This window comes from Streptomyces sp. NPDC033136 (assembly GCF_055578235.1).
Genome location: NZ_JBVIPD010000029.1, coordinates 42,166 through 88,116 on the forward strand (window position 1 = coordinate 42,166; position 45,951 = coordinate 88,116).

The 45,951-nt window shown below is 73.4% G+C and carries 12 protein-coding genes and 1 pseudogene; 1 reads left to right on the forward strand and 12 read right to left on the reverse strand.

All coding sequences use genetic code 11. The features are described from left to right. Positions 1–134: 134 nt before the first annotated feature. The 7 genes and pseudogenes from ACZ5TL_RS35140 to ACZ5TL_RS35170 form a co-directional block, all read right to left on the reverse strand. Positions 135–3,272: a type I polyketide synthase gene (locus ACZ5TL_RS35140; RefSeq protein WP_468594840.1), complete on the reverse strand. Its 3,138-nt coding sequence runs from the start codon at positions 3,270–3,272 to the stop codon at positions 135–137. 5 nt (positions 3,273–3,277) lie between these two features. Then, entirely contained in the window at positions 3,278–9,898 is a 6,621-nt protein-coding gene (locus tag ACZ5TL_RS35145) for a type I polyketide synthase (RefSeq protein WP_468594841.1), read from the reverse strand. A gap of 9 nt (positions 9,899–9,907) precedes the next feature. Beyond that, positions 9,908–15,472 (reverse strand): annotated as a pseudogene (locus ACZ5TL_RS35150) (type I polyketide synthase); the annotation flags it as partial. A 72-nt stretch (positions 15,473–15,544) separates the two neighbouring features. Beyond that, a complete protein-coding gene (locus ACZ5TL_RS35155) occupies positions 15,545–18,646 on the reverse strand; it encodes a type I polyketide synthase (RefSeq protein WP_468594842.1) in 3,102 nt (1,033 codons plus the stop codon). 52 nt (positions 18,647–18,698) lie between these two features. Then, positions 18,699–19,445: a thioesterase II family protein gene (locus ACZ5TL_RS35160; protein WP_468594843.1), complete on the reverse strand. Its 747-nt coding sequence runs from the start codon at positions 19,443–19,445 to the stop codon at positions 18,699–18,701. Then, positions 19,442–20,692, reverse strand: coding sequence for a cytochrome P450 (locus tag ACZ5TL_RS35165; RefSeq protein WP_468594844.1), 1,251 nt, complete (start codon positions 20,690–20,692; stop codon positions 19,442–19,444). The genes ACZ5TL_RS35160 and ACZ5TL_RS35165 overlap by 4 nt, the downstream gene beginning before the upstream one ends. Continuing rightward, positions 20,689–21,003: a phosphopantetheine-binding protein gene (locus ACZ5TL_RS35170; RefSeq protein WP_468594845.1), complete on the reverse strand. Its 315-nt coding sequence runs from the start codon at positions 21,001–21,003 to the stop codon at positions 20,689–20,691. Before ACZ5TL_RS35170 ends, ACZ5TL_RS35165 begins: the two co-directional genes overlap by 4 nt. A gap of 342 nt (positions 21,004–21,345) precedes the next feature. Between ACZ5TL_RS35170 and ACZ5TL_RS35175 the strand changes: the two genes are divergently transcribed. Beyond that, positions 21,346–22,848 (forward strand): FAD-dependent monooxygenase, encoded by a 1,503-nt coding sequence (locus ACZ5TL_RS35175; RefSeq protein WP_468594873.1) that lies wholly within the window; start codon positions 21,346–21,348, stop codon positions 22,846–22,848. A 230-nt stretch (positions 22,849–23,078) separates the two neighbouring features. Here the strand turns inward: ACZ5TL_RS35175 and ACZ5TL_RS35180 are convergent, their stop codons facing one another. The 5 genes from ACZ5TL_RS35180 to ACZ5TL_RS35200 all read right to left on the reverse strand — a co-directional run bounded on the left by ACZ5TL_RS35180 (position 23,079) and on the right by ACZ5TL_RS35200 (position 45,684). Beyond that, the gene (locus ACZ5TL_RS35180) at positions 23,079–23,813 is read right to left on the reverse strand and encodes a thioesterase II family protein (RefSeq protein ID WP_468594846.1); all 735 of its coding nucleotides are present in this window, start codon (positions 23,811–23,813) and stop codon (positions 23,079–23,081) included. Between the two features lie 79 nt (positions 23,814–23,892). After that, complete coding sequence (locus tag ACZ5TL_RS35185; RefSeq protein ID WP_468594847.1) at positions 23,893–27,753, reverse strand: non-ribosomal peptide synthetase; 3,861 nt, start codon at positions 27,751–27,753, stop codon at positions 23,893–23,895. Continuing rightward, entirely contained in the window at positions 27,750–36,656 is an 8,907-nt protein-coding gene (locus tag ACZ5TL_RS35190) for an amino acid adenylation domain-containing protein (RefSeq protein ID WP_468594848.1), read from the reverse strand. The genes ACZ5TL_RS35185 and ACZ5TL_RS35190 overlap by 4 nt, the downstream gene beginning before the upstream one ends. Before the next feature lie 11 nt (positions 36,657–36,667). Beyond that, positions 36,668–44,443 carry an amino acid adenylation domain-containing protein gene (locus tag ACZ5TL_RS35195; RefSeq protein ID WP_468594849.1) on the reverse strand — a complete coding sequence of 2,592 codons (7,776 nt, stop codon included), beginning with the start codon at positions 44,441–44,443 and terminating at the stop codon, positions 36,668–36,670. Positions 44,444–44,496: 53 nt separating this feature from the next. Beyond that, a complete protein-coding gene (locus ACZ5TL_RS35200) occupies positions 44,497–45,684 on the reverse strand; it encodes an NAD(P)/FAD-dependent oxidoreductase (protein ID WP_468594850.1) in 1,188 nt (395 codons plus the stop codon). Positions 45,685–45,951 lie beyond the last annotated feature (267 nt).

Here is a 45,951-nt window from a genome sequence, read left to right on the forward strand (position 1 = left end):
CCACACACCACCCCCCCCCCCCCCCCCCCCCCCCCCCCCCCCCCCCCCCCCCCCCCCCCCCCCGCACCCCCCCCCCCCCCCCCCCCCCCCCCCCCCCCCGCCCCGGGGCTCGGGGTTCACCGTGGCGCGGTCGTTCAGCGGGTGCCGCCGCCCGCCAGCGAGGTCGTGACGTGCTCGGCGATCAGGCGAGGGGTCGGGTGCCGCAGCACCATGTTCGCCCGCAGTCTGAGCCCGGTGGACGCGGTGAGGCGTTTGCTCAGCTCCGCCGAGAGCATCGAGTCGAAGCCCATCTTCAGGACCTCCTCGTCGGGGTCGACCACCTGGTCGGCGGAGTGCCCGAGGACGAGGGCGACCCGTTCCAGGACGTGGTCGAGGACGAGGGCGCGGGCGTCGTCGTCGCCCAGGCCGGCGATCCGCTCCGACAGGGGGACGAGGGTGTCGTCGTCGGCGGGGGGCTGCTCCGTCGCGGGCAGCTGCGCGGTGGGCGCGGTGTGCGCGGGGTTCAGCCAGTACCGCCGCCGCTGGAACGCGTACGTCGGCAGGTCCACCCGGCGGCGGGTGGTGAACAGGGCGGACCAGTCGACGGACCCGCCGTGGACGTGGAACTGGGCCAGCGAGCCGAGGACGGCCTCCACCTCGTCCCGGTCCCGTCGCGTCGACGACAGGACCAGCGCGTCGGCCACGTCCTCGACGGTCTCCTGCACCGGGACGGTCAGCACGGGGTGCGGGCTCATCTCCACGAACACCCGGAAGCCGTCCTCGGCCAGCCGCCGCACGGACGTCTCGAAGACGACCTTCTCGCGCAGGTTGTCGTACCAGTAACCGGCGTCCAGCCGTGCGGTGTCGGTCTTCTCGCCGTACAGGGTCGAGTAGAACGGCAGCTTCGAGGTGCTGGGGCTGACGCCGGACAGCGCGGCGGTCACCTGGTCGCGGACCCGGGCCACGTGGTGGGAGTGGGAGGCGTAGTCGACGGATATCCGCCGGGCCTGGGCGCCGTCGGCCTTCATCTTCTCGACGAACTCGTCGAGCGCGTCCGGTTCGCCGGACACCACCACGGAGCGTGGGCCGTTGACGACGGCGACGCTGACCCTCCCCTCCCACGGAGCGAGGCGTTCCGCCACGACGTCGGCGGACTCGGCGACCGATGCCATGCCGCCGTGGCCGATCAGGTCCACGAGGGCCTTGCTGCGCAGCGCCACGACCCGGGTGGCATCCCGCAGGGACAGTGCGCCGCACACGTACGCGGCGGCGATCTCGCCCTGGCTGTGTCCGACCACCGCGGCCGGCTCCACTCCCCAGGACCGCCACAGGGCGGCCATGGACACCATCACGGAGAACAGCGCCGGCTGGACCACGTCCACCCGGTCCAGGTCCGGTGCCCCCTCCACGCCGCGCACCACGTCGAGCAGCGACCAGTCGACCCACTCGGCCAGGGCGTCGGCGCACGCGTCCAGGGACTCGGCGAAGACCGGGAAGGCGTCGTACAACTGGCGTCCCATGCCGACCCACTGCGAGCCCTGGCCGGGGAACACGAAAGCGACCGGGCCCGTGCCGGCGGCGACGCCGCTCACCACGGCGGCGGACTCCGCGCCGTCGCCGAGCGCCGTCAGACCGTTCAGCAGCTCGTCCTGGTCGCGGCCGAGCACCACCGCGCGGTGCTCGAACGCCGACCGGCCCGACACCAGGGACCAGCCGACGCCGGCGAGGTCCAGGTCCGTGCCGGCGGCGGCGATGTCGCGGAGCCTGCCCGCCTGCGCCCGCAGGGCCGCCGCGCTCCGGCCCGACACCACCCACGGCACGAGTCTGCCGACGACGCCCGCCCCGGGCCCGTCCTCGTCCGCCCGCTCCTCGTCCACCCGCTCCTCGGGCGGTCCCTCCTCCAGGACGACGTGCGCGTTGGTGCCGCTGACGCCGAAGGACGACACCCCGGCCCGCCGGGGAGCGTCGGCGCGGGTCCACTCGCGGCCCTCGACGAGCAGTTCGACGTCGCCGGAGGACCAGTCGACGTGCGAGGTGGGCGCGTCCACGTGCAGGGTCTTCGGGAGGTACCCGTGGCGCAGGGCCATCACGGTCTTGATGACGCCGCCAACGCCGGCGGCGGCCATGGCGTGCCCGAGGTTCGACTTCAGCGACCCCAGCCACAGCGGCCGGTCCTCGGCCCGGCCCTGCCCGTAGGCGGCGAGCACCGCGCCCGCCTCGATGGGGTCGCCCAGGACGGTTCCGGTGCCGTGGGCCTCGACCAGGTCGACCTCGCCCGGGGCGACGCCGGCGTTGGCCAGTGCCTTGCGGATCACCTTCTCCTGGGCGCGGCCGTTGGGGGCGGTCAGGCCGTTGCTGGCCCCGTCCTGGTTGACCGCGCTGCCGCGGACGACGGCCAGCACCGGGTGGCCGTTGCGGCGGGCGTCGGACAGCCGCTCCAGCAGCAGGACGCCGACGCCCTCGGCCCAGCCGGTGCCGTCGGCGCCGTCGGCGAAGGCCTTGCAGCGGCCGCCCGCCGACAGGGCGCCCAGCCGGGAGAACTCCACGAACATCGCGGGCGTCGAGATGACCGACGCGCCGCCCGCCAGCGCGAGGGAGCACTCCCCCGACCGCAGGGACTGCACCGCCATGTGCAGGGCCACCAGGGACGACGAGCACGCCGTGTCCACGGACACCGCGGGTCCCGTCAGGCCCAGTTGGTACGCCACCCTGCCGGAGGCGACGCTCAGCGCGCTGCCGTACAGCAGGTAGCCCTCCAGTTCCTCGGGGCTGTTGTCCAGGAAGCGCCAGCCGTACTCGGAGGAGCTGACGCCGGAGAAGACGCCGACGTCGGCGCCGCGCACGTCGGCGGGGACGATGCCGGCCCGTTCGAAGACCTCCCAGGACGTCTCCAGCAGCAGGCGGTGGTGCGGGTCGACCGCGAGCGCCTCGCGCGGGCTGATGCCGAAGAACTCGGCGTCGAAGCCCGCCACGTCGCTCAGAAACCCGCCCTGGCGGGTGTGCGAGCTGCCGGCGGCGTCGGGGTCGGGGTCGTACACGTCGCGCCAGCCGCGGTCCTTCGGAAAGTCGTCCACGACGTCCAGGCCGCCGCGCACCACGCCCCACAGGTCCTCGGGCGAGGACACGCCGCCCGGGTAGCGGCACGCCATGGCCACCACGGCGATGGGCTCGCCGCGGCCGGCCTTCATGGCCTCGTTCTCCTGCCGGAGGCGGTCGCGCTCCTCCAGCAGCGTGCGGAGCGCCCGCTGGACCCGGTCCGCGCCGTCCGCTGTGCGATCCGCGGAGTTGGTCATGTCACTTACCTCTTCTCGTCCAAGGCCAGGTCGACCAGTGCTTCCAGGTCCAGGTCGGTCAGTTCGTCAACGCCCGCGTCCGCGTCCGCCGCGGGCGTGCCGTCGTCCGCCGGGTGCGGGGTGTCCGCGCAGGCCAGGACCAGGTCCAGGAGGCCGGCGGCGCGCAGGCTGTCGACCGACACGTTCCGCAGCGCTTCCCGGATCCGCGCGTCCTCGTCCCCGTCAGCGTCCGTGCCGGTGTCCGCGGCCGGGCGCAGCAGGCCGTGCAGGTGCTCGCTCAGCTCACGCGGGGTCGGGTAGCTGAAGACGAGGGTGGTCGGCAGGCGCAGGCCGGTCGAGGAGGCCAGGCGGTTGCACAGTTCGACGGAGGTCAGCGAGTCGAATCCGAGCTGGGTGAACGCCTGGTCCACGTTGACGGCCGCGCCGGAGGGGTGTCCGAGCACGACGGCGACCTGGTCGCGGACCCAGTCCAGGACGGCCGCCTCCGCCTCGTCGGCCGGCAGGGCTGCCAGCCTGGCGGCCAGGCCCTGGGAGCCGCCGTCCCCGGCGGTGTTCGCCCGGTCGCGGCGCGGGCGGCCGCCGTCGGCGAGGTCGCGCAGCAGCGGCGGCACGTCACCGCCGGTCCTGCCCCGCAGCGCGGCGACGTCCACCCGGGCCGGCACGAGGACCGGCTTGTCGAGGACGCACGCCGCGTCGAACAGGGCAAGTGCCTCGGCGGTCGGCATCGGGGCGATGCCCATCCGCCGCAGCCGGGAGAGGTCGGCCTGGTCCAGGTCCCCGGTCATGCCGCTGCTCTGTTCCCACCAGCCCCAGCACAGCGAGGTGCCGGGCAGGCCGGACGCCCTGCGCCGCGCCGCCAGACCGTCCAGGAAGGCGTTGGCGGCGGCGTAGTTGGCCTGTCCGGCGGTGCCGAGGGTGCCGGCGAGGGCGGAGAACTGGACGAACGCCGACAGGGGGCGGTCCCGGGTCAGTTCGTGCAGGTTGACCGCGCCGCGGGCCTTGGCGGCCAGGACGTGGTCGAGGCTCTCGGCGGTCAGCGACTCCACGGTGCCGTCGGCCAGGGTGCCGGCCGCGTGGACGACGGCCGTCAGCGGGTACCGGGGCGGCATGTCGGCGAGCAGGCCGGCCACCGCGGCCCGGTCCGCGACGTCGCAGGCCACGACCCGGACGGTGGCGCCCGCGCCCTCCAGGTCCGCGACCAGTTCGGTGACGCCGTCGGCCGCCGTGCCCCGGCGGCCGGCCAGGACGAGGCTGCGCACACCGCGTTCGGCGACGAGGTGCCGCGCCACGACCGAGCCGACGCCGCCGGTCCCGCCGGTGACCAGCACCGTGCCGCCGCCGAGGGTGTCGCCCAGTTCGAAGACCAGCTTGCCGACGTGGCGGCCCTGGCTCATCTCGCGGAAAGTGCCGCGCGCGTCGCGGATGTGACGCACGGAGACCGGGCTCAGCCGCACCCGTCCGTCGGCGAACAGGGCCATGACCTCCTGGAACATGGCGTGGATCGTGTCCGGGCCGGACGCGTAGAGGTCGAACGCCCGGTACGCGACTCCGGGGTGGTCGGCCGCCACCCGCTGGGGGTCGCGGATGTCGGTCTTGCCCATCTCCAGGAACGTGCCGCCGCCGGGCAGCAGGGTCAGGGAGGCGTCGACGAAGTCGTGCGCGAGGGAGTTGAGGACGACGTCCACACCGCGCCCGCCGGTGGATTCCAGGAACTTCCCGGCGAACTCCAGGTCGCGCGAGGACGCCAGGTGCGCGTCGTCGATGCCCAGGGCGCGCAGGGCGGGCCACTTGGCCGGGCTGGCGGTGGCGTAGACCTCGGCGCCGACGTCCCGGGCGAGCTGGACGGCGGCCATGCCGACGCCACCGGCCGCGGCGTGGACCAGGATCCGCTGTCCCTTCTCCAGCTCGGTGGCGCGGAAGAGCGCGTAGTAGGCGGTGAGGAAGGTGCACGGCATGGACGCGGCCTCGGCGTAGCTCCAGCCGTCCGGGACGGGTACGAGCATGCGGTGGTCGGCGACGGCCACGGGGCCGAAGGCACCGGAGAAGATGCCGGTCACCCGGTCGCCCGGCGCGAAGCCGGTCACGTCGTCGGCGACTTCGAGGACGACTCCGGCGCCCTCGCTGCCGAGCCCGGCGTCGATGGCCGTACGGTCGATCAGGCCCAGGGCGATGGTGACGTCGCGGAAGTTGAGCCCGGCGGCGTGTACGGCGATGCGGACCTGCCCGCTCGTCAGGGGCTCGTTCACCTCGGGGCAGGGCACCCAGGTCAGGTTCTCCAGGGTTCCCTTGTTCGGGATGCCGAGGCGGTGGGTGCCGTCGGCCGGAGGCTCGATGCGGTGGTCCGCGGGTGCGGCCGGCGCGAGGCGGGGGACGAGGGCCGTGCCGTCGCGCAGGGCGAGCTGGTCCTCGGGGAGGGCGAGGGCGTCCGCGAGGCGGGAGCGGGAGGTTTCCTCGTCGTCGATGTCCAGCAGCCGGAACCTGCCGGGGTGCTCGGTCTGGGCGGAACGGACCAGGCCCCACACGGACGCGCCGGGCAGGCTCTCGACGCTCTCGCCCGTACCGGTGTCCTGGGCCAGGCGGGTGAGGACGACCAGGGTGGAGTCGGCGAGCGGTTCCTCGGCGAGGAAGCGCTGGAGGAGGGCGAGGACGTGCTTGTCGGCGTTCGCGGCCGCGGTGAGCGGGTCGGGGCCGTCGGTGACGATGTCGTCCAGGCACAGGATGAGGTGCCGGGGCGCCTGCGCCTCTGTCCGGAGCACCTCGTCGAGGGACTCGTGGAGGACGGCGCGTGCGTCGTCGGCTGCGGCGAGGCGGGCGGCCTGCCCGTCCTTCGCGCCGAGTACGCCCCACGGCCCGCGGTGGGTCTCGCCCTCGCCCTGCCGGGCCGACCGCCAGTGCGGTTCGTACAGCGACCGCTGCTGTCCGCCGTGCGCCGCGTGCACCTGCTCGGCGCTGGCGGGGCGGAACGTCAGCGCCTCGACGTGCGCGACGCGGCGGCCGCGCTCGTCGGCGAGGGTCAGGGACACGACGCCCTCGGCGGCGGCGTGGAGCCGGACGCGTACGGTCGCGCCGCACGCGCCGGGCGCGTGGACGCCGGACCACGAGAAGGGCATCCAGCCCTGGCCGCCCGTCACCGGGACGGCTCCGCCGGCCACGGCCGCGTGCAGGACGGTGTCCATCAGCGCCGGGTGCAGGGTGAACCCGGCGCCGGCCACCTCGGCGCTCTCGGGCAGGGTGGCGAGGGCGAACAGGTCGTCGCCGCGGCGCCAGACCTCGCGCAGCCCGCGGAACGCCGGGCCGTAGTCGAAGCCGGCGTCGGTGAAGGAGTCGTAGAGGTCCTCGATGCCGACCCGCTCCGCCCCGGCCGGCGGCCACGCGGCGAGCGCACGGGTGTCGTCGGCGTCGGCGGCCGGCGTGTCCGGTGACAGGGTGCCCGCCGCGTGGCGGGTCCAGCCGCCCTCCGCCGGGCCGTCCTCGCCGGGACGCGCGTACACCTCCAGCGAGCGGCGGCCGGTCTCGTCCGCCGCGCCGACGGCGACCCGTACGCGCACGTCGCCGGTGTCGGGCAGGATCAGGGGTACGGCCAGGGTCAGTTCCTCGACCGTGCCGCACCCGACGTGCTCGCCCGCCGACAGCGCCAGGTCCAGGTAGGCGGTGGCCGGGACGACGACCGCGCCGAACACGGCGTGGTCGGCGATCCAGTCGTGGGTGCGCAGGGACCACAGGTCGGTGAAGACCACCTCGTCGGTGCCGGGGTGCTCCACCACGGCGCTCAGAAGGGGGTGGCCGGGGGCCGACAGGCCGGCCGAGGTGACGTCCGCGGAGCGCTGTCCGGCGAGGAAGTCCATCCAGTACCGCTGCCGCTGGAACGCGTATGTCGGAAGGTCGACCGGCGGGCGCGGCCCGAACAGAGCGGTCCAGTCCACCGGCACACCCCGTACGTGGAGCCCGGCGAGCGCGCCGGTCAGCGCGTCGGCCGGCCCGCGGCCCTTGCGCGACGTGGAGAGGACCACCGCGTCGTCGACGCCCTGGCCGGCGAAGGCGTCCTTGAGGAGGCCGGCAAGCGTGGAGCCCGGACCGACCTCGACGAAGACGTCCGCTCCCGCCTCGCGGGCCCGCTCCACCGCGTCGTGGAAGCGCACGGGCTCGCGCACGTGCCGCACCCAGTGCTCGACGGACGTCAGCTCCTCGAGCGTGGCCTCGCGGCCCAGGCGCGTCGACACGATCGGGACCGACAGCTCGCCGTCGGCGGGCAGCGCGCCGAGGGCCTGGGCGAACTCGTCCAGGACGGAGTCCATGAGCGGGGAGTGGAAGGCGTGGTCGACCGGGAGCAGCTTCGCGGACCTGCCGTCGGCGACGAGCCGGTCGCGCAGGTCGTGGACCTCGTCGCGCAGGCCCGCGAGCACCACCGACTCGGGTCCGTTGACGACGGCGAGACCGACCCGGGTGTACGGGGCGAGCAGCGTCTCGGCCTCGGCGAGCGGGGCGCGTACGGCGAGCATGGCGCCGGGCTCGGTGACGGCCTGCATGACGCGTCCGCGGGCGGCGACGAGCCGGGTCGCGGTGTCGAGGTCGAGGACGCCGGAGACGTGGGCGGCGGCGATCTCGCCGACGGAGTGGCCGATCAGGCGGTCGGGCCGGGGGGTGTACCGGGTGAGGAGCCGGTACAGGGCGACCTGGAGGGCGAACAGCGCCGGCTGCATGACGTCGGTGCGTCCGCGTCCCTCGGGCTCGTCGGCGAGGAGCAGGGGCTTCAGGGCGAAGGGGAGGTGGGCGTCGAAGTGCCGGCAGACCTCGTCGAGGGTCCGCGCGAAGACGGGGAAGGTGTCGTACAGCTCCCGCGCGACGCCGGTCCACTGGGCGCCCTGGCCCGGGAACAGGAAGACGCGCTCGCCGGGTTCACCGGCCTCGCCCCGTACGACGGCGGGGGATTCGTCGCCGTCGCCGAGCGCCGTGAGGGCGTTCAGCAGGTCGTCGCGGTCGCGGCCCACGACAACCGCGCGGTGCTCGAACGACGACCGGGTCGACACCAGCGAGGCGCCGATGTCGGCGAGGTCCGCGTCGGGGTCGGCGGCGACGAACGCGCGCAGCTTGTCGGCCTGCGCGCGCAGCGCCTGGGGCGAGCGCGCGGACAGCACCCACGGCACGGGGCCGCCGATGGCGGCCGGTGCGGGGTCGGTGGGGTCGGTGGTGGCGGCCGGCTGCCCGGTCCCGGCGGTGTCGGCGGCCGGTTCGGGCTCGGGGGCCTCTTCGAGGATGAGGTGGGCGTTGGTGCCGCTGGCCCCGAAGCTGGAGACGCCGGCCCGGCGGGGGCGGCCGGGTGTACCGGGCCACTGTCTGGCCTCGGTCAGCAGTTCCACCGCGCCGGCCGTCCAGTCCACGTGGGTGGAGGGGCGGTCCACGTGCAGCGTGCGGGGCAGGACTCCGTGCCGCATCGCCATGATCATCTTGATGATGCCGCCGACACCGGCGGCGGCCTGCGTGTGCCCGATGTTCGACTTCAGCGAGCCCAGCCACAGCGGCTTGTCCGGCTCGCGGTCCTGCCCGTAGGTGGCCAGCAGCGCCTGCGCCTCGATGGGGTCGCCGAGCGTCGTACCGGTGCCGTGGGCCTCCACCGCGTCCACGTCGGCCGCCTGGAGCCGGGCGTTGGCCAGCGCCGCCCGGATGACGCGCTGCTGGGACGGTCCGTTCGGCGCGGTCAGGCCGTTGGACGCGCCGTCCTGGTTGACGGCCGAGCCGCGGATGACCGCCCAGATCCGGCGCCCGTTGCGCCGCGCGTCCGACAGGCGCTCCAGGACCAGCATGCCGACGCCCTCGGCGAAGCCGGTGCCGTCGGCCGCGTCGGCGAACGCCTTGCAGCGTCCGTCGGCGGACAGGCCCCGCTGCCGCGAGAACTCCCGGAACACCTGCGGCATGCCCACGACGGTGACGCCGCCGGCCAGGGCCAGGCCGCATTCGCCCTGCCGCAGCGACTGCACCGCCTGGTGCACCGCGACCAGCGACGACGAGCACGCGGTGTCCGTGGACACGGCCGGGCCCTCCAGACCCAGCGTGTACGACACCCGGCCCGAGGCCACGCTCAGCAGGGAACCGGTCTGCGCGTAGCCCGAGATGGCCTCGGGGGTGGTGAAGTGGTTGCCGTAGCCGAAGTAGGCGAGGCCGGCGAACACGCCGGTGTCGCTGCCGCGCAGCTTCTCCGGGTCGATGCCGGCTCGCTCCAGGGACTCCCACGAGGTCTCCAGGAGCAGCCGCTGCTGCGGGTCGGCGGCCAGCGCCTCGCGCGGGTTGATGCCGAAGAAGTCGGCGTCGAAGTCGCCCGCGTCGTAGAGGAAGCCGCCCGAGCGGGCATAGCAGCTGCCCGGCCGGTCGGGATCCGGGTCGTACAGGTTCTCCAGGTCCCAGTTGCGGTCGTCGGGGAAGTCCGACATGACGTCCGCGCCCGCCCGCACCAGCTCCCACAGGGCCTCCGGGGACGCGGCGCCGCCCGGAAAGCGGCAGGCGACGCCCACGACGGCGATGGGTTCTGCGGCGGCCTCCGTCACCTCCTGGAGGCGCTTGCGCGTTTCGAGCAGCTCGATCGATGTCCGCTTCAGGTACTCGAGAACATCGGCGTTGTTGTCGTTGGTCATCGTTCTCCCCTAGCCGAGCTCTTGGTCCAGCAGCGCGAGAAGCTCTCCCGCCGATGCCGAGGTGATCTGGTCGGCGATGCCGGCCGGTGCCGCGGCGCTCGCCATCGAACGGACCCGTCCCTGCAGTTCGCCGAGCAGTGTGGAGATGGCCGCCTGGTCCGCCCCTTCGAGGTCGAGGAACGCGTCCTCCAGGCGGGCGCCCAGTCCTTCGATCTCCTTGACCAGGAGTCCGGCCGGTGATGCCGGGACGGCCGCCGGTTCGGGGGCGATGCTCTCGCTCAGGAACCGGGCGAGGGCGCTCGGGTTCGGGTGGTCGAAGACGAGGGTGGTGGGCAGCTTCAGGCCGGTCACCGCCGCGAGTTTGTTGCGCAGCTCCAGCGCGGTGAGCGAGTCGATGCCCAGTTGCTTGAACGCGGCGGTGGGGCTGATCCGCCCGGTGTCGGGGTGGCCGAGGACGAGGGCGGTCTGCTCGCGGACGGCGGTGAGCAGCGCCGCCTGGGCCTCGTGGGGCGGCAGGGACGCCAGCCGCTGGGCGAGTCCGCCGGCGGCGGTGTTCGGGTGTGCCGGGCCGCCGGGTCCGCCGGGCGCGCCGGACAGGTCGCGCAGGAGCGGCGACGCCGCGCCGGGCGCCGGGAGGCTCAGCCGGGCGGGCACGAGCACCGGTTCGTCCAGGGTGAGCGCCGCGTCGAAGAGGGCGAGCCCCTCCTGCGACGACATCGGCAGCACGCCCTGGCGCCGCAGGCGCACGAGGTCCGTGTCGACGAGGTCGGCGACCATCTCGCTGCGTTCCGCCCAGAAGCCCCAGCACAGCGAGGCGGCCGCCAGCCCGGTGGCGTGGCGGGTCTCGGCGAGGCCGTTGAGGAAGGCGTTGGCCGCCGCGTAGTTGGCCTGTCCGGCGGTGCCAAGCACGCTCGCGACGGAGGAGAACAGCACGAACGCGGACAGGTCGAGGTGGGCGGTCAGCTCGTGCAGGTGCCAGGCGCCGCGCACCTTGGGCGCGAGGACCGCGTCCACGCGGTCCTCGGTGAGCGTCTGGACGACGCCGTCGTCGAGCACGCCCGCGCAGTGGATCACGGCCGTGAGCGGGTGCGCGGCCGGGACGGAGGCGATCAGTGCGGCGACGGAGTCACGGCTGGTGACGTCGCAGGCGACGACGTCGACGTGGGCGCCCGCGTCGGCGAGTTCCTCCCGCAGCGCCGCCGCCTCCGGGGCCGCCGGTCCGCGCCTGCTGGTGAGCAGCAGCCGGTGCACGCCGTGCCGTGCCACGAGGTGCCGGGCCAGCTTGGCGCCCAGGCCGCTGGTGCCGCCGGTGACCAGGACCGTGCCGGTGCCGAGCGCGGACGACGTGCCGTCGGCGGCGTCGTGGCCCGGGGCCGTGTCGGGTGCCGGGGCTGTATCGGGGGCCGGGGCGGTGTCGAGGGCCGGGGCCGGGTCGGATGCGTGGACCAGGTGCGGGACGCTGACCTGGCCGTCGCGGATCTTGAGCTGGGCCTCACCGGTGGCGGCCGCGGCCGCCACGCGGGCCAGGGAGGCGGGCAGGCCGTCGGTGTCCACGAGGGTGAAGCGGCCGGGGTTCTCGGTCTGCGCGGTGCGCACGAACCCCCAGACGGCGGCCGCCGCCGGGTCGGTGCGGGGGTGCCGGCCGTCGTGGACCGCGTCCCGCGTCACGACGACCAGGCGCGCGTCGGAGAACCGGTCCTCGGTGAGCCACTCCCGTGTCCAGCGCAGCACGCGGTGGAGGGCGCGCTCGACGGCGGCGGGCGTGTCGTCGCCGTCCGCGCCGGCCCCGTCGAGGGCGGCGATGACGACGGGGGGTATCTCCCCGTCGGACGCGGCGAGTTCCGCGAGGTCGGTGAAGACCGCCGCGTCCCGTCCCGGGGCCGCGGTGACGGTGTCGGATTCCCCGAAGGGGGTGCCCGGGGCGCCCGGGTCCAGCACCGCGTACGGGCTGCCGTCCCCGCCGGACGGGACCGGGACGGGGACCCAGTCCAGCCGGAAAAGGGAGTCCTGGTGGTCGAAGCCCAGCTCGGTCAGCTGCGTGACGTCGGTGGGCGCCAGGCTCAGCGACGCGATGCCGCCGGCCGGGGTGCCGTCCTGGTCGGCGAGGGTGAGGGACAGGGCGTTCTCCCCGGCGGGCGCGAGGCGGACGCGCAGCGCGGCCGGCCCGGTGGAGCCGACGCGCAGACCCGTGCAGCGGTACGGCAGCCAGCCCTCGGGCCGGTCGCCGTCGACGATCGGCCCGAGGCCGAGCGGGAGCAGCGCGGCGTGGAGCAGGGCCGGGTGGATCCGGAACGCGCCGCGGTCGGCGCCGTCGGACGCGGGCAGTTCCACCTCCGCGTACAGGACGTCGTCGCGGCGCCACACCTGCTTGAGGCCGCGCAGCAGGGGCCCGTGGGCGAATCCGAGGGTGGACAGCCTGACGTACTCGTCCTCGAAGGGGACGCCGACCGCGCCCGCGGGAGGCCACGCGACGAGGCTCTCCTCCTCGCCGGTGTCCGCGCCGCCGGTTCCGGCGACGCCGACGGCGTTGCGCGTCCATCCGGCGTCACCCTCGCCGCGCGAGTGCACGCTGATCGTCCGCCGGGCGTCGACGACGACGCGGATCTCGCGGTCGGCCGTCCGGGACAGCACCAGCGGGGTCTCCAGGGTCAGTTCGTCGACGGTGTCGCAGCCCGCCTTGTGCGCCGCCCACACCGCCAGCTCCGCCAGCACCGCCGCCGGTACCAGGACGGCGCCGTGGACCACGTGGTCGGCGAGCCAGGGGTGGCGCTCCGGCGACAGGCGCCCGCTGCCCACGATCCCGCCGTGCTCCGCGTCGTCGGGCAGGTCGATCACGGCGTCGAGCAGCGGGTGGTCCGACGTGCCGGCGGCGGTGGTCTCGGCGGGTGCGTTCATCCAGTAGCGCTGCCGCTGGAAGGCGTACGTGGGCAGGTCGACGAACCGGCCTCCGGTGCCCGGGAAGGCCGCCTCCCACGACACCGCGACGCCCGCCGTGAAGGCCTCGGCCGCCGAGCGGTGGAAGCGGGCGAGGCCGCCCTCGGTGCGGCGCAGGGTGCCCGTGACGACGGCTTCGGCGCCCGCGCTGTCCAGGGTCTGCTCCACACCGATGGTCAGGACGGGGTGGGGGGACGCCTCGACGAAGCACCCGAAGCCCTGTGCGGCCAGGGACCTGACCGCCTCCTCGAAGCGGACCGTGCGGCGCAGGTTGGTGTACCAGTACTCGGCGTCCAGCGTCGTCGTGTCCAGCCAGTCGGCCGTCACCGTGGAGAAGAACGGCACCTTCGCCGGGCGCGGCTGAAGTCCGGTCAGCACGCGCCCCAGTTCCTCGTGGATCGACTCCACGTGCGCCGAGTGCGAGGCGTAGTCCACCGGGACCTTGCGGGCCCGGACGTCGTCCTTCTCGCAGGCGGCGAGCAGCGCGTCGAGTTCGGCGACGTCGCCCGAGACCACCACGGACGAGGGTCCGTTGACCGTCGCGATCGACAGGCCGTCCGTGAGACGCTCCGCGACCTCCTGGGCGGGCAGCGCGACGGACACCATGCCGCCGCGTCCCGACAGCGCCAGGATCGCCTTCGACCGCAGCGCCACCACCTTCGCGGCGTCCTCGACGGACAGGGCGCCGGCGACACAGGCGGCGGCGATCTCCCCCTGCGAGTGGCCGACGACGGCCTCGGGCTCCACGCCGTAGGAGCGCCACAGCTCGGCCAGCGACACCATCACCGCCCACAGGGCGGGCTGGACGACGTCGACGCGCTTGAGTGCCTCGGCGTCGCCGAGCACGTCGGGCAGGGACCAGTCCACGTACGGTGCCAGCGCGTCGGCGCACTCCCGCATCCGCTCGGCGAACACCGGGGAGGACTCCCACAGTTCGCGCCCCATGCCGGCCCACTGCGAGCCCTGGCCGGGGAAGACGAACACGGTACGGCCGACCGGACCGGCGAGCGCGGAGACCGCGCCGTTCTCGTCGCCGGCGGCGACGGCGGACAGGGTGGCGAGCAGGTCGTCCCGCCCGGTGCCGAGCACGACCTGGCGGTGCTCGAACAGCGAGCGGGTCGTCACCAGCGAACGCCCCACGTCGGCCGCCGACAGCGACGGGTCGGCGGCGACGAGGTCCCGCAGCCGCGCCGCCTGTGCGCGCAGCGCCTGCTCCGAGCGCGCCGACAGCACCCACGGCACCGGGCCGGCGGCGTCGGCGGGCTCCTGCTCGGCGTGCTCGGGAGCCTGCTCCAGGATGAGATGGGCGTTGGTGCCGCTGATGCCGAAGCTGGAGACGCCGGCCCGGCGGGGGCGCTCCGGTGTGCCGGGCCACTGCCTGGCCTCGGTCAGCAGCTCGACCGCGCCGGCCGACCAGTCCACGTGCGACGACGGACGGTCCACGTGCAGCGTGCGGGGCAGGACCCCGTGCCACATCGCCATGATCATCTTGATGATGCCGCCGACACCCGCGGCGGCCTGCGTGTGCCCGATGTTCGACTTCAACGAACCCAGCCACAGCGGCTTGTCCGCGTCCCGGTCCTGCCCGTAGGTGGCCAGCAGCGCCTCGGCCTCCATGGGGTCGCCCAGCCTCGTACCGGTGCCGTGGGCCTCCACCACGTCCACGTCGGCCCCCTGGAGCCCGGCATCGGCCAGGGCCGCCCGGATCACCCGGCGCTGAGCCAGTTCGTTCGGCGCGGTCAGGCCGTTGGACGCGCCGTCCTGGTTGACGGCCGAGCCGCGGATGACCGCTAGGATCCGGCGTCCGTTGCGACGGGCGTCCGACAGGCGCTCCAGGACCAGCATCCCGGCGCCCTCGGAGAAGCCGGTGCCGTCCGCCGCGTCGGCGAACGCCCGGCACCGTCCGTCGGCCGACAGGCCCCGCTGCCGGCCCAGCTCCACGAGCAGACCCGGCGTGGACAGCGTCGACACCCCGCCGGCCAGCGCCAGCGTGCACTCCCCGGACCGCAGGGACCGCATGGCCTGGTGGACGGCGACCAGCGACGACGAGCACGCGGTGTCGGTGGACACCGCCGGGCCGTGCAGGCCCAGCGTGTACGCCACCCGGCCCGAGGCCACGCTGGTGTACGTACCGGTGGCCGCGAAGCCCTCCACCTCGCCGCCGGCCCCGCCGCCCGTGCGGGGGCCGTAGTCGACGCCGTAGAGCCCGGTGAATACCCCGGTGGCCGACCCCCGCAGCGCGGCCGGGTCGATGCCCGCCCGCTCCAGGGCCTCCCACGACGTCTCCAGCACCAGCCGCTGCTGCGGGTCCATCGCCAGCGCCTCGCGCGGGCTGATGCCGAAGAACGGCGCGTCGAACTCCGGCAGGTCGTACAGGAAGCCACCCGAGCGGGTGTACGTCGTCCCGGGCGTCTCCGGGTCCGGGGAGTACAGCGCCTCCAGGTCCCACCCGCGGTCCGACGGGAAGTCGCCGATCGCGTCCACCTCGCCGGACACGACCGACCAGAGCCCTTCGGGGGTCGTCGCCCCACCGGGGAAGCGACACCCCACGCCCACGACCGCGATGGGCTCGCGAGCGGACTCCTCCAGCTCGCGGACCCGCTCCCGCAGCTGCTGCGCGTCGCCTACGGCGCGTCGCAGGTAGGAGCGGAGCTTGTCGACGTCCTCCACCAGGACCTCCCCCAACGGTGATTCAAAAGAAGACAGATGTGGCTACACGTATCCGCGGTCGATCAATGCGTACAGATCGTCGTCCGGTGCCTCGGCTGCCTCGGCTGCCTCATGCGCCTCGGGCACCTCGGGCACCTCCGGTTCGAGGAGGGAGAAGATGTGGGCGGCGAGCGCGCGCGGGCTGGGATAGGTGAACGCGACGGTGGCCGGGAGCCGCACCCCGGTCACCGCGGTGAGCCGGTTGCGCAGTCCCACGGCCGACGAGGAGTCGAAGCCCAGGTCCTTGAAGGTCTCGGCCGACCGCGCCACCAGAGCGGGGCCCGTCACGTCCGGGTCCTTCACACTCAGCAGCGCCGCCGTCTCGGCGCACACGACGTCGAGGACCAAGGACTCCGTGCCCAGGCGAGCGGTGCGCGTGCCCGGTCCGTCCGCCCGCGTGGCGGGGTCCGGGTGCGCGACGCCGGGTGCGGTCAGCCAGTACCGCCGGCGCTGGAACGGGTAGGTCGGCAGGCCGATCCGGCGCGGCCGGTGCCCGGCGAACACCGGCTCCCAGTCCACCGGCACCCCGCGCACGTGCAGTTCGGCCAGCGACGCGAGGATGTTGCCGGCGCTCCCGTCGTCCCGGTGCAGGGTGCTGGCGACGACCGGCGGGTCGGCCAGCGCGTCGGCGGTCTCCTCCATCGCCACCCGGAGCACGGGGTGCGGGCTGACCTCCACGTACACGCCGCCGCGCTCGCGCATCAGGTGCTCGACGACCTCGCCGAACCGCACCGTCGAGCGCAGGTTGTCGTACCAGTACGAGCCGCCGAGCAGGCGGGTGTCGAGCCGTTCCGCGGTGACCGTGGAGTGGAACTCCACCGCCGTCCGTCGCGGCGAGACACCCGAGGTGGCCTCCAGCACCTGGTCGCGGATGCGTTCGACCTGGTGGGAGTGGGACGCGTAGGCGACCTTGAGCCGGCGCACCCGGACGCCGTCCTCGGCCGCCGACGCGGCGAACGCGTCCAGCGCTTCGAGGTCCCCGGAGACGACCACGGAGGCCGGTCCGTTGACCGTGGCGACCGAGAGCCGCCCGGGCCACTGCCGCAGCCGGTCCTCGACCCGGGTGAGGGGCTCGGCCACCGCGCTCATCCCGCCCTGGCCGGCGAGGGCGGCCAGGACCCGGCTGCGCAGGGCGACGACCCGCGCCGCGTCCTCCAGGCCGAGCGCGCCCGACGCGCACGCCGCGGCGATCTCGCCCTGCGAGTGGCCCACCACCGCGTCGGGGACCACGCCCAGCGACTCCCAGACCCGGGCCAGGGACACCATCATCGCGAACAGCGCCGGCTGCACCACGGTGTCGCCGCCGTCCAGCGACGGTGCCGTGTCCGCGCCGGTGATCAGCTCCAGGAGGGACCAGTCCAGATAGGGCTGAAGGGCCCGCGCGCAGGCGTCGATCGAGCGCGCGAAGACGTCCGACTCGGCGTACAGCCGCCGGCCCATGCCGAGCCACTGCGAGCCCTGGCCGGGGAACACGAAGACGACCGGGCCGGTCCGCGCCGTGGCCGTCCCGCGCACCGCGCGTGCCGGCTCCTCGCCCGCCGCCAGTGCTCCGAGGCCGGTCAGTGCCTCGTCACGGCTCCCGCCCAGCAGCACCGCCCGGTGCTCGAACGTCGACCGTGTCGACACCAGCGCGTGCCCCACGTCGGCCGTCGACAGGGACGCGTCGGCGGCGACGAAGTCCCGCAGCCGCGCTGCCTGTTCGCGCAACGCCGGCTCCGTCCGCGCCGACAGCACCCACGGCACCACGCCGGGCACGCCGGTGACGGCAGCCGGGCCCTCGTCCGTGGCAGGGGGCTCGGTCCGCGTCGGCGTCTCGAGGGCCTGTTCGAGGATGACGTGCGCGTTGGTGCCGCCCATGCCGATCGACGTCACCCCCGCCCGCCGCGGCCGCTCGGGCGTGCCCGGCCAGGGCCGCGCGGCCCGGACCACGTCGAAGTGCTTGTCGAAGTCGGGTACGGCCGGGTTCGGGGACCGGAAGTTCACCTGCGGGACCAGCTGGGCGCGGTCCAGGCAGAGTGCGGTCTTCACGAAGCCGGTGATGCCCGCGGCGGGCTCCAGGTGCCCGACGTTCGCCTTCACCGAGCCGACCGTCAGGGGGCGGTCGCGGCCGGTCTCCCGGAACACCTCGCGCAGTCCGGCGAGCTCCGCCGGGTCGCCGAGCCGGGTGCCGGTGCCGTGGGTCTCTACGTAGTCGACACCGTCGAAGGGGACCGCCGAGCGCGTCAGCGCGGACAGTACGGCGGTCGCCTGACCGGCGGGGCTGGGGTCGGGCATCCGGGAGGAGGCGCCGCCGCTGCCGACGCCCCAGCCGCGCACCACCGCGTAGACGTGGTCGCCGTCGGCCTCGGCGAGGTCGAGTCGCTTCAGCAGGACGAACGCCCCGCCCTCACCGCGGACGAAGCCGCCCGCCCGCTCGTCGAAGGGGAAACAGTCCCCGGCCGGCGACAGGGCGCCCAGGTTCGCGAGGCCGAGGCCCGACTCCGGGTCGGCGATCAGGTGCACGCCGCCCGCGAGCGCCATGTCGACGGCGCCGGCGCGGATCCGGTCGCAGGCCAGGGCGAGCGAGACGAGGGAGGAGGACTGGCCGGAGTCGGCGCAGAAGCTCATGCCGCGGACGTCGAAGAGGTTCGAGATCCGGTTGGCGATCAGCGCGCCGGCCGAGCCGAGCGCGGCGTAGTGGTCGTCCCGGTCGCTGCCGGACAGCTTGCGCAGCAGGTCGTACCCGGAGGGCGCGGCGCCGACCACGACGTCGATGTCGCGGCCCGCGAGCGTGGCCGCCGGGAGCCCGGCGTCCTCGACGGCCTCCCAGGCGAGTTCGAGTCCCAGCCGCTGTACGGGGTCCATCGCGGCGGCCTCGCCCGGGGACGTGCCGAAGAACTCCGCGTCGAACCCGTCGATCGCCTCCAGGAACGATCCCGCGTTCACCGTGTCGGCGTCCGGGTGGGGCGGGGACGTGCGGTGCGTGTCGGCCGTCCGGTGCGCCGGGAAGCGGCCGACGGTCGACCGCCCGTCGAGCAGCAGGCGCCAGAACGCGTCCAGGCCGTGCACGCCGGGGAAGCGGCACGACATCCCGATGACGGCAATGTCGGTGGCTGCGCCACTCATGTGATGTCCTTCCGGTTCCCTCGGCGTACGGCTGTTACGGGCTGCACCGCTGTCACCGCCAGCGGGTCAGCGTCTTCAGCAGTTCGTCCGGCGCGTCCATGAAGTCGTAGTGGCCGCCGTCAACGACTTGAAAGTCGACGGAGGCGGCGTACCGGCGCCAGCCCTGGAGGTCGTCGAGGCTCACGTCGGGGTCGTCCCGCCAGTGCAGGACGACGACGGGGCAGGGCACCGGGGTCGGCTCCTGCCTGCGGTACGCGCCCGCCGCGGCGTGGTCGCGCAGCAGCACCATGAGGCCCAGTTCGACCATGTCCGGACGCGGCTCGATGCCCCGGCCACGGATGAACGCCTCCACCTCGGCGCGCAGTTCGGCCTCGCTCATGGTGAGCATCCGGTCGCGCGAGGCGTCGTGCGGTGCGGGCTGGCCCGACACGAAGAGGCACTGGGGTGCGGGCAGGCCGAGTGCGGCGAGCCGGAGCACGCTCTCGTAGGCGGGCAGGGCGCCCGCGCAGTGCCCGAAGAGCGCGTACGGCCGATCCAGCAGCGGTGCGAGCGCTTCGGTGAGGTCGTCGGCGAGGTTCTCGTAGGTGCCGTAGTGGGGGTGGGCGAGCCGGTTCTCGCGGCCGGGGAACTGCACCGGGCAGACCTCGACGTCGTCGAGGGCGGTGGGCCAGGCGCTGAAGGCCGATGCCCCGGAACCGGAGAAGGGGAGGCAGAAGAGCCGGGCGGCGGCCTCGGCGGACGGCGGCCGCACGAACCACGGCGACCCGGTGGCGGCGGTGGTGGTGGGACCGGATGTCATGGCGTCCGTCGTTTCTGGGCGGCGATGGGCATGTGGGTCATCCCGGCGATGAAGTAGGACCGCAGGTGCTCCGGTTCGCCGGCGAGCTCGATCGACGCGAACTCTTCGAGCAGTTCCTCGAAGAAGATGCGCAGCGTCATCCGGGCCAGGGGCGCCCCGATGCAGAAGTGCGGTCCGAACCCGAACGCGCCGTGGCGCTTGGCGCCGTCGCGCGTGATGTCGAAGGTGTGCGGGTCGGGGAAGACGGACCCGTCCCGGTTGGCCGATCCGATCCACGCGACGACCGCCCCGCGGGCCGGGATGGTGCCCCCGCCGATCTGGATGTCGTCGACCGCGTACCGCATGAAGTTGCAGGCGGCCGAGGTCCAGCGCAGTCCTTCCTCGACCAGGTTGGGGATCAGCGTCGGGTCGGCCTGGGCCTTGGCGAACTGCTCGGGCCGTTCGACGAGGGCCTGCACGGTGCCGGAGACGGTGTGCGGGGTCGTCACGTTGGCGCCCAGCAGGATGCTGTAGCCGTCGAGGGCGATCTCCTCGTCGCTCAGCGGCTCGCCTCCGGGGCGGACGCTCATGAGGTGGTGCAGCAGGCTGTCGTCCTCGCCGCCGTCCGCCCGCCGCGTGGTGGCCCAGTCCCGGACGTAGTTGAGCAGTTCGTGGTGGGAGATGGCCAGGGTCGCCGCCTCGCTGCCCACCAGGAAGTGCGGGTCGGAGGGGGCCGTCACCATCGCGGTGAGCTGGACGAGTTCCGCCCAGTCCTTCTCGGGGATGCCGAGGAGCGGGCCGGTGACCAGCGCGGGGAGCAACAGCGCCTGCTCGGCCAGGTCGAAGGTCCCGCCGTCGAGCGCCGGCTCCAGGAAGCGGCGGACCGTCGCGCGGATCTTGTCCTCCCAGGACCGTACGGCCCGGGCGGTGAGCTTGGCGTTGAGCGGCCGGCGGACCTCGGTGTGCCGGGGCGGGTCGGTGGACGTCATCAGCACACCGGCGGCGGCGTCGTCCGTCCCCAGGTGAGTGGGGACCGTGCCGCGTTCGGAGGTGAACTCCCGGTGGTCGCCGAGCACCCGGCGGACGTCCTCGTAGCGGGTCACCGACCAGAACTCCCGGCCGTCGGGGAGGACCTGGTGGTGCAGGGGCGCCCGCTCGCGCATCACGTCCCAGATCGAGTGCGGGTCGCCCGTGGAGTAGAGGTCCAGGTCGAACAGGTCGACGCTGTCGAGGTCGACGTCGCGCGGGGGACCCGGCGTCAGCCTCACGCCCCGGCCCTCCCCTGCTCGATCAGCTCGGCGACCTTGGTCGGGGTGCCCGCGAGGTAGAAGTCGCGCACGGAGAGGCGGACGCCGTGGTCCAGCAGCACCCGTTCGATGATCTTGATGCCGGCCAGCGAGTTGCCGCCGAGCGCGAAGAAGTCGTCCTCCACACCCACATCACGGCTGCCGAGGTGCTCCCCCCACAGCTGTGCGATCTCCCGCGCCAGTGACGCCGACGCGCCCGCGGGCCCGTCCTGTCGCTCCGGCGTCTCTTCCCGCCCACCTCGCTCGTGGACCACCTGCGGTGACGATTCCATTGCCGACCTTTCCTCTGCACTGTCCCGCCGGCGAGACAAATTCTTCGAATGGCCGAATTGAGTGTCGCGTGCGTTCGCGTTTCCGCACACCGGTGTTGAGGGTGTGCGACGCCCGTCTGCCGGTGAGGTTGAGAGTGCACCGGTACGCCCGCACGCTGACACTCCCGGAACTTCCGCTCTCCGAACAGCCGTCCCGCCGGCGGGACAGAGGAAGCGGGAAAGCGGCTCGCTTTTCGCGCGTACGGAAATGACCCGACGCCGCCACAGGCTCGGTAAAGCGGCACTGGAATGTCAGTGGAACAGCACTGGAAACAAGGGGGCAACGACGTGGAACACACCGGGATGGACGCGGACGTGGTGATCGCGGGCGCCGGGCCGACCGGCCTGATGCTCGCCTGTGAGCTGCGGCTGGCCGGCGTCGACGTCGTCGTGGCCGAGCGGCTCGCCGAGCCCACGGGCGAGTCCCGGGCCGGCGGGATCCACTCCCGCACCCTGGAGGTGCTGGACCAGCGCGGGATCCTGGACCGCTTCCTGGCGGAGGGCGAGCTCCAGCCGGTGGGCCACTTCGCCGGCCTCTACCTGGAGTTCGACGAGTCCGAGTCCCGGCACCCCTACCCGCTGATGATCCTCCAGTCCACCATCGAGCGGCTGCTGGAGGAGTGGGCCACCGAGCTGGGGGTGCGGGTGCGCAGGTCGTCCAAGATCAGCGGCGTGCGCCAGGACGAGGACGGCGTGACGGTCGAGCTGGCCACGCCGGACGCCGGGCCCGCGACGCTGCGCGCCCGCTACCTCGTGGGCTGCGACGGCGGGCGCAGCACCGTGCGCAAGCTGGCGGGCATCGACTTCCCCGGCACTGAAGCGACGATGACCGCGCTGATCGGCGACGTGGAGCTGCCGGAGCTGACCGAGGACTACGTCTGGGTGCGGCGCACGCCGGTCGGCGACTACTCGGCGATCGCCTTCGAGCCGGGCTGGTTCCGGGTGATCACCTCCGAGTTCGACCGGGTCGCGGGCCGCGACGACGCCGTGACGTTCGAGCAGCTCCGCGAGTCCCTGGTCAGGGTCGCGGGGACCGACTTCGGGATGCGCAACCCCCGGTGGGTGTCCCGGTTCAGCGACGCGGCGCGGCAGGCCGCCGAGTACCGCAAGGGCCGGGTGCTGCTCGCGGGCGACGCGGCGCACATCCACTTCCCGGCCGGCGGGCAGGGCCTGAACATGGGCGTGCAGGACGCTGTCAACCTCGGCTGGAAGCTCGCCTCGGTGGTGCGCGGCCGGGCGCCCGAGAGCCTGCTGGACACCTACCACGCCGAGCGCCACCCGGTCGCGGCGCGCGTGCTGCACAACACCCGGGCGCAGTCGGCTCTGGTGCGTCCCGGTCCGCAGACGGACGCGCTGCGCGAGGTGTTCGGCTCCCTCATGGTGTTCGACGACGTCAACCGGTACCTGCGTCACCTGCTGAACGCGCTGGACATCCGGTACCCGGCCCCCGGCGACCACCCGCTGGAGGGCCGCCGGGTGCCCGACGCCGACCTGAAGACGGCCGACGGCATCATCGGCGTCCACGAGTTGCTGCACGCCGGCCGCCCCGTCCTGCTGGACCTGCACGGCAGCCCCGAGCCGGCGGCGGTCGCCGGCGGCTGGGCCGACCGCGTCGACGTGGTCGAGGCGCGCAGTGAGGACGACCACTGGATCGTCCCCGCCATCGGCGAGGTCCCCGCTCCGGCCGCGCTGCTGATCCGCCCCGACGGCCATGTCGCCTGGGTGGCCGACGAGGGCGGCGCGGGCGGCACCGACGCGCTGCGGTCCGCCCTCACCACCTGGTTCGGCCCCGCCCTGCGGAGCTGAGCGGGGACGTGCGGGACCGGCCGACGCGTGCCGTCGGCCGGTCCGGCGCTTCCGCGTCACCAAGGCCGTCGGGACCACGTCGTGCTCCCGACGGCCTTGTTCGTCGTGCGTCCTCGTCCGTTGTCGTGCGTCGTCGTGCGCGCGGGCACGGGCACCGGTGGACAGCGCGGCGCCGCCCCGGCGACCGTGGTCGCCGGGGCGGCGTGTAAGAGAGGGGACTGCGTCCCCCGTCAGCGGCCGCGGGCGGACTCCGCCTCGATCACGTCCAGTACCTCGCGGCCGAGGTCGACCAAGTACATGTGGTCACCCGGGAATTCCACGTAGCTGAACTCACCCGTGGTCGCGTCCCGCCACTGCTGGGCCTCCTCCGCGGTGACCAGGCCGTCGCTCGCGCCCCGCAGCGAGGTGATCGGCACCGACACCGGTACGTCCGTGCTCGGGACGTAGGCCTCGTGCATCTCGCAGTCGGCCTGGAGGGTGGGCAGGATCAGCTCCCGCATCTCCGGGTGGTCGAGGGCCTCGTGCCGGAACCCGGCGAACTCCTCGACCCGGGCGAGGAACTCGTCGCCCTCAAGCCCCGCCGCGCGCCTCTCGCGCTGGGTCCACGGCCCCGGTGAGCCGCTGACGACCAGCCGCTCGACGTGCACTCCGCGCCCGCCCAGCAGGTGTGTCAGCTCGTAGGCGAGGACCGCGCCCAGGCTGTGCCCGAACAGCACGGTCCGCGCCCCCTCACCCAGTTCCGCGACAATGCCGTCGATCTCGTTCTTGGCCGCCTCGACGACGTTGCGGTACGGCGTTTCCAGGATGCGCCGTTCCCTGCCGGGCAGTTCGACCGAGACGACGCGCCACCGGTCCCCCGCCGGCTTCTGCCACGGATGGAAGAAGGATGGGCCTGCACCCGCGAACGGCACGCACAGCAGCGTGGTCCGGTCCCGGTTCTCCTCGGATGTGCCGGGTTCTTTCACAACCGACCCCAATCATGCGTTCGATGGTTCGTCGGACCGGCTCCGGGACATCATGGCGCGACGTCCCGGAGTTCCCCGGTCAATCGGCCAGCTTGCGGTTGATCACCGCGAAGATCTCGGACACGGGTCCGGGCATGTGCAGGTCGCCGTGGGTGGCCTGCACGTCGTGCTCCTCGATGGAACCCTGGACGTACGGCCGCCACAGGGGTGCCCACGACCCCTCGTCCTTCAGCGCCGCGTTGAAGAACAGCACGTCGCCGCCGTAGACCGGCGAGTGGTACTTCGCCATGACGGCCTGGTTGTTGGCCAGCACCTTCGACATGGTGTCCAGGAACTGTTCCTTGTTGTCGGTCTTCACGAACTGACCGAAGTACTCCTCCAGGTCCGCCCGGTACTCCGCCACGGCCCGGCCGGCCAGTTGCGCGAACCCTTCCTGGGCGGGCAGGGAGTCCAGGATGGCTAGGAAGGCGACCTCGTGCCCGCGCCGTTCCAGCTCGGCGGCGATGGCGTGCGCGACGGTGCCGCCGTAGGACCAGCCGATCAGGTCGAAGGGCCCTTCCGGCTGGACGCGCAGCATCTGGGTGACGTAGTCGTCGATCATCTCCTCCACCGACCCCGGCAGCACGTCCGTGCCGTCGAAGCCGCGGGACTGCAGGGCGTAGGCCTGCCGGTCCGGCAGGTGCAGCACGAAGCTGAAGTAGCCCCAGCCCACGCCGCCGCCGCCGTGGAAGAACCACACCGGCGGCTTGTCCGTCTCCGGGACGCTGTTCAGCGCCATCACGACCGCGAACGGGTCGGTGTGCTCGTCGTGAGCGCCGCCGGTGAGGAGCACCACGGCCAGCTCGGCCACCGTGGGGTACTTGATGATCGTGCTGAGAGGCAGCGAGACGTCGAACTGCTTGCGGATGCGGGAGCTGAGCCGGGTGGCCATGAGCGAGTGCCCGCCGAGCGCGAAGAAGTCGTCGTCGATGCCGATCTTCTCCACGCCGAGCAGCTCGGCGAAGAGGGAGCACAGCTTCTCTTCGTGCGTGTTGCGCGGTTCCCGGCCGGCCGCGGTGGTCGCGTGCTCCGCCGGCAGGGCCTGCCGGTCGAGCTTGCCGCTCGGGGTCAGCGGGATCCGCGAGAGCGGGACCAGCGTGCCGGGCACCATGTACTCCGGCAGCCCGGCCCGCAGGTGCTCGGTGACTCGGGCGAGCAGCGGGCCGGCCGCCTCGGCGTCGTGGACCTGGCACCCCTGCCCCGCCTGGACCTGGCCGTCGCCCGGCACGGCGCCGGGCCGGGGCACCACGTAGCCCACGAGGCGCTTGTCGCCCTGCTGGTTCTCGCGTACGACGACGACCGCGTTGTCGACGTCCGGGTGGGCGGTCAGGGCCTGCTCGATCTCGCCGAGTTCGATGCGGAACCCGCGGACCTTGACCTGGAAGTCGGTCCGGCCGAGGTACTCGACCTGACCGTCCCCGGTCCAGCGCACCAGGTCACCGGTGCGGTACATGCGGGCGCCGGGCTCACCGAAGGGGCAGGCCACGAACCGGCCCGCGGTCAGCCCCGTCTGCCCCAGGTAACCCCGCGCCAGACCCGCGCCGGCGAGGTACAGCTCACCGGCCACTCCCGGCGCGACCGGACGCAGCGCCGCGTCCAGGACGTACACCTGGGTGTTCCAGATCGGCGCGCCGATCGGCACCCGGTCGGCGCCCGGCACGTGCTGCCACGCCGTGACCTCCACCGACGCCTCGGTCGGCCCGTAGAGGTTGTGCACCCCGCAGTTCGGCAGCACCTCGGCGGCCTTGTTCGCCAGCTCCGCCGGGAACGCCTCGCCCGCCACCTCGATCCAGCGCAGGCTCTCGCACTCCTTGGCCCCCGGCTCGGCGACGAACGCCTCCAGGAGCGAGGGCACGAAGTCCGCGCCGGTCACTCCTTCCCGCCGGATCAGCTCCGCGAGGTAGGACGGGTCCCGGCGGCCGTCGGGACGCGCGATCACGATCGCCGCACCGACCTGCAACGGCGCGAACAGCTCCGGCACCGACACGTCGAAGCTCGCCGTCGTGCTCAGCAGCACCCGGTCCTCGGCACCCACCTCGAAGTGCGACAGACCCCACGCAAGCCGGTTCATGATCGACCGGTGGGCGACCTGCACACCCTTCGGGCCGCCCGTGGAACCCGAGGTGAAGATGACGTACGCCGCGTTGTCCGGCGACAGGACGCGCTCCGGGTTCGCGTCCGAGTACGCGGAGACCTCCGGCAGCTCATCGTCGAGGACCAGCAGCGGCCGGGCGCTGTCCAGCACGTGCCGCACCCGGTCCTCGGGCAGCTCCGGGTCGATCGGCACGTACGCGGCACCGGACTTCACCACCGCGTACAGCGCGACCAGGAGGTCGACGGAGCGCGGGATCTTCACCGCGACCAGCTGCTCCGGGCCCGCGCCCTGCTCCACCAGCCAGTGCGCCAGCCGGTTCGCCCGCCGGTTGAACTCCCCGTACGTCAGCGACTCGCCCTCACCGACCAGCGCCACCCGCTCCGGATCCCGCGCCACCTGCGCCTCGAAGGCACCCGGCAGCGTGCCCGGAGCCACCTCGTGCGCCGTGTCGTTGACCCCACGCACCAGCCGGTCGCGCTCCTCCTCGCTGAGCACCTCCACGGCACCCACCGGCGCCGTCGGGTCCGCCAGCACCTGCTCCAGCACCCGGACGAACCGCGCGGCGATCACCTCGGCCGTGCCGCGGTCGAAGAGGTGGGTCGCGTACTGGAGGTCGCCGCGCAGCGAGCCCGCGGCGTCCTCGGCCAGGAAGAAGAACAGGTCGGACATGGCGGTCGACGTGATGGCCTGCTCGAACTCCACCTTGAGTCCCGGCAGTTCGAGGTCCCGGCTCGCGAAGTTCTGCCAGGCGAACATCACCTGGAACAGCGGCTGGTAGGCGGCCGAGCGGTCGGGGTTGATCGCCTCGACCACCAGGTCGAACGGCACGTCCTGGTGCTCGTAGGCCGTCAGCGCCTTGTTCCGCACCTGGGTGAGCAGGTCGGCGAAGGTCGGGTCGCCGGTGAGGTCCACGCGCAGCACCTGGGTGTTGACGAAGCATCCGACCAGGTCGGCCAGTGCCTCGTCGGTCCGCCCGGCGATCGGCGAACCGATCGTCACGTCGTTCCCGCCGCCGAGCTTCTGCAGCAGCACCCCCAGGGCGGCCTGGAGGAGCATCGACATGGTCGTCCCGCGCTCCTGGGCCAGCTTCTGCAGCCCGGCCGCCACCTTCGGGTCCACGGTGAGGGGGACCGTGTCGCCGCGCGAGCCGGCCTCCGCGGACCGCGGGCGGTCCAGCGGCAGGTTGAGCGGCTGCGGCACCCCGGCCAGTTCGCCCCGCCAGTACTCGATCTGCGCCGCGGCGGAACTGTCCGGGTCGGCCGCGTCGCCGAGCACCTCGCGCTGCCACAGCGCGTACTCCTTGTACTGCACGGGCAGCGGCTCCCACGCCGGCTCCCGGCCCTGAAGGCGGGCGGTGTAGGCCTCGGCCAGGTCCCGGGCCAGCGGCGCGCCGGAGCTGCCGTCCGAGGCGATGTGGTGGATGACCAGGACCAGGACGTGCTCCTCGGGGGAGCAGCGCAGCAGGCTCGCCCGGAAGGGCAGCTCGGCCGTCAGGTCGAAGCGGTGGGAGACGGCCTCGTCGATCGCGGCGGCCACGTTCCCCGGCGTCACCTCGACCACCGGCAGCTGCGGCGACGCCTCCTCGAGCGGCAGGATCCGCGAGGAGGGCTCGCCCTCGTCGTCCGTCACATAGGTGGTGCGCAGGATCTCGTGCCGGCCGACCACGTCGCCGATCGCCGCGACGAGGGCCGCCCGGTCCAGGGGCCCGGTCAGCCGGAACGCCGCCGATATGTTGTAGGTCTCCGCTCCCTGCTCCAGTTGGTGCAGAAGCCACATACGGCGTTGCGCGAAGGACAGCGGAATCATTGCTTCACTCCTTTGGCGAACATCTGGCGCAGGCTGGGGCGGCGGGGAGCAGCCGATTCCTCCGACCACGCGGCGAGCGCGGCCACTGTCGGCAGGTCGAAGATCTTGCGGATGGGTATCTCTACGCCCAACTCGGCGCGGGCCCGGCTGATCAGCCGGGTGGCCAGGAGCGAGTGCCCGCCGAAGGCGAAGAAGTCGTCGTCGATGCCGACCGTCCCCAGGCCGAGCACCTCCGCGAACAGCGCGCAGAAGGTCTCCTCGCGCGGGGTGCGCGGGGCGCGGCCGGTCGACACCTGGGCGTGGTCCGGGGCCGGCAGCGCCCGCCGGTTCAGCTTTCCGTTGGGCGTCAGCGGGATCTCCGACAGCGGCACCACCGTGGACGGGACCATGTACTCGGGAAGCCGCCCCCGCAGGTGCTGGGGGAGGTCGGCGAGCAGGGGGCCGATCACCCGGGCGAGGCCGGGGTGGTTGTACCGGGTCCGTCCGGCGACGCCGCTGGACACGAACGCCCCGTGGACCGTCGGCTGTCCGGCGGCCCGTGCGGGCAGCAGGACCCCGTCGAAGCAGCGCACGTCCGCACCCGACGGGGTGAGGACCGCGTGCCGGCCCTGCTGCCGCGCCCACGCGGTGAACTCCTGCGGGTCGAGCGTCCTGCCCGAGGCGGCGGGCATGCTCACGACGCCGGCGGTGGCCGCTGCGGCGGCCTCGGCGTCCAGCCGCGCGTTCGGTATCCCGCTCACCCGCACCGGACGGTCGCCCGCCTGGTCGACATGGCGGCGCAGTTCGGCGAGGCCGGGCACCCCCCGGCCCCACTCGGCCGCGGGCACGCCCGCCAGGTCGAGCACGTCGGCCGGTTCCTTGTGCAGGACGACCTCGTAGCGGTGCCGGGTCAGCTCGTTGTGCGCCTGTCCCGGCTTCAGCCGGATGTCCACGCCGTCGGCGTGCTCACGTGCCCACTCGGCGAACCACTCGGGAGCGACCACCAGTTCCCGCTCGGCGAGCAGCGCCTTCTCCACCAGTGTCCGCAGTTCCTCGTGCGAGGCGTGCGGGTGCGCGGCGCGCTGCACCGCGGTCAGCAGGACCCGCAGCGTCGTGGCGTTGCGGACGTCGCCGACGACGATCCGGCCGCCGGGCGCGACCAGTTCCATCGCCTGGCGCAGCACCCGGTCCAGGTACTCCACGCTCGGGAAGTACTGGGCGACCGAGTTGAGCACCACGGTGTCGAACCCGGCACGGGGCAGTCCGTCGATGTCGTCGGCCGGCTGGGCGCTCAGCCGCACCCGGTCGCCGTACCCGTCCTGTTCGGCCTGGGCCCGCACCCGGTCCACGACCGGGGCGGACAGGTCGGTGCCCCAGTACTCCTCGACCTCGCCGACGATCTTCGCCAGCAGCAGGCCGGAGCCCACACCGATCTCCAGCACCCGGCGTGGCGAGAACGCCAGCACCTGGGCCACGGCGGTGTCCCGCCACTCCAGCATCTGCTCGCGGGGGATCGGCTCACCGTCGTACGTGGACTTCCACAGCTGGAAGTCCTCGCCCAGCGCCTCGTCCTCGGAGGCCGTGTAGCTGTCGTCGTAGACCTCGCGCCACTCGTCCACCTGGTCGGCGGCGTCGGCCACCGCGGCGTGCAGGGCCGGCACCACGTAGCCCACCAGGCGCTTGTCGTCCTGCCGGTCCTCGTGCACCACGACCGCGGCCTGCGCCACGCCGGGGTGGGTGGTCAGTGCGTGCTCGATCTCGCCGAGTTCGATGCGGAAGCCCCGGATCTTGACCTGGAAGTCGGTCCGTCCGACGTACTCCAGGTGCCCGTCGGCGCCCCACCGCACCAGGTCCCCGGTGCGGTACATGCGCGTGCCGGGTGCGCCGAACGGGCAGGCCACGAACCGTCCGGTGGTCAGGTCCGGCCGGCCCTGGTAGCCGCGGGCCAGGCCGTCGCCGGCGATGTACAGCTCGCCGTTCACCCCGCGCGGGACCGGGCGCAGCCGCGCGTCGAGCACGTACACCTGGGTGTTGCCGATCGGTTCGCCGATCGACGGGAGGCCGGAGCCCGGTTCGACGGGGGCCGTCGTCGACCAGATCGTCGTCTCGGTCGGGCCGTACATGTTGGCCACCTCGGCGGCCTGCCCGGCCAGGGCGTCGGCCAGGGGCGCGGGCAGGGCTTCGCCGCCGACGAGGATCCGCAGGCCCCGCGCACCGTCCGGGTCGTCGGTGAGCAGCATCTGCCAGAAGGCGGGGGTGGCCTGCACGACGGTGACGTCGTGGCGGCGCATCGCCGCCACCGCGGCCGACGGCTGGGAGACGGTCTCCTTGCCCGCGAGCACCACCGCCGCTCCGGAGATCAGCGGGAGGTACAACTCGAGTCCGGCGATGTCGAACGCCACGGTCGTCACGGCGAACAGCCGGTCGCTCGGCGTCAGCGGGAACCGCCGCCCCATCGTGGCCAGGAAGTTCGCCAGCGCGCCGCGCGGGACCGCGACTCCCTTCGGGGTCCCGGTCGACCCCGACGTGTAGATCACGTACGCAGTGTTGTCGGGCGAGGCGGCCACGGCCGGCGGTGTGTCCGGGTACGCGGAACGGTCCTCGGCCAGCGCGTCGGCGTCGAGCACGAGCGCCGGGGCCGAGTCCTTCAGGATGTGGTCGATCCGGGAGCGCGGGTGGTCCGGGTCGATCGGGATGTAGGCCCCGCCGGCCTTCAGCACCGCCAGCAGCGCCACCACGAGGTCCGCGGACCGGGGCAGGGAGACGGCGACCAGGGACTCCGGCCGCACACCGCGGCCGATCAGCCGGTGCGCCAGCCGGTTGGCCCGCGTCTCCAGGTCCCGGTAGGTCAGCGACTGCTCCTCGCCGATGACGGCGAGGGCGTCCGGTGTGGCCCGCGCCTGCCGCTCCACGGCCGCGACCAGGCCCTGTTCCAGGGTCGGTTCGGCGGTGTCGTTGACCGTGCGCAGCAGCCACTGCCGCTCGTCCTCGCCGAGCACGTCGAAGTCCCCGACGCGGACGTCCGGGTCGGCGACGACCTGCCCGAGGACGCGCACGAACCGGTCGACGATCTCGGCGGCCGTGTCCTGGTCCAGCTTGTCCCGGTGGTACTGCAGGGCCATCTGCAGGTGCGGTTCGGACGCGGCGGTCAGCGTGATCGGGTAGTGCGAGCCGGCGAACGGCTGCAGCCCGGTGATGGCCACACCGGCCGTGGTGTTGGCCTCGTCGAGGGCGTCCCGGTCGACCGGGAACGACTCGAACAGCACCAGGGTGTCGAACAGCGTGCTCAGCCCGGTGGCCTGCTGGATCTCGGCGAGGCTGTGGTGGTGGTGGTCCAGCAGCGCGCCCTGGCGGTTCTGCAGCTCGGTGAGCAGGCCGGCGAAGGTGTCGCTGCGTTCGCAGCGCACCCGGACGGGGATGGTGTTGATGAACATCCCGACCATGTCCCCGGCGTCCAGGAAGGCGGCCGGGCGGCCGGCCACGGTGGCGCCGAAGACGATGTCGGACCGCCCGGTGAGGTTGGCGAGCAGGACGGCCCAGGCGCCCTGCACGAGCGTGTTGACGGTGACGCCGAGCTGCGCGGCGCGCCGGGTCAGGCCGGGCATGTCCTCGAACGTCACGTCGAGGTCCCCCACCCCCGCGGGTCCGTGCTCCGCGGTCGCGCGCGGCACGAGCAGCGTGGGTTCGTCGACCCCGTCCAGCTCGGCCGCCCACACCCGTGCGGACTCCTCCCTGTCCTGCCTCACGAGCCAGGCCAGGAACTCGCCGAAGCTGCGGATGCCGGGCAGCCCGGCCGGGTCGCCGTCGGACGCGTAGAGCAGCATCAGGTCCCGCATCAGCAGCGGCGTGGACCAGCCGTCGTACAGCACGTGGTGGCCGGTGAGCACGAGTTCGGACCGGCCGGGTCCGAGGTCGACCAGCGCCAGCCGGATCAGCGGCGGGGTGCTCAGGTCGAAGTGCGCGGCCCGGTCCTCGACGAGGAACCTCTCGAACGCCTCGGTGCGCTGCGCGTCGTCGGCCGCGCTCAGGTCCAGGTGACGCCAGGGCAGGGTCACGTTCCGCGGCACGACCTGCACCACGTCGCCGTCGGCGCGGTCGACGAACGCCGCGCGGAGGTTGTCGTAGCGCTCCAGCAGTGCCTGCCCGGCCCGGCGCATCCGCTCCGGGTCGACGTCGCCGGACAGATGGAACACGAGCTGCATGTGGTAGACGTCGAACGCCTCGTCGGCGGTCAGCATCGAGTGGAACAGCAGCCCGGACTGCACGGGGGTCACCGGCCACACCTCGGCCAGCTCGCCGAGGCGGGCCTCCCAGGTGTCGATCTCCCCCTGGTCCACCTTCACCAGCGGCGCGTCGCTCGGGGTGAGCCCGCCGGCGTCGTCGGTCACGGCGTGCCGGGCGAGGGCGGTCAGCGCCTCGACCCACAGCCCGGCCAGCTCGGTCACCTCGTCGCGGGTGAGCACCCCGGTCGGGAAGCCGAAGTAGGCGGTCAGCTCCTCGCCGTCGCCGGTGCTGGTGGCCACCGCGTTGATCTCCAGCGCGGACAGCACCGGCATGTCCGCGTCCGGTGCGGCGATCAGGTCGCGGTGCGTGGTGTCCGGGGCCCAGCCCAGGTGCCGCAGTTCCTCGGGGATGTCCGCGCCGGAGGCCCGGCCGAGGTAGTTGAACCCGATCTGGGGCTCGGGCAGTCCGGCCAGGGCGGTGGCGGTGCCGGGGTTGAGGTGGCGCAGCAGGCCGTAGCCGACGCCGTTGTCGGGGACCGCCCGCAGCTGCTCCTTGACGGCCTTGACCGCTTTCCCCGCGCCCACGCCCCCGGCGAAAGCGTCGGCCACGTCGACGCCGGCCAGGTCGAGCCGGACCGGGTACATCGCGGTGAACCATCCGACCGTGTCCGACAGGTCGGCGCCGGGGATCAGGTGGTCCTCCCGGCCGTGTCCCTCCAGCCGGACCAGCGTCGAGGAGGCGGCGGGCACGCCGCGGCCGTGGCGCCAGCGGGCCAGCGCCAGCGCCAGCCCGGCGAGCAGCCCGTCGTCGACACCGCCGCGGAACACCGCGGGCACCGTGTTCAGCAATGTCTCCGTGACGTCCGCGGGCACCTGGACGCGCACGGTGTCCACGGTGGCCGTCACATCGCGGGCCGGGTCCACCTCCCGGGCCCCGAGGGCCGCTTCGCCGGTGCCGAGGATCTCCTGCCACACGGGCAGTTCCGCCACCCGCGCCGGGGAGGCCGCCTCGTCGGCCAGCGCGTGCACCCACCGGCGCAGCGAGGTGCCCACCTCGGTCCGGGCCGGGGCGCCCTCGCCCCGGATCCGCTGCCAGGCGGCGGCGAGGTCCGGCACCAGGATCCGCCACGACACCCCGTCGACGACCAGGTGGTGCAGCACGACCAGCAGCCGGTCCGGGTCCGTGCCGGAGGTCAGCCACACGAACTGCGCTATGACGCCCGCGTCCGGGTCGAGCCGGTCCGCGGCGGCGTCCAGTTCGGCCTGCACGTCGGCGTCACCGTAGGGGACTTCCCGCAGCAGCGTGCCGGCGTCGACGCCGCCGGGCGCCTCGACCGACAGGCCGGGCAGCTCCCTGTCCAGCCGGGAGCGCAGCACGTCGTGCCGGTCGAGGACGGACTGGAGGGTCGCGACGAGCCCGTCGCGGTCGATGTCCTGGGGCAGGGTCAGCAGCGCGGACATGCAGAACCGGCCGATGCCGCCGCCCAGCGCGAGGACGTGCGCCGCCGTCGGCGGCAGCGGCATCCGGCCCACGCCGCCGCCCGGCAGCTCGGCCAGGACCACGCGCTCCTCGTCCTCCCGGCCCTCGACCAGTTCCGCGAGCCGGGCGACCGTGCGGTGCTCGAAGATCTCCCGCGTGGTGACCACCACGCCGCGTGTCTTGGCCCGCGCCACGACCTGGATGGACCGGATGCTGTCCCCGCCGCTGGTGAAGAAGTCGTCGTCGACCCCCACCTGTTCGGCGCCGAGGACGTCGGCGTACACCTCGGCCAGGAGCCGTTCCGTCTCGTTGCGCGGCGCCCGGTACTCGGTGCCGGCGAACTCCGGCTCGGGCAGCGCGGCCCGGTCCACCTTCCCGTTCGCGGTCAGCGGCAGCCGGTCGAGCACCATGATCGTGGTGGGCACCATGTAGTCCGGCAGCCTCTCGGACACGAAACGGCGCAGGTCCGCCGCCGAGACGGCGGTGTCCGGCGTGGCCGTGCCGTCCGCGGCGCCCGCCGGCGCCACGTAGCCGACGAGGCGCGCGCTGCCGGTGTGGTCCTCGCGGACCGTGACGGCGGCCTGGCCGATCGCGGGGTGCCGGGCGAGGACCGTCTCGATCTCGGTCGGCTCGACGCGGATGCCGTTCACCTTCACCTGGGTGTCGGCGCGTCCGGCGTACCTCAGCCGGCCGTCCTCGTCCCACTGGGCCAGGTCACCGGTGCGGTACATGCGGGCGCCGGCGGGGCCGAAGGGGCAGGCGACGAACCGCTCCGCGGTCGCCGCGCCGTTGCGGTGGTAACCGCGGGCGACCGGCCCGCCGACGTACAGTTCGCCGATCACACCGGGCGCGACGGGCGTCAGTTCCGGCCCCAGGACGTAGGCGCGCATGTTGGCCAGGGGCTGTCCGACCGGTACCGCACCGGTCGAGGTCCACTGCCGCGGCAGCGTGAAGGTGGAGGCGTAGAAGCTCTCGGTCTGTCCGTAGGCGTTGACGACGCGGACGTCGGGAAGGGCGTCGCTGATCTTGCGGACCAGGTCGCCCGAGAGGGCCTCGCCGGCGAGGACGACGGTTTCGACGTCGAGTCGGAGGCGGTCCGGGGCGTCATCGGACATCTGGTCGAGGAGCGCGGAGAACACCGTGGGGACGGCGCTGACGGTAGTGCCCGACCAGCTGCCGCGTTCGGCGAGTTCGAGCACGTCGCGGACGATCTCCACGCTCGCTCCGGTGGTGAGCGCGGTGAAGATCTCGAACACGGAGACGTCGAAGTTCACCGAGGTCGCGGCGAGCATCCGGGAGCCCGCCTCGACGCCCACCGTCCGGCGCAGGTCGCGGACGCCGTTGACGACGGCGGCGTGTGTGACGGCGACGCCCTTGGGTGTGCCGGTGGATCCGGACGTGAACATCACGTAGGCCAGGTGGTCCGGGTCGATCCGGACGTCCGGGGCGTCGGGGGCGGGGCCGTCGAGGTCCTGGTCGTCGAGGCGGAGCACCGGCGCCCGGCACCCGGCCACGGTCGCCGCCGCTTCGCGGTCGGTCAGCACCAGTGCGGGGTCGGCCGTGCTGAGCAGGAGGCCGACCCGCGCGGCCGGGTACTGAGGGTCGACCGGCAGGTAGGCGCAGCCGGCCTTGAGCACGGCGAGGAGCGCGACCACCAGGTCCGCCGACCGGGGCAGTGCCACGGCGACCGGGGCGTCGGGCCCGACCCCGTGGTCGCGCAGCACCGCGGCCAGCCGGGCCGCTCGGCCCTCCAGCTCCGCGTAGGTCAGGGTGGTCCCGCCGGACACCACCGCCGTCGCGTCCGGTGTCCGCGCGGCCTGGGCGGCGACCAGTTCCGGCACCGTCGCCGCCTGCGCCGGTGCCGCCGTCTCGTTCACCCGGGTCAGCAGGTCCCGTTCCGCGCCGGTGAGCACGTCCACGGAACCGAGCCGCGTCCCGGGGTCGGTGACGACCTGCCGGAGCACGCGCACGTAGCGGTCGACGAGGTTCTCGGCCGTGGAGTGGTCGAACAGTTCCGTTGCGTACTCGAGCCGCCCGTACGCGCCCCCGGACGGGGCCGGGACGATGTTGAAGAACAGGTCGAACTTGGCGGTGCCGGTGCCCGCCGGGAGGGGGGTGACGCGCAGGCCCGGTATCTCGATCTGCGACCACTCGAACTGCCAGGCCAGCATCACCTGGAACAGCGGCTGGTAGGCCGTGGTGCGTTCCGGGCTCAGCAGTTCCACCAGGCGTTCGAAGGGCACGTCCTGGTTGTCGTACGCGGCGAGGGCCCTCTCCCTCACCTGGTCCAGCAGGTCGTTGAACGACGGGTTGTGCGACAGGTCGACGCGCAGCACCCAGGTGTTGGCGAAGAACCCGATCAGCTGGTCGAGCTGCTGGTCGGCACGTCCCTCGATCGGGCTGCCGATCGTCAGGTCGTTGCCCGCACCGAGGTGGTGCAGGAGCACCGCGAGCACGGACTGGGCGAGCATCGGCGCGGTGGCACCGCGCTCGGCGGCCAGCTTCCCGACCCCGGAGAGCAGCTCCGCGTCCAGTTCGAAGTCGACGTGACCGCCGCGGTGGCCGGCCACCGTCGGCCGCGGCCGGTCCAGCGGCAGCTGCACGGGCTGCGGCACCCCGGCCAGCTCCCGCCGCCAGTAGGCGAGTTGCTCCGCGGCAACGCTCTCCGGGTCCTCTTCGTCGCCCAGCAGCTGCCGCTGCCACAGCGTGTAGTCCTTGTACTGCACCGGGAGCGGCGTCCACTCCGGCGCGTCCCCCTGCTGACGGGCCGCGTACGCCGACAGCAGGTCCCGCAGGAACGGCGCCATCGACGCCCCGTCCGCGGCGATGTGGTGGAACACGAACACCAGCACGTGCTCCTGCGGGGAGAGCCGGAACACGGTAGTGCGCAGCGGCAGTTCCGTGTCCAGGTCGAAGCCCTCGCGCGCCGCCTCCTGTACGGCGGCGTCCACCGCCTCGGCGGCCACGTCGACCAGCCGGAACGGCAGGACCGCCTCCTCGGGCGGCAGGATCCGCTGCTCCGGTGTGCCGTCCTCGTTCTCGGCGATCAGGGTGCGCAGGCTGTCGTGCCGGTTCGCGACGTCCGTCACCGCGGCGGCCAGGGCCGCCGTGTCCAGTGCCCCGTCCAGGCGCAGCACGAACGGGATGTTGTAGGTCGCGGACGGGCCTTCCAGACGGTGGAGGAACCACATCCGTCGCTGGGCGAAGGACAAGGGGATCATCGACGCTTCTCCTAAACGGTCATCTGACCCAGCTGGGGGCGCAGCCGGGGGCGGTTCGACGTGGCCAGTTCCTCGATCTGGACCGCCAGCTGGGCGGCGGTCGGATTACGGAAGACCGTCGTGACTTTCACGTCGACGTCGAGCTCGTTGCGGATGCGGCCGGTCAGCCGGGTGGCCAGCAGCGAGTGCCCGCCGTGGTCGAAGAAGTCGATGTCGATGCCGACCTCCTCCAGGCCGAGCAGTTCGGCGAACAGCCGGCAGAGGACTTCCTCGGTGTGGTTGCGCGGCCCTCGTCCGGCCGCGGCCTCGGTGTGGTCGGGAGCGGGGAGCGCCCTGCGGTCGAGCTTCCCGCTCGGGGTCATGGGCAGTTCGGCGAGCGGCACGATCGCGGAGGGGACCATGTACTCCGGCAGGTGTTCCCGGGCCCGGTCCGTGAGGGCCGTGAGGTCCAGGTCGGTGTGTGCCGTGCCGTTGCCCGGCACCACGTAGGCGACCAGTCGCTGGACGTCGGCGCTGTCCTCGCGTACGACGACGACCGTGTTGTCGATGTCCGGGTGGGCGGTCAGTGTCTGCTCGATCTCGCCGAGTTCGATGCGGAAGCCGCGGACCTTGACCTGGAAGTCGGTCCGGCCGAGGTACTCGACCTGGCCGTCCCCGGTCCAGCGCACCAGGTCACCGGTGCGGTACATGCGGGTGCCCGGCTCACCGAACGGGCAGGCCACGAACCGGTTCGAGGTCAGCCCGGTCTGCCCGAGGTAGCCCCGGGCCAGACCGGCGCCGGCGAGATACAGCTCACCGGCGACCCCGGGCGCGACGGGGCGCAGGGCCGCGTCCAGGATGTACACCTGGGTGTTCCAGATCGGCGCGCCGATCGGCACCCGGTCGGCGCCCGGCACGTGCTGCCACGCCGTGACCTCCACCGACGCCTCGGTCGGCCCGTAGAGGTTGTGCACCCCGCAGCCGGGCAGCACCTCGACGGCCCGGTTGGCCAGGGCGGGCGGGAACGCCTCACCCGCCACCTCGATCCAGCGCAGGCTGGTGCACTCCTTCGCCGAGGGTTCGATGACGAACGCCTCCAGGAGCGAGGGCACGAAGTCCGCGCCGGTCACTGCCTCGCGCCGGATCAGCTCGGCCAGGTAGGACGGGTCCCGGCGGCCGTCGGGACGCGCGATCACGATCGCGGCACCGACTTGGAGCGGCGCGAACAGCTCCGGCACCGACACGTCGAAGCTCGCCGTCGTACTCAGCAGCACCCGGTCCTCGGCACCCACGTCGAAGTGCGACAGGCCCCACGCCAGCCGGTTCATGATCGACCGGTGCGCCACCTGCACGCCCTTGGGACCACCCGTGGATCCCGACGTGAAGATGACGTACGCGGCGTTGTCCGGCGACAGCACCCGCTCCGGATTCTCGTCCGGGTACCCGGTGACGTCCGGCAGCTCCTCGTCGAGGACCAGCAGGGGCTTCGCACTGTCCAGCACGTGCCGCACCCGGTCCTCGGGCAGCTCCGGGTCGATCGGCACGTACGCGGCACCGGACTTCACCACCGCGTAGATCGCCACCAGCAGATCCACCGAGCGCGGGATCTTCACCGCGACCAGCCGTTCCGGACCCGCGCCCTGCTCCACCAGCCAGTGCGCCAGCCGGTTCGCCCGCCGGTTGAACTCCCCGTACGTCAGCGATTCCCGCTCACCGACCAGCGCCACCCGCTCCGGGTCACGGGCCACCTGCGCCTCGAACGCACCCGGCAGCGTGTCCGGGGCCACCTCGCGCGCCGTGTCGTTGACCTGGCGCACCAGCCGGTCGCGCTCCTCCTCGCCCAGCACCTCCACGGCACCCACCGGCACGTGCGGGTCCGCGAGGACCTGCTCCAGCACCCGGACGAGCCGGGCGGCGATCGCCTCAGCCGTGTCGCGGTCGTAGAGGTTGCGCTGGTAGTCGAGGGAGAGCCGCAGGTAGGGGTCGGAGGAGTTGAGGGTGAGGGGGTAGTGCGAGCCGGCGAAGGGACGGATGGCATCGATCGTGACACCCGCCGAGGTGTTCGCCTCGACGATGCCCTCGCGGTCGATCGGGTAGTTCTCGAAGACGACGATCGTGTCGAAGAGGGCCGGCAGTCCGACGCCGCGCTGAATGTCGGCGAGGCCGTAGTAGTGGTGGTCGAGCAGGGTGATCTGCCGGTCCTGGAGGTCGGTGATGACGTCGGCCACGCTCTGGTCGGAACGGCACAGCGCCCTGGTCGGGAGGGTGTTGATGAACAGGCCGACCATGTCCTCGGACCCGGTCAGGTCCGCCGGGCGGCCGTTGACGGCAGCGCCGAACACCACGTCACGCTGCCCGGTCAGCTTGGAGAGCAGGATCGCCCACGCGCCTTGCAGGAGCGTGTTCAGCGTGACGCCGAGTTCGGCGGCGCGCCGGGCGAGTTCCCGTCCCCTGTCGATCGACAGCGGCACCTCGACCCGGCCGAGGGCGGAGGCGTCCCCCTCGGCACGGCGGCCGGCGGCCACGAGGGTGGGCTCGTCGAACCCGTCGAGCTCGGCCTGCCAGCGGGCCGCCGACGCCTCCCGGTCCTGCTGGGACAGCCAGGCCAGGTAGTCGCCGTAGCTGCGGACCGGGGCGAGCCCGTCGGTCCCGGCGTACAGGCGGATCAGGTCCTTGATGACCAGGGGGGAGGACCAGCCGTCGAAGAGGGTGTGGTGGGCCGTGATGATGAGCTTGGCGCGCTGCGGCCCGCAGGTGAGCAGGGCCAGGCGGAACAGCGGCGGCCGGGCGGGGTCGAGTCGGTCGGCCCGGTCGTCGGCGAGGGCCTGGTCGAGCGCCGCGTCCTGCTCGGCCTCGTCGCGGCCGGTCAGGTCGAGGTGCCGCCAGGGCACGGTGACGTGCTCCGCCACGACCTGCACCGGGTCGCCGTCGGCCGCGGTGAGGAACGCGGAGCGCAGGTTGGGGTACCGCTCCAGGAGCGCCTGCCCGGCCGCCCGCATGCGGGCCGGCTCCACGTGCCCGGACAGGTGCAGCACGAACTGCATGTGGTAGACGTCGAAGGAGCCCTCGGCGAGCGCGGCCTGGAACTGGATGCCGGACTGTCCCGGGGCCTGCGGCCACACCTGTTCCAGCCGGCCGTAACGTTCCTCCCAGGTCTCGATCTCCTCCTGCCGCACCGGGACCAGCGGTGCGTCCGAGGGGGTGAGGCCGCCGGCGTCCGGGCGGGCGGCGTGCGCGGCCATGCCGTGCAGCGCCTCGACCCACAGCCGGGCCAGTTCCTCGGTCCGCTCGCGGGTCAGGACGCCGGTGGCGAACATGAGGGCGGCCTGGAGCCGGGTGCCGTCGGGGGTGTCCGTGGCGACCGAGTTGACCTCCAGCGCGGACAGCGCGGGCAGGTCCGGGTCGGGCGCCGCGATCAGCTCGGAGGACCAGGACGCCGGTCCCCAGCCCTGCGCGCGCAGGTGCTCGGGCACGTCGGACTCGGAGATCCGGCCGAGGTAGTTGAAGCCGATCTGCGGCGCCGGGTAGTCGGCGAGCTGCTCGGCTGTCTCCGGGTTCAGGTAGCGCAGCAGCCCGTAGCCGAGGCCCTTGTCCGGGACCGCGCGCAGCTGCTCCTTGACCAGCTTGACCGCCCGGCCGGCCGCGGGGCCGCCGGCCAGGACGTCGGCCGGGTCCACCCCGCGCACGTCGACCCGGGCCGGGTACATGCTGGTGAACCAGCCGGCGGTCCGGGAGAGGTCGGCGCCGGGGACGACGTCCTCCTCGCGGCCGTGTCCCTCCAGGCGGACCAGGGTCGAGCGGTCCGTGCCGCGCCACCGGTCGACGGCGCAGGCGAGCGCGGCGAGCAGGACGTCGGTCGCGGTGCCGCGGTACGCCGCCGGCAGCCTGGTGAGGACCGCCTCGGTGACGTCGGCGGGCAGTTCCAGGCGCACGGTGTCGACCGTGGACCACGTGTCCAGCGCCGGGTCGAAGGCCCGCGCGCCGAGCGGCGGGTCGGACGCCTCCAGCAGGTCGCGCCAGTACTCCAGTTCGGCCTCGCGCCTCTCGGAGAGCGCCTCGTCCTGGAGCGCCAGGGCCCAGCGCCGGGCCGAGGTGCCGACCGCGGGCAGTTCGGGTGCCTTGCCGGAGCTGACCTGCTGCCACGCCTCGGCGAGGTCCGACATGAGGATGCGCCAGGTGACGCCGTCCACCACGAGGTGGTGCAGCACCACGAGCAGCCGGCCCTCGCCCGAGCCGGCGGCGAACCAGACGAAGTCCGCCATGGTCCCGGCCTCGGGGTCGAGCCGTCCGACCGCGTCGTCCAGTTCCGCCTTCGCCGCCTGAAGCGCCGCCGGCTCGTCCCACCGGCCGTCGCAGTCGACCCGGCGGATCAGGTCCGCCGCGCGTACGGTGCCCGGCTCGCGCACGACGAGGGAGGGCTCGTCGCCGCGGACCAGCCGGGCGCGCAGCAGGTCGTGCCGGTCGAGCACGGCGTCCAGCGTCGCGGCGAGGCCGTCCGCGTCGATGCCTGCGGGCAGCTCCAGCACCATCGACATAGCGAAACGATTCGTCCCGCCGCCGTGCTCGAACACGTGCCGTGCCACCGGCTGGAGCGGCATCGGGCCGACGCCTGCGCCCTCCAGTTCCGCGAGCACGGGCACCCGGCCCTGGCGGTCGGCGGCCGCCTCGGCCAGCCGGGCCGCCGTGCGGCACTCGAAGATCTCCCGCGTGGTCAGGTCCAGGCCGCGGGCGCGGGCCCGCGCCACCACCTGGATCGACCGCAGGCTGTCGCCGCCGACGGCGAAGAAGTCGTCGTCGACACCGACCCGCTCCACACCGAGCACGTCCGCGTAGGCGGCGGCGATGATCCGCTCGGCCTCGGTGCGCGGCTCCCGGTAGGCCTCGCCCAGGAACTCCGGCTCGGGCAGCGCCTTGCGGTCCAGCTTGCCGGTCGGGCCGAGCGGCAGCCGGCCGAGGGCCACGAACGCCGACGGGACCATGTAGTCGGGCAGGCGGGCGGCGACGAACTTGCGCAGTTCGGCGGCCGAGGCCCCGGCCTGCACGTCCACGTCGCCGATGCCGCCGGCGCCGTCGTCGCCGACGGCTCCTTCGCCGGTGTGGACGACGTAGGCGACGAGCTGCTTGCCGCCCGAGGGCGCCTCGCGGCCGATCACCACGGCCTCGCTGATGCCGGGGTGCTGGGTGATCGCGGCCTCGACCTCGGCGGTCTCGATGCGGAAGCCGCGCACCTTCACCTGGCCGTCGCCGCGGCCGACGCACTCCAGCCGGCCCTCGGCGTTCCAGCGGGCGAGGTCACCGGTGCGGTACATGCGCTCGCCGGCGGGGCCGAAGGGGCTGGCCACGTAGCGTTCGGCGGTCAGGCCCGGCCGGTCGTGGTAGCCGCGGCCCAGGCAGGTACCGGCGACGTACAGCTCACCGATGACGCCCTGCGGGACGGGGGCGAGTCCGGGGCCGAGGACGTAGGCCCGCATATTGCCGAGCGGGGTGCCGATGGGGGCGACGTCGCCCTGCGTCCACTCCTCGGACGGGTCGAGGGAGAAGGTGGTGGCGTAGAAACTCTCGCTCTGTCCGTAGGAGTTGACGATGCGCGCGCCGGGCAGGGCCTCGCGCACCTGGCGCACCAGCCGGGCCGGGAGCACGTCGCCCGCGAAGACGACGGTGCGTACGTCGGGGGTCTTGTCCAGGTGGCCGACCAGTTCGCCGAGCACGGAGGGGACGCCGCTGATGACCTGGCCGTTCCAGCCGTCCCGTTCGCCGAGCGCCAGCGCGTTGGGGACCAGTTCGGCCGTGCCGCCGGTGGTGAGGGCGGTGAGCAGTTCGAAGACGGAGACGTCGAAGTTGACGGAGGTGCCGGCCAGCATCCGCCACCCGGGCGTCGTGTCGAGGACGCGCGCCAGTTCCCGTACGCCGTTGACGACGCCCCGGTGGGTGATCGCGGCGCCCTTCGGCTTGCCGGTGGAGCCGGAGGTGTACATCACGTACGCGAGGTTGTCCGGGCCGAGCGGCGCGCGGCGGCCCGCGTCGTCGGGCGCTCCCTGGGGCGTGTCCCACCCCGCGCGCTGGTCGACGTCGACGGTCTCGAAGCCGCCGGGCGGCAGTTCCCGCGAGGTCGCCGTGTCGGTGACCGCGAACCGGGGGCGTGCCTCGGCCAGCACGGTGTGCGCCCGCCCGCCGAGGTACTGCGGGTCCATCGGCACGTATCCGGCGCCGGACTTGAGGATGCCGAGCAGGCCGGCGACCAGGTCCTCGGTGCGGGGCAGGGCGAGGACCACCAGGTCCTCCGGCCCGGCGCCGCGCCGGACCAGCTCCCACGCGACGCCGTTCGCGCGGTCGTCCAGCTCCCGGTAGGTCAGCGTCCGGCCGTCGCACTCGAGGGCCGGGGCGTCGGGGGTCCGGGCCACCTGGCTCTCGAAGAGCTGCGGGACGGTCAGCTCCGGCACCGCGGCCGTCCGGTCGTCGCCCCGGAGCAGCCACCGCTGCCGCTCGGCGTCGTCGAGCACGTCGACGGTGGCGACCGCGCGCTGCGGGTCGGCGACGAGCCGGCCCAGGACGCGGACGAACCGCTGCGCGATGGCCTCGGCGGTGTCCTGGTCGAAGAGGCTGGTGGCGTACTCCAGCCGGCACTGCGCCCCGCCCTCGTTGTCCGGAAGCAGGTCGAAGAACAGGTCGAACTTGGCCGTACGGGTCTCCAGCCGCTCGACCTCGACGCCGAGGCCGGGCAGCTGAAGCGGCGGTACGGGCGGCTGCCAGGAGAGCATGACCTGGAAGAACGGGTTGTAGGCGGTGGACCGGTGCGGGTTGAGCAGCTCCACCAGCCGCTCGAAGGGCATGTCCTGGTTGTCGTACGCGGCCAGCGACCGCTCCCGGACCCGCTCGAGCACCTCGTGGAAGGTCGGGTTGCCGGAGAGGTCGGCGCGCAGCACCCAGGTGTTGACGAAGAAGCCGACGAGGTCGCGCAGTTCCTCGTCGGTGCGGTCGGTGATGGGCGCGCCGATGGGCAGGTCGTCGCCGCACCCGAGGTGGTGCAGGAGCACCGCCAGCGCCGAGTGCATGACCATCGACACCGTGGTGTCCCGTTCGACGGCCAGCTTCTCCACGGAGCGGAGCAGGCCGGGGTCGATCGCGAACCGGATCCGGTCGCCCTCGGAGCGCATCACCCTGGGGCGGGGGCGGTCCGTAGGCAGGGGCAGCGGCTGCGGCAGGTCGGCCAGCGCCTCGCGCCAGTACTCCAGCTGACGGGCCGACAGGCTCTCGGGGTCGGACTCGTCACCGAGCACGTCGAGCTGCCACAGCGTGTAGTCCGCGTACTGCACCGGGAGCGGCTCCCAGGCCGGGGCGCCGCCCTCGGCGCGGGCCGCGTAGGCCGTGGTGAGGTCGCGGAACAGCGGCCCGAAGGACTCGCCGTCCACGGCGATGTGGTGGGCCACGACGACGAGGGTGTGGTCGCGCGGTCCGCACCGCAGCAGGGCGGCGCGCACCGGCACGTCGGCGGCCAGATCGAAGGTCTCGGTGGCCGTCCGGTCGACCGCCGCCGCCAGCTTCTCCTCGGTGACCTCGACGACCGGCAGGCCGAACGGCTTCTCCCCGGACGGCAGCACCCGCTGGTGCGGGACGCCGTCGTCGTCCTCGACGATCACCGTGCGCAGGGCCTCGTGCCGGTCGAGGACGTCGCGGAGCGCCGCCTGGAGCGCCTCCACGTCCAGGTCGCCGGTCAGGCGCAGGGCGAAGGCGCCGTTGTAGGTCGGCGAAGGTCCTTCGAACCGGTCCACGAACCACAGCCGGCGCTGCGCGAACGACAACGGGATCATTGTGTCTCCAAAATCGGCGAACCAGTCAGCGGTCGTCAGTCGGCGGTCGTCGGTCAGCTCTGGTCGAGCAGGGCCAGGAGCTCGTCGTTGTAGAAGTCGTCGAGGGAGATCGCCCCCGACAGCGTCGAGAAGTACCGGTCGATCTGCTCCTGGTGACCGACCAGCTTCTGCAGCATCTCGGCCCGCCCCTCGGGCTTGAGTTCGGCCACGTTGAGCGCACCCTGGTAGTGGCTGAGGGCTTCGCCGCCCAGGTCGTTCTCGTAGCGCCGCAGCGCCGCGTTGAGCACGGCGTCGTCGTGCAGCCCGTCCCCGATGTGGTCGGTGAGCGACTGGGCCTGGACGAAGGCCTCGGTGATGCCGCGGGCGGTGATGGAGTCCTTGTGGTTCACCGCGTCACCGACCAGCGCCCACCCGGGCCCGAAGGCCTTGCGGAAGTAGTTCTGCTGGTGCCCGGTGCCGTAGAGCTGCTCCTCGCGCTTGCCCGCCGCCATCCGCTCCCACAGCTCGGGCGCCGTCGTGCGGAAGGCGTCGAGGTAGGCGGGTTCCACCGCCTTGCGCATCTCGGAGAACTCGTCCTGCGGGAAGTAGGCCATGAGCAGGGTGAGGTCGTCGTTGGTGGGGATGACGCCGATCCACCGCCCCGGCCGCGCGTACAGCTCGAAGTCGGAGGGGACCCCGGACCAGTAGCTGTAGTAGGTGCAGGTCATCCGCGGGTGCTCGATGACGTTCTGCGCGCCGGCCTTGCGGGCCACCAGCGACCGCATGCCGTCCGCGCCGACGACGAGGCGTGCCCGGTCCGTCGCCTGGCCTCCGCCGGGCGTCGTGTACCGCACCCCGACGACCCGGTCGTCCTCGAACAGCAGGTCGTTGACCGCGCAGCCCTGCCGGAAGTCGACGCCGGCGGCGACGGCTCCGTCCGCGAGGATCGGGTCGAGCACGTACCGCCGGGGCGCGTACGTGGTCCGCTGGCCGTCGATCGGCAGGGAGAATCCTTCGATGCGGACCCCGGGCGCCTCGTAGCGCTGGCGGTCGATCGGCCGGCAGCCCGCCTCGACGAGCTTGTCGAGCAGCCCCCACCGCTTGAGCAGGGCCACGCCCTGCGTGTGGAGGTAGTGGGAGGAGAGCGTGTCCTGCGGGAACCGCGCTTTCTCCAGGAGCAGGACTCGATAACCCTGCCGCGCGAATAGCATGGCCGTCGGCGAACCCGCACAACGGGCACCTATGACAATCACGTCGTACATGGCGCGCCTCTCTTACCAGGTAGTTTTTTGCCCAACGCGGCAGCAGCCGGAAAAGTCATCGTGTTGGTGCGCGCTATCGACGCAGCGAACGAATAAACGCTGCCGAGCACGAAATTGATGCTAGCCGCCCGGACGGACGGCAGAAAGAGAACCCGCGACCGGCAGTCGCAGGTCGGCGGGGGGGGGGGGGGGGGGGGGGGGGGGGGGGGGGGGGGAGAAAAGAAACAACACCAAAACAAAAAGAAAGAAGAAGGAAGGAGGCGGAGG

Excerpts from the sequence above, each read along its gene's own strand:
- ACZ5TL_RS35195 (WP_468594849.1), bottom strand. The coding sequence starts at position 44,443 with ATGATCCCGTTGTCGTTCGCGCAGCGCCGGCTGTGGTTCGTGGACCGG.
- ACZ5TL_RS35190 (WP_468594848.1), bottom strand. The coding sequence starts at position 36,656 with ATGATCCCCTTGTCCTTCGCCCAGCGACGGATGTGGTTCCTCCACCGT.
- ACZ5TL_RS35155 (WP_468594842.1), bottom strand. The coding sequence starts at position 18,646 with ATGAGTGGCGCAGCCACCGACATTGCCGTCATCGGGATGTCGTGCCGC.
- ACZ5TL_RS35170 (WP_468594845.1), bottom strand. The coding sequence starts at position 21,003 with ATGGAATCGTCACCGCAGGTGGTCCACGAGCGAGGTGGGCGGGAAGAG.
- ACZ5TL_RS35200 (WP_468594850.1), bottom strand. The coding sequence starts at position 45,684 with ATGTACGACGTGATTGTCATAGGTGCCCGTTGTGCGGGTTCGCCGACG.
- ACZ5TL_RS35160 (WP_468594843.1), bottom strand. The coding sequence starts at position 19,445 with ATGACATCCGGTCCCACCACCACCGCCGCCACCGGGTCGCCGTGGTTC.
- ACZ5TL_RS35140 (WP_468594840.1), bottom strand. The coding sequence starts at position 3,272 with ATGACCAACTCCGCGGATCGCACAGCGGACGGCGCGGACCGGGTCCAG.
- ACZ5TL_RS35175 (WP_468594873.1), top strand. The coding sequence starts at position 21,346 with ATGGACGCGGACGTGGTGATCGCGGGCGCCGGGCCGACCGGCCTGATG.
- ACZ5TL_RS35145 (WP_468594841.1), bottom strand. The coding sequence starts at position 9,898 with ATGACCAACGACAACAACGCCGATGTTCTCGAGTACCTGAAGCGGACA.
- ACZ5TL_RS35185 (WP_468594847.1), bottom strand. The coding sequence starts at position 27,753 with ATGATTCCGCTGTCCTTCGCGCAACGCCGTATGTGGCTTCTGCACCAA.